This is a genomic window from Frigoribacterium sp. PhB118 (genome assembly GCF_003751725.1).
Taxonomy (GTDB): domain Bacteria; phylum Actinomycetota; class Actinomycetes; order Actinomycetales; family Microbacteriaceae; genus Frigoribacterium.
Map to the genome: position 1 here is coordinate 1 of NZ_RKID01000006.1, position 56,701 is coordinate 56,701.

Genomic DNA, 56,701 nt, shown 5'->3' on the forward strand with positions numbered 1-56,701 from the left:
CGAGTGAAAGCGTTCATGGTGAAGCTCCTTGTCAGTTGGTCCCGGTGGGGATGTACTGGGTTCGCCACCGGGCCCGAAAAGGATTGGAACGCATCTACTTCGTTACCCGGCCGTGACCTCCAGCCCCGCGTCGGCACCGGCGACCGGACCCGGGGAACGTCGCGCGCGGGCCACCGCGAGCCCGCGTTGCGAGCTCCAGAAGTCGCGGACCGTCTCGCGGAGTTCGGACGCGCCGACGTCCGCTCCGAAGGCCAGCGACCCCGGCTCGAGGGCGATGCCGTCGGCCAGGGTGGGCAGGGCGACGGGGTCGAAGCCGATGGCGTCCACGAGGTCCGCGACGACGTCGAGTGCCTCTCGGTCGTCCGATGCCAGGGCGATCGCGCTCCGCTCGGGATGACCGGCGGGCAGTGCTCCCTCGTCGAGGTCGTGGTACCCCATGTGGTTGAAGCCCTTCACGACGCGTGACGCGGGCAGGTGCTGCTGGACGAGCTCGCTCGTCGAGGTCCGGACGTCCGAGAGGTCGTCGCGCAGGCCGTCGGTCTCCCACCAGTAGTTCATGGCGTCGACGACGACCTTGCCCGCCAGGGCGTCCACCGGCACCGAGTCGAGCTTGCCGAGCGGCAGGGCCAGGACGACGATGTCGGCCTCCCGTGCCGCGTCGGCCGACCAGACCGCGCGGGCCCCGGGGGCGATCACGTCGACGATGAGGCGGATGCGGGCAGGGTCCCCCGAGCCGGAGAGGAGGACGGGGTGGCCGGCGGCGTGGACGAGGCGGGCGAGGACGGTGCCGACCTTGCCCGCGCCGAGGATGCCGATGGTGGGTGCGGACGTCATGTGTCGTGCAACGCACGAGGGCGTCCGGCGATTCCGGACGCGGCGATGCACCGCAGGCCCCTGAACCAGGTCTGCGGTGCACCGTCGGTGTGGAGTCGCTCAGGAGCGAGCGACGGAGGTGACCGTCAGGCGCGGGCCGTCCGGCGGCGGGCCGCCACGAGCAGGCCGAGCCCGGCGAGCAGCGCCAGCAGTCCGCCCAGGAGCGGGGCCGTCGCGTCACCGCCGGTGAAGGCCAGCGACGAGTCGGCGGCGAGGGCCGAGGAGGCGCTGGTCCCTGAGGCGAGGACGCTGCGGTCGGCCGCCGCGGCGGTCACGAGCACGGTGCCGGTCGTGCCGTCGACGCCGTTGGTGTCGTCCGTGCCGGGCGTGGTGGTGCCGCCGTCACCCGGGGTGGCGGGCGTCGTCGGGTCGGTCGGGTCGGTCGGCTCGAACGGCTCGGCCGGGTCGACGGGGATCGTCGGGTCGGTCGGCGTGGTCGGCGTGGTGGGCGTGGTCGGCGTGGTCGGCGTGGTCGGCGTGGTCGGCGTGGTCGGCGTGGTGCCGGTCGTCCCCTCCGTGGTGTCGCTGTCGCCGATCACCGAGACGGCATTGCCGCCCACGGTCACGGGCAGCCCCACCGACGGCACGATCTGCGTGCCCCCGAGGATGCCGTCGTCACCACTCGTGGTGCCGCCGGTCGAACCCGTACCGGCGCCGGTGGTGCCGGTGCCCGTCGTGGTGCCGCTGCTGCTGCTGCTGTCGCCGATCACCGAGACGGCGTTGCCGCCCACGGTCACGGGCAGCCCCACCGACGGCAGGACCTGCGTGCCCCCGAGGATGCCCTCGTCACCACTCGTGGTGCCACCGGTGGCGCCCGTACCGGTGCCGGTGGTGCCGGTGCCCGTCGTGGTGCCCGTGCTGCTGCTGTCGCCGATGACCGAGACGGCGTTGCCGCCCACGGTCACGGGCAGCCCCACCGACGGCACGACCTGCGTGCCCCCGAGGATGCCGTCGTCACCGCTCGTGGTGCCACCGGTCGAACCCGAACCGGTGCCCGTGGTGCCGGTGCCCGTCGTGGTGCCCGTGCTGCTGCTGCCGCCGACCACCGAGACGGCGTTGCCGCCCGCGGTCACGGGCAGCCCCACCGACGGCACGACCTGCGTGCCCCCGAGGATGCCGTCGTCACCGCTGGTGGTGCCACCGGTCGAACCCGAACCGGTACCGGTGGTGCCGGTGCCCGTCGTGGTGCCCGTGCTGCTGCTGTCGCCGATCACCGAGATCGCGTTGCCACCGATCGCGACCGGGGTGGTCACCGTCGGGATCACCTGCGTGCCCCCGGCGACGGAGTCGTCACCGCTGGTGGCGGCGCCACCCGTGGTCGGACCCGTGCCGGTTCCGGTGGTGCCGGTGCCGGAACCGGCGGCCGGAGCCGTCGTCGAGTCGGTGCTGCTGCTGTCGCCGATGACCGAGACGGCGTTGCCGCCCACGGTCACGGGCAGCCCCACCGACGGCACGATCTGCGTGCCCCCGAGGATGCCGTCGTCGCCACTGGTGGTGCCGGTGGCCGAGCCGGTGGGAACGGCGCCGGTCGCGCCTCCTGCGGGGGTGCCGGTCGTGGTGCCGGTGCTCGACGAGTCGCCCAGCACCGAGATCGCGTTGCCACCGACCGTGACCGGCAGGGTCACGTCGACGAGGGCCTGGGTGCCCGAGCCGATCGCGTCGTCGCCCGACGTGGCGGCAGGGGCCGCCGGTGCCGGTGCCGCGGGGGCCGCGGCCTGGACGGGAGCGGCCGTGCCGGCCGAGTCGCCCAGCACCGAGACCGCGTTGCCACCGACGCTGACCGGCACGTCGATCGAGACGATGCCCTGGCTGCCCGAGAGCACGCCCGAGTCGCCGCTCGTCGTCGTGACGGGCGCGGCGGGCGCGGCGGGTGCGGCGGGTGCCGCGGCCGGGGCGGCGGGTGCCGCAGCCGGAGCGGCAGGGGCGGCAGGCGCCGCAGGGGCCGGCGCGGTGCTGCTCGAGTCGCCGAGGACGCTGACCGCGTTGCCGAGCGCCGAGACCGGAGCCTCGACGACGGCGCCGACCTGGGTGCCCGAGAGCAGCCCGTCGTCGCCGGTGGTGGTCGCCGCGTTCGCGGCGGTGGTTCCGAGGGCCCAGATGCCCCCGATGAAGAGCGCTCCCATGAGCCCTCTCGAGACGTACGTGTTCATGGTCTTCTCCAAGAGATGAGGTGTGTGGTGCCGCGGAGTCGCGGCGGGGTCGCTGATGTCGTCGGCAGCCGGGAGGCTGCAGGGGCGACGCGACCGGCCTCAGTCGGGGGAAGAGTCGGTGTCGTACGCAGGCGTCGACGGGAGGTCGTCGTCGCCGTCCGCGGACCCGGCCGAGACGGCGAGTCCGGGAAGCAGGGAGGCGCGGGTCGCGTCGAGCGCGACGGCACCGCCGGCCGCTCCGCCGCCCGAGGCCTGACCGTTCGCGCTTCCGCCGGTGCCCGAGGGCAGGGCGGGCGTGCCGTGGTCGTCCCCGGCAGGAAGCGGTGCGGGGCCGGGGGTGGGCGCCAGGGGTGCGCTGGTCGTGTCGGCGGACGAGGACGGACCCGAGGCGATCTGCGCCCGCAGGATGCCGACCGCGTCGGTCGATGCGGTCGTGCCGGACACGTCGGACGCGTCGGCCACCGCGGCGACGGCGAGCTCGTCGACGGCGACGACTCCGAGGCCGTCGGTTCCGTCGACGTCCGCGTCCGCCCCGGCGGGCGCGTCACCCGCGGGGACCGTGACGCCCGGTCGGGGCGTGACGCCCCCGGGCACGACCGGCGGGACCACGGGGGCGGCGGGGGCCGCGGCCGAGTCGCCGACGGCGGTCAGACCCTCGTCGACGACGCCGGTCAGCGGATCGGTCACGGTCGAGACGGGTGCCGGGCCGGTGACGGCAGGCACCACGGGGACGGCCGCGACGACCTGGTCCACGGTCTGCGCGACGGGCGCGACGACCGACGAGACCGGTGCGGCGGCCGCGACCTGCTGCACGACCTGGGGCACCACGGGGGCCGCGGCCTGCACGACCTGCTGCACCGGGGGTGCGACGGCCGTGGCCTGGACGGCGACGCCCGTGACCTGCGACACTGCGCCTCCTGCGGTCTGACCGACGGCGGCCACGGGGGCGTCGAGCGATCCGGCGACCTGGCCGACGGCCGAGGTGACGCCGCCGAGGAGGGACGACGAGGCCTCGTCGGCCGAGGCCGACGGGGACGAGAAGACGAGTCCGAGACCGACCATGCCGATTGCGGCGAGACCCGAGAAGCCGAGGAGGCGCACGAGACGGAGCGGGGCGGGTCGCCTCGTCGTCGTCTCGGCCGTCTGATCCACGGCGTACCTTCTTCGGTCGCGTCTCACCGGGGTGGTGGGTCCCGGCGTCGGGGTCGTGCCCCTCATCGCGCTGGTGAGACGCGATGTGCCGTCTTTTCTACGCCGACGACGCCGGATTGTCCATGAGCCTGTCTCAGATGTACCCCGATCGCCTCGACGACCCGTCGGCGAGGGACGGCTCAGACCAGCTCGAGGTCCCAGGAGGGCGGCACGTAGACGGAGCCCCACCCGGCGCGCAGGCGCGTGATCGCCCGGTCGAACGACTCCACGACGTCCATGTCACGTCGGACCATGGACTGCAGCTGCAGTCCCTCGTAGAGGGCGATCAACTGCTCTGCACCCCTGGCCGGCTGCATCGTGTCGGGCTCGCGCCCGAGCTCGACGTCCTGCGCGAGCGAGCTGTGGATCAACCGGTAGAACTGCTGCCACTGGTCGTGCAACAGCGGCGCCAGCGGGTGGCCGGGGGTCGCCGCGACGTTGACGGTGGCACTCAGCAAGCGCATCAACGCGGGTTCGGCGGCGTTCGCGGCGACGATCGCGCGCAGCAGGGCGATCGTGCCGTGCGTCCGGGCGAGGGGGAGCAGCGGCCGGGTGCGGCGGCCGACCCAGAGGTCGACGGTCGCCAGGACCAGGCCGTTCCAGTGGGTGAACTCGTCGCTCACGGTCTTGACGGGCAGATCGGCGGCTCGGGCGACCAACTCGAACGACGCCTCGTGGAAGGCGTGCTCGGTGAAGACGCGCATGGCCGCCTCGACGATGGCGATGCGTCGCTCGACGGCGGCGGACGGGGCTCCGAACGGGGTGGCGGGGGTGGTCGTCGTGGCCGTCGGGGCGTCCGACGACTCGGGGTGGGTCTCGTGGATCACGCATCGACGTTACGGACCGCGCGGCGCACGAGTCGACGCCCAGTCCGGGGTACACGGTGCCGCTGCGTCGGTCGCGTCGCCGGATGACGCGTCAAGGATTGAGTTCTCAGGGAGACCCGCGTATACCTCAGGTAACGGGGAACGCCCGCACGAACCGATCACGTGTGTCCAGGTGCCTCCTCTTCCCAGTCAGGTGGCGCCATGCCCCGTTCGACGTCCCCTTCCCTCCTCGCCCGCTCGGGGCTCGTCCTCGGCGTCGCCGCCGCCCTCACGGTGGCCTCGGCCCTCCCCGCGAGCGCCGCGAACGTCATCGACGGCCCCGTCGACCTCGGGTCGGCCCGCAGCTACGCCGTGCTCGCCTCCTCGACGGTCACCAACACCGGCCCCAGCGTGGTGAACGGCGACGTCGGCCTCAGCCCCGGCTCCTCGGTCACCGGGTTCGACGCCGGTGGCCCCGGCGTGATCGTCGGGGGCGTGCAGCACGTGGCCGACGAACCCGCGCGGCTCGCGCAGCAGGACCTCACCTCGGCCTACGACGTGGCCGCAGCCCTCACCCCGCAGGAGAGCAACGTCGTCGACCTGGCCGGTCGGTCGCTGTCGCCCGGCGTCTACTCGGGGGACGCGGTGCAGCTCACCGAGAACGGCAGCCTCGCGTTCGCCGGCTCCGATCGGTCGGTCTGGGTCATCCAGGCCGCCAGCACCCTGACCATCGGCGCGAACACGACCATGACCTTCTCCCAGGGCGCCAGCGCGTGCAACGTCTTCTGGCAGGTCGGCAGCTCGGCCACCCTCCTCGCCGACGCGGACTTCCGCGGGACCATCCTCGCGCAGGAGTCCATCACCGCGACGACGGGTGCGACCGTCGTCGGACGGCTCCTCGCCCGCACCGGCGCCGTGACGCTCGACACCAACACCCTCACCGTGCCCGCGGCCTGCCCCACGGTCGGCACGCCGTCCGAGACCGTCGCACCGACCATCACGTCGGGCAGTCCGACGGCCGCGACCGAGGGCACCCCGTACTCGTTCACCGTCACGGCGACCGGTGCCCCGGCCCCGACCTTCACCGTCACCACCGGCACCCTGCCGGCCGGCCTCACGCTGAACGGCACCACCGGCGAGATCTCGGGCACCCCGACCACCCCCGGCGACACCACCGTCACCATCACGGCCGACAACGGCACGACGCCGCCCGACACCGCGGACTACACGATCACGGTCACCCCGGCCGACGTCGTCACGCCGCCCCCGGGCGACGGCGGCACCCCTCCCGGCACCGTGACTCCCCCCGGCGCGACCACGCCTCCCGGGACGACCACGCCTCCCGGGACGACCACGCCGTCGACCCCGGCCGTCCCCGTCTCCGACCGGAACGGCACCGGCCCCCGCGGCGACCTCGCCTACACGGGTGCGGACACCACGCTGCCGGTGATCGGCGCCGGCCTGGTCCTGCTCCTCGGTGCCGCCCTCGTCACCGTCACCGCCATCCGACGCCGCCGCCTCGCCCGGTCCTGACCGGCGGGTCCACCGGAGGCGCCTCGCTCGACCGACCCGCGCCTCCTGACCGAGGCCCCGGTCCCGGATCCCCGGGCCCGGATCCCCGGGCCCGGGTCCCCGGACGCCGGACGCCGGTCGACGGCCGCCGGTCGACGTTCACCGGCCGGCCGCGTACCGCGCTCTCACCTCGGCCGCCGTCGAGGCGACGTCGAGGACCGTCGTGTCGTCGAGGTCGCCCCGGAAGTGCTTGCTGGTCGGCGGCGAGGGCCAGGGCGCGTTCACCGCGTCGTAGCCGATGCGCCAGTAGCCTCGGGCGTTCTCGGCCGCCGCCTGGGACGACGACCCGACCGGTGCGCCGTCCACGTAGAGCGTCATGCCCGAGAAGTCCAGGGTCGCCGTCGCGAGGTGCCACGCACCGTCGGTGTACGTCGACGGGCTCTGCAGGGTGAAGTACCCGCCGCTGTAGACGCCGAAGATCAGCGTGCCCCGGTCGGTCAGGTAGAGGTGACGGTCGTACTGTCCCGACGCGCCCGCCTGGCTGTTCCCGAAGCCGATCAGCTTGCCGCCCGTCGTCGTGGTCGTGCGGAACCAGGTCTCGACGGTGAAGACCTGGGGGCCGTCGATGTTCAGCCCCGTCGTGACCTGACCGTCCACGCCGTCGAGCCTCAGGAACGGGCCGTCACCGGGGGCGCACGTGCCGCCCGTGATCGTGGCCCCGGGGGTGAGGGTGCCCGGTCGTCCGTTGCCGCTGCTGTCGCGCGCGGTCGTGCCGACCCCGTCGTTGAACTGGTAGGCGAATCGCGCCTGCGCCGCGACCGGGCGGTCGAGGCAGGCGAACCGCGAGGTGGCGAGCACGGTCGAGGTCGAGGTCGTGGCCGAGAACGCCGCGTGGCTCGAGCCGACGACGAGGAAGAGCACGGCCACCCCGGCCACCACGGTGAGGGCGACGCCCGAGACCCGGGCCGCGCGCGACCGCCCCGACGGCTGCGTGGGCGCGCGGTGACGGGACGGGGCGAGGGGGTCGACGACGTTCTCGCTGGTCGGCTCGAGCCGCGTCGCCGCGAGCAGGAGCAGCACGACGAGGGACACGATGAGCACGCCCACGACGCGGTCGCCGCCGTGCCAGAGCATCGGCGACCCGATGGACGGCACGAGCAGGACCCCGACGCCGTGCACGGCCTCGGCGGCGACGGGGCTCGAGTCGACCTCGGCGTTCGCGTCGCCCTTGAGTCGCAACGACCCGTCGTCGGTCGTGTCGACCAGACGGTGCAGCCGCAGCTCCCCGGCCCGGTCCGGATCGTCGACGAGCAGCACCTGCCCCGCGTCGAGGTCGGCGGTGTCGACGGGCATCGCCACGACCACGTCCCCGGCGGTGATCGCGGGCGACATCGACCCCGTGACCACGGTCGTGGGCGACCAGCCCCAGAGGGCCGGGACGGCCGCCCAGAGCAGGAGGCACACGGTCGTCGTCAGGACGACCCGCGCGATCGTCGCCAGGCACAGCGCACCCCAGAACGACAGGTCGGAGCGGACCTGCGGGGTGGTGGCGGCGGGGGCCGCGAGGGTCGTCATGTCGGCGTGTTCCGGCTCGGACGTCGTCTCCCGCGTCAGCGGGTCTGGGCCTCCCAGGTGAAGGCGATCGCCGCGCGCGAGTCCTGACCGGTGTTCGGCGTCGACTGGCTGAGCGCGTACGTGAACTTGAACGAGCGGGACTCGGCGGCCGTCCCGTCCGGTGACCAGGTCGGGGCGCCGGTCGCGTAGCCGGTCCGCTGGCTCGCGAAGTCCGCGAGGGTGCCCGAGAAGACCTGCGCACCCTGGCTCGCCGGGGTGAAGCCGTCACACGAGGCGCTGGAGGCGCCCGATCCCTGTTGGATCGTCAGGTCGAGGAAGGACGAGAGCGAGTTGGTCGTGGTCGCCGCCGTGCCGTAGAGCCGGACCGACGAGGGCAGGCTGCCCGTCGAGGTGACCGTGATGCACCTCGTGCCGGTGTCACCGGGCATCAGGCCCGAGGCCGAGAACAGGGCGACGTCGGAATCGTCGTCCGTGAGCTGCACGGTGCCGGTCGACCAGTTGCTCGTCGGGTTCGAGGTGGTGGCCGAGAAGGCCGAGTACGACGCCGTCGAGATGATGGCGCCGGAGGCGATGACGGCGACGGGCACGGCGGCCCAGCGGGCACGGCGGGTCCAGCGGGCGCGGCGGAGCGATCGGGACATGTCGGGGAGTCCTTCGGGTGGGGGGCGCCGAGGCCCCCGTGGTGCCTGTCGGGAGGGGGCTCTGACGTCTCGGCACGGTGCCGATGGGGCGACGGTACCGAGGGATCGTCGACTCGGTAAGGGGCGTCGTGTCCCCAGTCAGGGGGAACCCCCTGTACCCCGCCGGGGCGTACCGGCCGGACGTCAGCGTCCGCGGCCGGCCAGCAGCGCGTGCAGCAGGGGCACCGCCGAGGTGGCCATGAGCACCGTGCCGACCACGTCGTCCCCGCTGCGCAGGACGGCCCCGGCGATCAGCAGGGCGGCGAAGAGCACGGCCGAGACCACCCGCCGGGCGGTCCGCTCGATGCGGGTCAACTGGCGCTCGATCCGGGGGCTGCCCACCTCGAGCGTGCCGTCCTCGAGGCGCGTGACGAGGTGGTCGAGTCGGCCGGGCAGACGCACGGCCACCGTGGCGGCGTCGAGGGTGCGGCGCGTGACGTCCTGCACCGCGTTGCCGCGTTCGTCGCGGATCAGCTGGGCCGCGTAGGGCTCGACCGAGTCCCACAGGTTGAACGCCGGGTCGAGCGCGCTGGCGACCCCCGAGGTCAGCGTCATCGCCCGCAGCACGAGCAGGAAGTCCTCGGGCAGCTGGAACGGCAGCGACCGGATGAGGTCGCCGAACTGCCCGGCGAACTCGCGGTACTCCCGCGGGTCGACCTGCCGGAGTTCGGCGAACCCCATGCCGCCGAACCGGGCGAAGGTGGCGGTCACGGCCCGCTCGAGCCCGAGCGTGTCGGCGCTCGGCAGAAGGACGCCGAGGTCGCGCATGGCGTTCACCATGCCCGAACCGTCACGCGAGGCCGCCGCGATCAGCAGCTTGCGCAAGCCCGTCCGGGTGCCCGTCGGCACCTCGCCCATCATGCCGAAGTCGATGAAGGTGAGCTTCCACGGTCGCTGCCCGTCGACCGCGTCGGGCACGGGCGTGACGAAGATGTTGCCGGGATGCGGGTCGGCGTGGAAGAACCCGTGGGTGAAGAGCTGGTCGAACATCACCGCGGCGAAGACGGGGGCGACCTCGGCGGGGTCGATGCCGGCGGCGGCCAGCGCGTCGACGTCGGTGATCTTGATGGCCGAGACGTCGTCCAGCACGAGGACGCGACGCGTGGTGCGCTCCCACACGACGTCGGGCACGCTCACCCTCTCGTCGTCGGCGAAGTCGGCGGCGAAGCGGGCCGAGTTGGCGGCCTCGTTGAGGTAGTCGATCTCTTCGAGGCTGGTGCGCGCGAACTCCTCGACGAGGGCGGGGGCGTCGACCCGGTCCGACACCAGCCGGACGTGGCTGAGCCAGCCGCCGACGCGGCGGAGTGCGGCGAGGTCGACGTCGACCACGGCGTCGATGCCGGGCCGCTGCACCTTGAGCACGACGTCTGTGAGGCCCGTGTCAGCGGCGTCGACGGGCCCGAGCGTCGCCCGGTGCGCCTGGCCGAGCGAGGCGGCGGCGATGGGCGACTCGGCGACGGTGGCGAAGACCTGCCCGAGGGGTCGGCCCAGCTCGGCCTCGGCCAGGGCGCGGATGCCCGAGAAGGGCACGGGCGTGACCTCGTCCTGCAACCCCTCGAGCTCTTTGGTGATCTCGGGCGGCAGCACGTCGAGGCGGGACGACAGATACTGGCCGACCTTGATCATCAGACCGCCGAGGTCGAGGGCCAGAGCATGGAAGCCCCGGGCGAAGCGCCGCATGCGTCGGGCACGCGTGCGCTCCGCGAGCCGCCGCAGGCCGAAGCGGGGCAGGACGAGTTCGAACCACCAGGTGACGGCGAGGTGCCGCGACGCGAACCGCAGGATGCGACGGTAGCGCGCGCGACCGGCCCGGTCACGCACCGGAGGACTGGACGCGGAGGGGTCGGTCGACGCCACCCTCGTCAGTCTCGGGCGAGGATCGAGTAGATGCGACGACGGGCCTCGTCGAGCACCGCCACCGCCTCGTCGACCTGCTCGGGCGAGCCCGTCCGGCCGACCTGCGCCGTGGCGCGGGCCAGCTCGACGCCGGCCTTGGGCAGGGCGCGGAACCGGTCGCCGGTGGCGGAGCGCTCGGGCTCCCACGGAGCCGACGGGTCGACCCCGGCGGCGGCGCGACCGGCCTCGGTGAGCGAGTAGACCTTGCGGCCGTCGGTCTCCTCCGCGGCGACGAGCCCCTCGTCGGAGAGCAACTGCAGGGTCGGGTACACGGACCCGGCGCTGGGCTTCCAGTCGCCGCCGCTGCGCTCGTCGATCTCGCGGATGATCTGGTAGCCGTGCATGGGGCGTTCGGCCAGCAGCGCGAGGATCGCGGCCCGCACCTCGCCCCGCGGGGCACGGGTGCCCTCGCGGCGGTCGAAGGTCGAGCGGAGCTGCTCCATGGCCTGCCACATGCCGTCGAGGCCGGTGCCGAAGCCGAAGGTGCCGGGTGCTGACGTGCTGCTCATGGTGTTCTCCTTCTCGAGGGTGGAACGGGGTCGAACGATACCCGGACGATATACCCCCACCGGTGGCCCGTCAGGGCTGACGCTCAGGCAGGAGGCGCGGCCGCCGAGATCCCGAACGGTCCTGTTCTGGGGGTCCCCACGCACTCGTTCGGGGGGTTCGGGCGACCGGGCGAGGGTGGTTGAGTTCCATTCGTGGGTATGAACCCCCACCGACGGCGCGTTGCCGTCACCTCTCCGGCGTTCCCCGACGTCCGCCGGCGAGCCCTGCTGCCTCGGCGTTCCCCGACGTCCGCCGAGGCGGCAGGACCTCCGTCGTTCCCCGACGTCCGACGGAGCCGTACGTCCCTCGGTGACGGTCCGCGCCTCCGAGATCCCTGGAGTCCGCCATGCCCTCGTTCCCGACCCGCCGCTTCGCGGCGACCGCCGCCGCCGCGGCCCTGCTGTTCACCGTCCTGGTGACCGCCCCCGCCCAGGCCGCGACCCCCTCGCCCGCCCCGGTCGCCACCGTCCCCACCACGACGGCCGCCGCCTCGACGGCCACGTCGGGCGTCTCGGCCGACCTCTCCGGCGACATGATGACGGTGCCCGCGGCGCCCCTGCTGAGGGCCCAGACCGACGACGACGTGTCGCCGACGACCGGGGTGACGGACCACCCGGTGTACGTCAGCGTCGCGGCGGCGACGGCCGCGACCTCGGACGACTCCCCCACGCCTCCCGACGACGCCTCGATCCGCGCCGCCGTGACGCAGCTGCACGACTACTGGTGGGCGGAGTCGGGCCACACCGTGAACGTGACGCTCGCCGGCATCGAGACCCGGTCGCTCGACCAGGCGTCGTGCGTCCCCGCCACGGTGCTCAACACGGTCCACACCTCGGCCTTCGGCGGACGGTTCGCCCGGTACGCGTGGGCCGGCACGAACGAGCACCTGATCGTCCTGAGCCGCGAGACCTGTGGGACGACGGCGACCGCGTTCGGCACGGTCGGCGGCGACGGCGGCGAGGTCTTCAGCTCGTACGGAGCGGGCAACACGCTGGGCGTCCCCGTGCTGCTGCACGAGTTCGGCCACAACCTCGGCTTCGGCCACGCCGGTGCCGGCATGTGCCGCAGCACGACGTCGTTCGACGGGGCCGCGAGCGACTACCGGTACGCCACGTCGACCGACTCCCCCGCCTCCTGCCCCGTGCTGGAGTACGGGGACTTCCTCGACATCATGGGCTACTCGGTCTCGTCGTCCCGCCCCCACCTGTCGTCCGTCCAGCGGGTCCGCGCCGGTTACCTGACCGACGTCACCACGCTCAGCGGGGCGGGCACGACCCGCCAGGTCACCGTCGCCTCGCTCGACGGCGCCGCGAAGGGCCGCGCCGTCAAGGTGGTCGACCCGGTCAGCGGTCAGGACTACTACGTCGAGTACCGCACCGCGACCGGGACGGACGCCACCAGCCCGGAGTTCGGCGGACGTTCTCCGTCCTGCGCCCTCGTCGGATCGGGCTTCACGCGCTGCGCGCTCACCAGCGACAAGACGACCGGCAGCGTCCGGGTGCTCCGACCCCTCACCCTCGCGGGCAGCACGGTGTCGACCGCCGCCCTGGCGGTCGGCCTCGACGCCGGGCGCGACCCCAGCCGTCGCGACACGCACCTCGACGCGGGCGAGTCGTTCACCAGCGCGAACGGCGGGTTCACGGTGTCGGTCCGCTCGATGACCCCGTCGGGCGGAGCGGTCCTCGACGTGAGCCTCGCCGGGGGGTCCGCCAAGGTGCCCGCCTCCGCTCCGGCCCCGACCCTGTCGGCCCCGGCGCCCGCGACCGCACCCGCGACGACGACCAGTCGCCTGAGCGTCGACCGCACCCGCCAGACCCACGGCTCGAGCACCCCGATCACGACGACCACCCAGGTCGTCGCGTCGGACGGCTCGGCCCCGAGCGGGACGGTGACGCTCCGGGACGGCACGGCCGTCGTCGGCAGCACGAAGGTCGGGTCCGACGGGCGCGCCACGGTGACCCTGCCGGGGACGACCGCGGCGGGCACCCACCAGCTGCGCGCCTCCTTCGTCCCTGCCACGACGACGCAGTCCGGCTCGGACTCGGCGGTCGTCGGAGTGACCGTCGACAAGGCCTCCTCGTCCAGCGCGCTGACCCGCGGGACGACGGCGATCACCAAGAACAAGGCGGCGACGGTCACGGTCACGGTGTCGGCCCCCGGCGTCCCCCGCCCCACCGGCACCGTGACCGTGACCTCGGGCGGCAGGACCGTCGGCACCGCCACCGTCTCGGCCGACGGAGCAGGACGCGTCACCGTGCCGGTGGGGACCTTCACCCGCGGGGGCACGTACGTCTTGTCCGCGTCGTACGCCGGGTCGGGCAACGTGTCGGCCAGCGTCTCGAAGCGGATGATCGTCGTCCTGCGCTGACGAGCGCGGCGCCGAGTCCGCTGACGCACGCCGCGCCTCCTGCCCTGGCGCTCCGCGTCGGCCCGGTGGCCTCCCTGCCGGCCCGCGGCGCGACGACGAACCCGGTTCCGAACGATGCACCCAGAAGCAACGGGGTGCATGGTTCGGAACCGGGTGCGAGGCGGCAGGAGGCGCGGGTCGGCGACCGGCGGAGGCGCGGGCCGGGACTCGGGACGCCCCCGCGCGTGCCTCAGTACTTCGCGGACTGCCCGCCGTCGATGGGCACGACGGCCGCGTTGACGTAGGTGGCGTCGTCCGACAGCAGGAAGGCGACGACCGAGGCGATCTCGTCGGCCTTGCCGTAGCGCTTGGTCGGGTTGATCTGGATGAACTGCTCGGCGGCCTTCTCGGGGTTCTCGGCGTCGATCTGGCGCATCGAGGCCTCGACCATGGGCGTCCAGATGGCGCCGGGGGCGATCGCGTTGACGCGGATGCCGAACTCGCCGTACTCGACGGCCGAGTTGCGGGTCAGGCCGACGACGCCGTGCTTGGCCGCGGCGTAGCCCGACTGGTTGCCGACGCCGCGGATGCCGCCGACGCTCGCGGTGTTGACCACGGCACCGCCGTCGCCCTGCGAACGCATGACGCCGAGCACCTTCTCGAGGCCGAGGAACACCCCGCGCAGGTTGATCGAGACGACCTTGTCGAACTCGTCGGCGCCGAACCGCTCGGTGAGGTTCTGCTTGCCCTCGATGCCGGCGTTGTTGAAGAACGCGTCGATGCGCCCGAAGCGCTCGACCGTCGCCGACACGTAGCGCGCGACGTCGTCCTCGCTCGACACGTCGGCGACGACGGTCAGCACCTCGGCCCCGGGGACGGCCTCGAGCACGGCGGCCTGCGAGTCGGCGAGGCCCTTCTCCGAGACGTCGACGAGGGCGAGCTTCGCGCCCTCGCTCGCGACGCGGACGGCGGTGGCCCGGCCGAGGCCCGACCCTCCGCCGGTGATGAGGACGACCTTGTCGGTGAAACGCTCCATGGGACGGGCTCCGGTTCTCTCGTTCGGTGAGGCCCGACGCGGCGCCGGGCCAGTGGTCGCGCGACCGTGCGCGACTCGCCGTAAGGCTACACATGTCGCCTTACTGCGCCCTGACCGTGGTGGCCGCGCCGCGCCTCCTGCCGTCCCGCGCCGCGCCTCCTGCGACGCGACGAACCCCGTTCACGAAGACGAACCACGAGAAAACGGGGTTCATCTTCGTGAACGGGGTTCGGGGCGCAGGAGGCGCGGGTCGGCGACCCGAGGAGGCGCGGGTCAGCGCCCGGCGCGCGTCCCGATCTCGACGCCCACGATCCGCTCGTCGGCGATCGTCACGGGGTACACGTCGCCCGTCAGCCGCACCGTCGCCTCGGCCTCGCGCTCGGCGCACGAGCCGCCGACCCAGAGCTCGACGTCCCCGGGCTCGACGACCCGTCGGTGCTGCCGGTCGGTCAGCGCCAGACGGGCGGTGGGGACGCGGAAGACGACCCGCGCCTCCTCACCGGGTCCGAGCGCGACGCGCGCGTAGCCGAGCAGCTGCGCGACGGGCCGGGTGACCGAGCCGACGACGTCGTGCGCGTAGAGCTGCACGAGGTCGGTGCCGGGGCGGTCGCCCGTGTTGGCGACCGTCACCGAGGCGACGAACGAGCCACCCGCCGGCACCTCGGCCGAGTCGACGACCAGGTCGGAGCGTCGCCACGAGGTGTACGACAGCCCGTGCCCGAACGGCAGCACGGGCGTGCTGTCGGCGCTCGTCACCTCGGACGGCCCGCCGAGCACCGGGTGCAGGTACGAGAACGGCTGCGCGCCGGCCGACCGCGGCAACGACACGGGCAGGTGCCCGGACGGCTCGACGCTGCCGGTCAGGACGCCGGCGACGGCGGCCCCGCCCTCCTCCCCCGGGAAGAACGCCTGGACGACGGCGGCGGGCGCCCCCGCACCCGACACCGCCCACCCGATGGCGTACGGCCGGCCCGAGAGCACGACCATGACGGTCGGCGTGCCGGTGGCGACGACGGCCTCGACGAGCTCGCGCTGCACCCCGGGCAGCTCGAGGCTCTCGACGTCGTTGCCCTCGCCGACGGTGCCCCGGCCGAACAGGCCGGCCCGGTCGCCGACCACGACGACCGCGACCGCAGCGCCCCGGGCGGCCTCGACCGCCGCGGCGATGCGTGACCGGTCGTCGCCCTCGACGTCGCAGCCGGCCTCGACGACGACGTCGGCGGAGGGCAGCTCGATGCGGAGGGAGGCGGCGACGGTCGGCAGGTCGATGCCGAGCGGCACGCCGGGGTGGTGCGCCAGCACGTGGTTGACGAACGAGTAGCAGCCCATGAGGGCCTCGGCGCTGTCGCCGTTCGGGCCGACCACCGCGACCGACGCCGGGCCGGTCCCCGCGACGTCGGCACCACCGGTGGCACCCGCCGACCCCCGCACGAGCGGGAGCACGCCGTCGTTCGTCAGCACGACGACCGACTCGTCGGCCAGCCGCCGCGCGACGGCCCGGTGCTCGGCCGAGTCGAGGTCGATCGCGGTCGGCGGCGGCGTCTCGAACGTCTCGTCGAGCAGCCCGAGCTCCTCCTTCTCGGCGAGCACGCGGATCACCGCCCGGTCGACCAGCGCCTCGTCCACGTCTCCGGCGCGCACCCGCTCGGCGAGGGGCGCGAGGTAGGCGTCACCGGTGGGCAACTCGACGTCGATGCCGGCCTCGAGGGCCAGCGCGGCGGCCTCGCCCCGGTCGGCCGCGACGGCGTGCATCACCTGCAGGAACGCCACCGAGAAGTAGTCCGACACGACCACGCCGTCGAACCCCCACCTGCGGCGCAGCACCTCGGTCAGGTACGACGGCGTCCCGGCGACCGGCACCCCGTCGATCTCTGCGTACGAGTTCATCACCGACCGCACCCCGCCGTCGAGCACGGCCATCTCGAAGGGCGGCAACAGCACGTCCTCGACGAACCGCGGTCCGACCTGCGCCGGTGCGTGGTTGCGCCCCGCCGCCGAGGTCGAGTAGCCGACGAAGTGCTTGAGCGTCGCGTGCACGCCGGCCGCCTGCAGCCCCTTCACGTAGGCGGTGCCGATCGTGCCGACGACGTAGGGGTCCTCGGCGATGCACTCGTCGACCCGACCCCAGCGGGTGTCACGGATGACGTCGAGTACCGGCGCGAGACCCTGGTGCACGCCGAGGTCGCGCATGGACCCGCCGATCAGCCGGGCCATCTCCTCGACCAGCTCGGGGTCGAACGACGCGCCCCAGGCGAGCGGCGTCGGGAACGTCGCGGCCTGCCAGGCGGCGAGGCCGGTCAGGCACTCCTCGTGCACCAGCGCGGGGATGCCCAGTCGGGTCTCGTCCCGCAGGCGGCGCTGTTCGCGCCACAACCAGGAGGCGCGCTCGACGGGGTCCACCGGCCGCGTCCCGTAGACCCGCGTCAGGTGCCCGAGCCCGTGTCGGGTCGCCTCGACGTAGTCGCCCGACGTCGCCATCTCGCCCTGCATCGGGGCGACGTTCTCGGCCCCCTGGTCGACCCACCAGCCGACCAGCTGGGCGAGCTTCTCGTCGAGGGTCATCTCGGCCAGCAGCGACGCCACCCGGTCGGAAACGCGGGGTTCGCCGACCGTGAGGGCCTGCGGTCGGTGAGCGGTGTCGGTCATGTCGGCTCGCGCCTCCTGGTCTGTGACGGTGTCGGTGGCGGTCATCCCTTGACCGCCCCGGTGAGCCCGCCGACGATGCGGCGTTCGAAGAGGCTGAAGAAGATCAACGCGGGCAGCATCGAGAGCGCCGTGAAGGCGAGCACCCGTGCCGTGTCGACCGAGTACTGCGACGAGAACGCCTGCACGCCGAGCGGCAGGGTGAACGTCGACGGGTCGTTGAGGATGAACAGCGGCAGCAGGTACGAGTTCCAGGCGCCGATGAAGGCGAGGATGCCGACCGTGATCACGCCGGGCAACGACAGCCGGACGACCATCCGGAAGAAGAAGCCGAGGCGGCTGCAGCCGTCGATGAACGCGGCCTCCTCGATCTCGTCGGGGATCGCGCGGAGGAACGGCACGAGGATGATGATCGTCGTCGGCAGGGCGAAGGCGATCTGCGGCAGGATGACGCCGGCCAGCGAGTTCGTCAGGCCCAGGTCGCGGATCACGAGGTACAGCGGCGTGATCGCGACGGTCATCGGGAACATCAGGCCCGCCGCGAAGAGCGCGTAGAGCACCCCGCGACCGGCGAACCGGTACCGCGCCAGGACGTAGCTGGCGGCCAGGCCGAGCGCCACCGTGCCGATCGTGGTCGCCCCGGCCGAGATCAGCGAGTTGCCGACCTGTCGCCAGAACGTGCCGCCGGTCAGGACGTCGAGGTAGTTGCCGACCTGCCACGGGCTCGGGAACCCGGACGGGTCCGTCGTGATCTGCGCGTTGGTGCGGAACCCGCCGATCACGATGAACGCGACGGGCGCGAGCATCGCCACGATGACGACCACCGCGACCACGTACGCGACGCCGCGGCCGGGGTCGGCGATGCCGCGCCTCCTGCGGGTCGACGGCCGGGGCGCCGCGGGCGCGGGGGTGCCGCCGCGGGGGCGGGCGGGCAGGGTGCTGGCGGTCATCGTTCTTCTCCTGCGGTGGTGGCGGAGGTCGTGACGGCCCCGGCCGTGTCGCGTCGCAGCACGAAGCGCTGGTAGACGAGGGCGACGACGAGCGAGATGAGGAACAGCACGACCGCGACGGCGTTGCCGTAGCCGTAACTGCCCGAGGTGCGGCCGTTGGCCACCATGTAGGTCGCCATGGTCGACGTGCCGGCGGTGGCCGCGATGTACTGACCCCAGATGATGTAGACGAGGTCGAACAACTGCAGCGAGCCGATGATCGACAGGAACGCCCAGATGCGCAGGGTCGGTCCGAGCAGCGGCAGCGTGATGCGGCGCTGGATCTGCCACCAGCTCGCGCCGTCGATCGCCGCGGCCTCGCTGAGCTCCTCGGGCACGCCCTGCAGCCCGGCCAGGAAGAGGATGACGGCGAAGCCGACGTACTTCCAGGTGATGATGACGAGCAGGGTCCAGATCGCGATGCTCGGGTCGGCGAGCCAGTCGGTCGCGAACGAGCCGAGGCCGACCTTGGTGAGCAGGTCGTTGACGGCGCCGCTGCCCTGGAGCATGAGGCTCCAGCCCGTGCCGACGACGACCTCGCTGATGACGTAGGGCACGAAGATCAGCACGCGGATGAGCGACTGACCGCGCAGCTTGCGGTTGAGCAACAGCGCGAGCCCGATGGCCACCGGGCCCTGCAGCACGAGCGAGAGCACGACGATCGTGGCGTTGTGCCGCAACGCGTCGAGGAAGGTCGGGTCCTGGAAGATCGTGACGTAGTTGCGGAACCCGACGAAGTCGGTCGGCGGGCCGAAGCCCGACCAGCTGAAGAAGCCGTAGTAGGCGGCCATCACGATCGGGAAGACCACGAACGCCAGGAACACGACGAGGGCGGGACCTACCAGCAGGGCGATCTCGAGGCCGCGGGCGCCACGCCCCTTCCGGGACACGGCCCGGGAGGCCGCCGGGGGCGAGGCGAGTGCCTCGCCCCCGGCGGTGGCGTGAGGCCGCGAGGGTGCGGCGGGCCGCACGGAGGGTTCGCGGAGACTCACGATCCGACCTCTACGCCTTCTTGGCGGCGGCGTCGACGGCGTCGACGAACTGCTGCGGCGTGCCGTCACCCGAGAGCAGGTCGACCACGGCGACGTTCATCGCGTTGCCGACGTTCAGGCCGTAGACGGTGTCGAGCCACTGCGAGACGAAGGGGGCGTCGTTGTAGGCGCTGAGCACGTCCTGCAGGTAGGGCTCGGTGACGGCCTCCTGGGCGACCGTGTTGACGGGAGGCGCGTTGAAGGCCTTGTAGTAGGCCGTCTGCACGTCGGGGGTCGCCAGGTAGTTCAGGAAGTCGACGCACGAGTCGGGCGCACCGGCCGAGCACGAGTACCCGTCGACCCCACCCATGATGGCGCCGGTCTCGCCGTCACCGCCGTCGACGGCGGGGAAGGGGAACCAGCCCAGGTCGGACAGCGGCTGCTGGTCGGGCGTGAGCGAGGCGATGACGCCCGGGTTCCAGGCACCCATGAGCTCCATGCCCGCCTGGTGGTTGGCGATCAGGCCGGCCGAGCTGCCGGCGCCCTGCTGGGCCGCCGTGGTGAGGAACCCGTCGTTGAACGGCTCGGTGTCGCGGAAGTCGGCGAGGTTCTCGGCCGCCTCGACCCAGCAGTCGTCGCTGAAGTCACGGTCGGTCGCGGCCTTCTCGAGCACGTCCGAGCTGCACGAACGCAGCGCGAAGAAGAAGTACCAGTGGGCGGCGGGCCAGGCGTCCTTGCCGCCGAGCGCGACGGGCGAGACGCCCGAGCCCTTCAGGGCGGTGACGGCCTGGTCGAGCTCGTCCATCGTCGCCGGGGCCTCGGTGATGCCGGCGGCGTCGAAGAGGTCCTGGCTGTACCAGAAGCCACCGGGGAGCACGGCGACGGGCATCGAGTACACCTTGCCGTCGACCGAGCCCGACCCGAAGGTCCCCTCGCTGATGTCCTGCTTCGCGTCGTCCGAGATGACGTCGGTGAGGTCCTTGACCTGTCCGGCCGAGACCATGGCCTGGAGCTTGCCGCCGCCGCGCTGCAGGAACACGTCGGGGGCGTCGCCCGAGTTGAGGGCGGTCTGCAGCTTGCTGTCGAAGTCCTCGTTCTGCACGGTCTGGACGTCGATCTTCACGTCCGGGTTGGCCTTCTCGAAGTCGGCCGCGGTGGCCGTCCAGAAGTCCTGGCCGGGGCCGGTCGTCGAGTTCTGCCACAGGGTGAGCGTGCCGTCGTCCGACCCGCTTCCGCCTCCGGTGCTGCAGCCGGTCAGCAGTCCCGCTCCGATCAGCAGGGCCGCAGACCCGGCCAGGAGCCGTCGAGATGTGGTCATGGTTCCACCTTTTCCTCTTCGTTGAGCGGCCGTGGTCGGCCGAGCGTGCCGTGCTCCGATGCGCGGCATGGCCTCAGTGTCGAAAACGGCGGGGACGGTGTCAAACGTTTTCGAAAACCATTTCCGTCGGGCTAGGCTGCCGACGTGATGACGGCACGGGTGACGATCCACGACGTGGCACGGGCTGCCGGGGTGTCGGTCGCGACGGTGTCCAAGGCGGTCAACGGCCGCTACGGCGTCTCGGCCCAGGCGATCGAGCGCGTGATGGCGGCGGTCGACGAACTCGGCTACGAGTCGAGCCTGGTGGCCAGCAGCATGCGGGCCCGCCGCACCGGGGTTATCGGCGTGCTCGTGGCCGACTTCGAGCCGTTCAGCTCGGAGGTGCTCAAGGGGGTCGGGGCGGCCGTCCGGTCGCGGGGCGCCGAGTACGACCTGCTGGCCTACAGCGGGGCGCACCGCGGCGAGAACACCGGGTGGGAGCGTCGCTCGCTCAGCCGGTTGAGCGGCACGCTGATCGACGGCGCGATCCTCGTCACGCCCTCGGTGCTGACCACCGCCGCGAGCATCCCCGTGGTGGCCGTCGACCCGCACACCGGGCGCACCGACCTGCCGTCGGTCGAGGGCGACAGCCGGGGCGGGGCGCTGCTCGCCGTCGAGCACCTGCTCGGCCTGGGGCACCGTCGCATCGGCTTCCTGGCCGGGCGTCCCGACCTGCGCTCGGCGTCGTTGCGCGAGGCGGGCTACGTGCAGGCGCTCCGGGCGGCCGGCATCACCCGCGACCCGGCGCTGACCCGCAACGGCGACTTCGAGTTGACGGCCTCGCGCCAGGCGGCCCGCTCGCTGCTGACGAGCCCCGACCGGCCGACGGCCGTCTTCGCCGCCAACGACCTCTCGGCCATCGCCCTGCTGCGCACCGCGCTCGACCTCGGCCTGCGGGTGCCCGACGACCTCAGCATCGTCGGGTTCGACGACATCCCCGAGGCCTCCCGCGAGTCGCCTCCGCTGACCACCGTGCAGCAGCCGATGCAGCGGCTCGGCAGCGCGGCGGCGGGCATGCTCTTCACGATGCTCGAGGGCGGCGAACCGGCCGCGCCCGAGGTGCAGCTGCCGACGCGGCTCGTGGTGCGCGGGACGACGGGGCCGCCGCGCGGGTGAGCCCGGCGGAACCGGTTGCCTGTTTACACTTCCCTACGCCCCGGCGTACCCTTGTGTGCATGCCTGAGCAGAGCGTGGCCGACTACGCCGCCAAGAACGGCCTGTCGGTTCGACGTGTCCAGGCCCAGGCTGCGAGCGGCGCACTGCCCGCACGACGGGTCGCGGGGCGTTGGCTGATCGATGAGTCGCTCGAACACCGTGCCGTCGCACGGCGCCCTCTCGGTGCGCGCATGCAGAAGGCCCTGTCCGCACGACTCGAGGATCTCGACGACGGGTTGACGCCTACGGAGAAGGTGCGCCTCGTGAGGCACCTCGACGACTTGCGGTCAGCCGACGACCCCGCCGACCTGATCTGGGCGTGGTTCCGACCTCGGCAGCCCCTGCGACTCGACGGACTCGCGAGCGACGTCGCCGACCTCCCCGGCGACGCCCGAATCGTCCCGTCCGGGTTCAGCGACCCGCGCGCCGGGATCGCGGCCGCCGGAATGCTCGAGGCCCACGTCGGCACCGACGACCTCGACGCCGTACTCGACGACTTCATCCTCGAACCCTCCGACCGGCCGACCGTCCTGTTGCACGTCGACGACGCCCGCCCCGTCCATCCGGTGCCACTAGCGGTCCTTCTCGTGGATCTCGCACAGAGTCCCGGGCCGCGCGAGCGTGCCCAGGTGGGCCGTCTCGTGGCCGAGCGCCTGTCATGACGATCGTCGCCCCCGTCATGACCCCGGCTCAGGCAGCCGCATGGCATTCCCTCTTCGCCGTCCACCGACGACTGCCGACCGGCTGGTGCCTCGTCGGAGGCCAGATGGTCCATTCGTTGTGCTGGGAGCACGGAATCACCGCAGCCCGCCCCACCGAGGACGCCGACGCCGCACTCGACGTCCGGGCACACCCCCGGATGCTCTACGACTTCACCCGCAGCCTGGCGGACCTCGGTTACGGGCCGGACGGTGAATCGTGGAACGGGCACCACCACCGGTGGGTCAACGGGTCGGCACAGATCGACGTCCTGATCCCTCGCTTCCTCGGCGAGCGTGCCGATTCCCGACGTGGCGCATCAGGTGGGACGACGATCGCTTCCGCGGGCGCACAAGGGGCGCTGAACCGAGCAGGGCCCGTGCGGATCGAGGTCGCCGGTGTCGTCGGGACGGTTCTCCGGCCGACGTTGCAAGGAGCCTTGTTCGCGAAGGCGGCTGCTCTCGTCAACGACGATCCGAATCCCGACCGCCATCTTCTCGACATCGCCTTGCTCGGCACGGCGGTGGGCAGGACCGTGCGTCTCGCCGAAGGCGCGACCACCGTCGAGAAGCGTCGCCTGCTCTCCGCCCTGGAACGGCTCGATCGCCGCCCGGCTCTGACGGCCGGGATCGACCGCGGCCCCGGGGTGACCCGCCGACTCCGACTCGCCCTGGACCGGACCTGACGACCCCGCAGACCCCGGTGTCGCCCTTGACACCAGAGTCCGTGCCGAGAGTTCGGGCTCCCGACCGTGCCGACGGTTCGGGCCGCCGACGGCGTGCCGCGACAGGGTCGGTCGGACACGGGGCACCCCAGGAGGCACCCGGGCATGTCTTCGGAGCGGCACGCCTCCCCCGTTTGGGCGACGTCGCGCGAAAACGGGAACGCAGGAGGCGCGGGTCACGCGACCCGCGCCTCCTGCGTCCTCGGGGCCGTCAGGCCCGGCCGATCAGGCCCGACCGCTCAGGCCCAGAGGAACGGCACCACGAACACCAGCAACGTGACGACCGGTCCGATGACCACCATCGAGAGGCCCCATCGGGTCAGGTGGCGGTAGAGGCGCGGACGATCCTCTTCCACGCCCGAGGCGACGATGGTCGCGCCGGTCGTGCCGAACGGGGCGCAGTCGACGAGCGACGCGGAGATCGCCAGGGCGTAGATGAAGCCGGTCATCTCGAGTCCGCCGCCCGGCACGAGCAGGGGGACGGCGAGCGGGATGAGCGCACCCAGGATGCCGATGGTCGACGCGAAGGCCGACACGAGTCCGGCGATCACGCAGATGACGAACGCGGCGAGCAGCGGCGACGAGACCGACCGGGCGACCTCGCCGAGCTGGTCGATGGCACCGAGCCGCGTCAGCACGCCGACGTAGGTGATGATCCCGCCGAGCAGCAGGATGGTGTTCCAGTCGACGCGCGCCAGCGACGCCCGGCCCACGTCGGGCTTCACGAAGGCGAGGAAGACGGCGAGCGTCAGCGCCACGGCACCGAGGTTCAGGTCGACGTCGAGCAGCGTGATCGTGAAGAAGCCGACGATCAGCACGGGGATGCTCACGAGCACGACGACCTGGTAGGCGCCCAGCCGGGTGGCCGTGGCCGGCTCCGTCAGCACGGCCGTGCCGCCCGCACCGCGCCCCGTACCTGCACCTGCACCTGCACCGCGCCCGGCACCGCGCGTGCCGCCGGTCCCGCCGCCTGCCGTCGTGGCCCGGGCCGCGCCCGCCGCCCGGGTCCGGGCGATCAGCTCGCGACCGCCGAACAGGAAGAACGCGACCAGCACGACGAGCGTGTTGACGCCCACCGAGAGGCCGAACATGAGACCCGGGTTGTAGGGGATGCCCGAGGCCCGCGCCACCGTCATGACCGTGATGCCGTTGATGCTGGTCGGGGCGAGGGCACCGCCGACGATGGCCGAGCTCATGACGATGCCCATCATCGTCGAGTGGATCTTGTGCTTGTGCGCCAGGCTCATCGCGATCGGCACGATCGTGAACGCCGCGTGCGACGTGCCGAGGCAGGCGACCAGCGTGCCGATGACGAACATCGCCCACGGGATCAGCGCCACGCGGTCGCCGATCAGCCCGACCGAGCGGTCGACCAGCCAGTCGACCACCCCGGTCTCGCGGGCTATGCCGAACAGGTAGGTGATGCCGAGCAGGATCAACAGGGCGTCGACCGGGAATCCGCCGAGGACGTCGTCCAGGCTCTCGCCAACGACGAGCACGCCGACGAGGAGGGCCGCGACGAGCGCCAGGGCTCCCATGTGCACGTTGCGGATCGCCGAGAGGGCGAAGACGGCCACGAGGACGATCAGCGCGACGAGCTCGACGCTCACGAGGTCGCCGCCGGGGTGGGTTCGGTCGGGTCGGGGGTGTAGGGCATCGTCGTCGATCTCCTGGTTCGGGGTGTCGCGGGTCGGGAGGGGGAAGGGGGAAAGGTCGAGGAGGCGCGGGTCAGCGACCCAGCGCGAGCCCGGCCCGGTAGGCCGCCAGCGCCGCCTCGGGCACGTCGGCGAGGTCGTCCAGTCGCACCAGGTCGCCGGGGGCCACGTCGGCCACGAGCCGCGCGCCGCCGAGCAGGTAGTAGGGCGCGATGCCTTCGTCGTCGGGGTCGACGATGACGGGGGCGACACCGGCGATCTCGTGGTGGTGGCCCTCGACGCGGAAGGCGGTGCCGGCCGACAGGGCCTCGCGGGCACGGGCCGCGAGGACCGTGTGCTGCCGGGGCTCGGGCAGGCGCGACGTCCCGTCGACGGCGGCGACGATGCTCAGCGGGGTCTCGACGCCCATGAAGTGGTACGGCCAGTAGATGCAGGCGTGACGGCCGTCGCGGCTGACGACGTGCCCCTTGCCGCGCAGCGTCTCCCAGGTGACGGGGTCGCCGGTGCGCACGATCACGAACACGCCGCCGGCGAAGCTGGCCTCACCCGGCAGGCGGAGCATCGAGAAGACGTCGACGACGCCGGTACGGCCGAGCAGACCGCCGTCCTCGCGTGCCGTGTAGAGGTCGGCGAGCTCGTCCGGGCGGGCGACGGGGTAGTGCAGGGCCTCCACGTCGGCGCGGGCGCCGGTGTAGAGCGAGACGACGTTCATCTCGCAGGAGTCGGCGGCCGCCGCCCGCTTGAGGCCGGCGACCGCCGCGGCACGCGCCTCGACCGTCGCCAGGGGGTCGTCGCCCAGGTCGAGCAGCGATGCCAGGGAGGGGGCGTGCACGGTCGTGCCGGCCTGGTCGACGACACCCGTGGCCGGGTCGAACGCGAGATCGTACTCGCCCGACTTGCCGAGGGCCACGACGTCGAAGCCGCACTCGAGCACCCACGCCACGAGACGCAACAGGTTCGCGGGCTGGTCGCCGTCGCCGGGCAGGTACCGCAGACCGGCCGCACGGGCCTTGGCGCTCAGCGCCACGCCGGCGACGGACTCGACCTCCTTGCTGACCATGACGACGTGCACCCCGCGGTCGAGCGCGGTGTCCGCGTAGCCGTGCCCGGCCTCGATGCGACCGGTGGCCTCGACGAGGACGTCGACACCGTCCCAGTCGACGGCCGAGGCGTCGGCGATCACGGCGATCGAGCCGGCCGAGACCGCCTCGGCGGTCGCCGCCGCCGTCGACGGCGTCGCGACGGACGAGGCGGGTACCCCGAGCTCGTGGAGCATGGCCGTCACCCCGTCGACGTCGGGGTCGACGAGCTGCGTGGCCGTCAGGTCGGGCAGGCGGCGCAGCTGGTCGAGCAGCGTGCGGCCGTAGCCACCGTTCGCGCCGGTGAGGAGGACGCGGACCGGAGTCGCGCGAGACGTCGTCGAGTGGAGGATCACCGTTGTTCCCGTTCGTTCAAGAGGCCAGGAGCGGCCCGGGCGAGCATGGCAACTGTAGCGAGACTTATCAAATTGTCAAACATCGCACCAAATAGTCACATAGACTGTCCTCGCCCACCCGCCGAGACCGAGGCGTCGTGAGCCCGCCCGCCACCGAGAGGTCCCGCATGTTGATAGGTGCCGTCGCCGACGACTTCACCGGAGCCACCGATCTCGCCTCGGGCTTCCGCCGCCGCGGCCTCGAGACGGTCGTCATCGTCGACCCCGCCGCCGTCGAGCCGGCGACGTACGCCGGCGTCGACGCGGTCGTGGTGGCCCTGAAGTCCCGCACGGCCCCGGTCGACGAGGCCGTCGCGCGGTCCACCGCCGCCCTGTCCTGGCTGGTCGAGGCGGGTGCCGAGCGGTTCGCCCTGAAGTACTGCTCGACCTTCGACTCGACCGACGAGGGCAACATCGGGCCCGTCCTCGACGCCTTCCGCGACCGGCTCGGGGTCGAGCGCGTGATCGTCGTCCCCGCGTTCCCCGCCAACGGCCGGACCGTCCGAGAGGGTCGCCTGTTCGTCGGCGACGACCTGCTCGAGGACTCGCCGATGCGTCACCACCCGTTGACGCCCATGACGCGCTCGAGGCTGCGCGACCTGCTCGCGCCGCAGACCCGGGCCACCGTCACCGAGGTCCCCCTGCAGGACGTCCGCGCCGGGGCCGACGCCCTCCGTTCGACCCTCGACGACGCGCCGGCCGGCTATCTCGTCGTCGACGCGGTGGACGACGACGACCTCGTGACCATCGGCCGCGCGACGGCACACCACCGCCTCCTCAGCGGCGGTGCGGGCCTCGCCCTCGGCGTCGGTGCCGACGACGCCCCCGCCCCCGCCCTGCCCGCCGAGTTCTCGCACGTGACGGGGCGCCGCCTCGTGGTCTGCGGTTCGGCGTCCGCCGCCACCCGTGGCCAGATCGCCCACGCGGCGGCCACGCACCCCACGCGCAAGGTCGACCTCGAGGCCGCCACGACCGACCCCGCGGCCGAGATCGCCGAGTTGACCGCGTGGGTGCGCGGCCTCGACGCCGACGCGGTCCCCGTCGTCTACTCGGTCGGCGACCCGTCCGACGTCGTGGCGGCCACCGACCGCGCCACGTCCGACGCCACCCCCGACGCGGCGGCCCTGGTCGAGACGGTCCTGTCGACCCTGGTGCACGACCTCGTCGCCGACGGCACCGTGGGGCGGGTCGTCGTCGCCGGTGGCGAGACCAGCGGCGCCGTCGTCACGGCGCTCGGGGCACCCGCCCTGGTCATCGGACCACCGCTCGGCCCCGGCGTCTGCTGGAGCGCCGCGACGACGAGCGGCGGCCGACCGGTCGCCCTCGTCCTGAAGAGCGGCAACTTCGGTGCCGCCGACCTGTTCTCGACCGCCTGGGAGGCCCTCTCGTGACCGCCACGACCACGAAGTCCGCGAAGACCGCGGCCGAACGACTCGTCGACGCCGGCCGCGCCCTCGTCGCCGCCGGTCTGAGCCCCGGCAGCTCGGGCAACGTCAGCGTCCGCGACGGTGAGCAGCTGCTGATGACCGGCACGGGCACCATGCTCGGGTCGCTCAAGGTCGACGACCTCTCGGTACTCGCCCTCGACGGCACGGTGCTCGCCGGTCCCAAGCCGTCGAAGGAGGTCGCCCTGCACCTGGCGCTCTACCTCAAGAACCCCGGGCACCGGGCCGTCGTGCACGTCCACTCCCCGTCCGCGGTCGCCCTGTCCTGCCTCGAGCCCTGGTCCGAGCACTGCGCCGTGCCCCCGCTGACGCCCTACTCGCTCATGCGGGTCGGCCAGGTCCCGCTGCTGCCCTTCGTCGCCCCCGGCGACCCGGCCATGGGGTCATTGGTCACCGACAGTCCGCTGCCGTTCCGCGCCGCACTGCTGTCGAACCACGGCAGCGTCGTGAGCGGCGAGGACGTCGACCGGGCCGTCCTCGGTGCCGTCGAGGTCGAGGAGGCCTGCCGGATCGCCCTGCTGACCCAGGGCGCCGACCGCCGCCTCATCCCCGCCGACCAGGTGGCTGCCATCACCGCGGCGTCGGGCATGCCGTGGACGGGTCCCACCGCACTAGGCTGACCGACGCGAGAAAGGCCGACGTGTCCCCCACAGCCCCCCTCATCCCCGAGCAGCGGCGCGAGAGCATCGTCGAGCACCTGCAGCGCGAGCGCGTCCTGAGCTACCGGCAGCTGACCGACCTCCTCGGCGTCAGCCAGATGACGGTCCGACGCGACGTCGCGACCCTCGAGGACGAGGGTCGCGTCACGGCCACGCCCGGCGGGGCCAAGCTCACCCCGCGACTGCTGGTCGAGGCGAGCCGGGACGTCAAGCAGGACGTCGACGTCGCCCAGAAACGGTCCATCGCCCGCGAGGCCGCGGCGCTCGTGCGCGACCACATGACCGTCTACCTCGACGCCGGCACGACCGTGCAGGCGATGCGCGAGCACCTCGACGACCTCACCGGCCTGACGGTCGTCACGAACGACCTCGCGACCGTCCGATCGTTCTTCGACCACCCCGACGTCGACCTCATCGTCGTCGGGGGCCGGGTCGACAGTGCGAACCAGTCGACGCTGGGGCGGCTGACCCGGTTGACGCTCACCGAGCTGTCGCTCGACCTCGCCTTCATCTCGTCGAGTTCGTGGGACCTCACGCACGGCGTCACCACGCCGGTCGAGGCCAAGGTCGAGGTCAAGCGGGCCGCGCTCGAGGTCGCCGAACGCTCGGTGCTCGTCGCGGACAGTTCGAAGTACGGGCGCTTCGGCAAGTACCGGGCCCTCCGCCTCGCCGAACTCGACACGATCGTGACCGACGACCGCCTGGGCGACGAGGCGACGGCGGCCCTGGTCGACGCCGGTCTCGACCTCGTGGTCGCCGCCCCGGGCGAGCCCGCCTGACGCGAGTTCCCAGGGACGCAGGAGGCGCGGGTCACGCGACCCGCGCCTCCTGCGTCCCCGGCGGCCCGCCGCTCAGCGGGGGATGACCGAGAACAGGAACTTCTTCTTCACCATCACCCAGAGCAGCAGCACCGAGACCACGTGGACGATCGTGCCGACGACCACGTCCGAGCGGTCCAGCCCGGGGATCGACGCGACGGCGAGCACGAAGAAGACCTGCCAGATGAACACGTAGAGGCTGGCCTGCCCGAGGGGGACGTAGAACCAGCCGAGGGCCGCCGAGATCGGCTTCCAGAACACCGTGAGGATCGCGTAGACGCAGACGACCACGAGGGCCACGTCGACCAGCCGGCCCCACTGCATGTCGACCCGCTGGTAGCCGGTCGCGTACAGGGTGTCGTAGAGGCCCGTCGGGATCGGCCCCGGGGCGAACCCGTAGGCGTGCCCGGCCCAGATCAGCGCGAGGAACCCGGCGTAGCCGACGACCCCCACGCCGACCAGCACCTTGCCGAGGCGGGTGGTCAGCGCCGTCACGATCCGACGCCGGTACCAGCCGATGACGAGACCGTGGGTGAAGAGCACCTGCCAGGCGAAGAGCGGGAACACCGGCTCGAACTGCGACGGCAGGAGGTGGACGTCGGGGAAGACCACGCCGACGGCGTAGACCGCCCAGCTGACCAGCAACACGGCCCACCAGGCACGCCGCTTGATCGCCCACATCAGGGCGGGGATCGTCAGGCTCAGCACGACGAACAGGCCCATGATGTTGAACGGCCACGGCCCCATCTCGAGCAGCAACAGCTGACGCACGGCGTACCACGGCGGCGGGTAGTCGAGCAGGCGGTCGACGTTCGGGTACAGGTCGTAGACCCGCCCCTCCGCCGAGGTGCCGGTCATGCCCGTGCCGCGGTCGGTGAAGGTCGTGACCGCGTCCGTGTTCAGCAGCGGCACGAAGCTCAGCGCGAAGACCACCAGGATGACCGCGAGGGTCACGACGTACTGCTTGCGCGCCCGCACGAAGGCGCCGATCGCGGCGGCCTTCTCGCCGTACTTCTTGATGCCGAGCGGGTAGACCATGCCGAGGACGATGCCGCTGAGGAACACGAACATCTCGGCGCCCGTGATCGCCCCGACGGCCTTCAGCGTGACGAACGAGAACGGCCCCGCGACCTCGATGTGCGTGATGACGACGGCCAGGATGATGAACCCGCGGAAGAGGTCGATGCGCAGGTCGCGACCGGGTGATCCGTCGTCGGGGTAGCGCCAGCGGGGCAGCACGCGCCCGACGACGCCGCTCACCAGGAAGACGAGGGCGAGCACCACGGCACAGGCCACGATCCAGCCCATCTCGTCGCCGCCGCCGTCGCGGACCTGCACGGTCGCGGCGTCGCCGTCGGTCGAGGTCACGCGGTCGGTGACCGGCCCGAGGTCGATCCGGTCGGACGCCTCGAGGTCGGTGCGCAGCGCCCCGGCGATGCCCGACTCGGCCGTGGCTCGCCAGTCGACGGGCCGGTCGCCCGCCTCGGCCTCGTCGCGCTCGACCTCGAGCCACGTGACGCCGGAGATCCGGTCGTGGGTCGGCAGGGCGTCCAGCACCTGACGCCACCAGCCCTGCTTGACGTCGAGCTCGGGGGCACCGTCGAACTCGGCGGCGTAGAGGGCGCCCGTGTCGAGCAGCATGGGTCGGTCGCGCCCCTCGGCGAAGCGCTCGTAGAACGTCGACGGCTGGGCCTCGGTGTAGCCCCAGGTCTCGTCGAAGCGTGCCTCGACCTCGCCCGCCGCCGGGGCCTGGTTCTCGACCAACGGCACCGACGTGCCGGCGGCCGTCGAGGCGCTGCCCTTGGCGAAGAAGAACATCGACTGGCCGACCCAGTCGACCGCGTCGTCGCCCGGGTAGTACGGCCCGTACGGGTCGTCTGCCTCGGTGACCCGCCCGTCGTCGTTCGTGTCGAGCAGGTCGACGTCGCCCGAGGGGGTCTCGGTGAGGCGGCCGACGGCGTCCGAGAACGGATAGCCCGCACCGTAGGACGGAGCCCACACCATGCGGGCCTGCGAGTCCCCGGCGTGCACGACGTCGGCGAGGGCCCGGAACGCCCCGACGAACGCCGTGGGCTGCTGCCCCCAGCGCTGCCAGTTGCCGTTCATCTCGGGCGCGAAGCGCACCAGCTGGAGCGTGCCGTACTGCCGGTCGATCTCGGTCAGCAGGTCGTCGGCCCGGCGCGCGTCCGCGGCGTCCAGGTCGGCGAGCCGCCCGGTGGGCTCCAGGCTGACCACGAGCACGGCGCCCTGGGCGGCCGCGGCACGGGCCGACCGGCGCCACTCCTCGACCGCGCCCTGGTCGAGCGGGTAGTCGATGTTGACGCCGTACAGCGACGGCGTCGCGCCGAGTCGGCCGGCGTAGCCGTCGGGTCCGTCCGAGCCCCAGTCGAGGTCCGGGCCGAACCACGTGTCCGAGGGTTCAGGAGGCGCGGCTGCGGCCGACGCGGACGTCGCGTCCCCGAGCACCGCCGGCCCCAGCACCAGCGGCACGAACGCCGCGACGGCGAGCAGGGCCGCGCCGATCCGGTGGGCCGCCCGCCGACGTGGCACCGTCGCCGACGGGTGCCTCAGCGTCGGCACACGAGCGTCCACACGTTGCGGCCGTCCTCGTGGCGGTAGTCGAGGCTCTCGAGGCTGAGGAGCGCCAGGGCCAGGCCGCGACCGTCCTCGTCCTCGAGGTCGGCCATCGAGACGGCGCTGAGGTCGATCTCGCTGGGCATGCCGTTGTCGTGGAAGACGGCCGTCAGCCGGTCGTCGGTGGCGGAGAGCTCGAGGGTGAAGCGGCGACCGCGGTCGGCCTCGGACCGGCGCGAGTGCTCGACGACGTTCGCCGCGATCTCGACGATCGCGGTCTCGAACGAGAAGCGCGTCTCGAGCGAGTCGTCGCCGAGCGAGGTCCACCACGCCTCGAAGGCGTTCTGCACCAGGTCGATGCTCTCGGGTTCGACGGCCACGTCGATGACGACGGGGCCGGGACGCTCAGTCATCGAGGGCGGCCGAGACCGAGGCGCGGGGCTTGAGGATGCGGTCGAGGTTCGTGAGGCGCAGCACCATCGAGACCTGCTCGGTGGGGGCCACCAGCCGTAGGTCTCCCCCGGCCTGGCGTGCCGACTTGAGGCACGACACGAGGGCCCCGAGGCCCGACGAGTCCACGAAGGTCGTGCCCGAGAGGTCGACGATGATGAGGCGGTCGCCGGCCGCGAGACGTGCGGCCACCTCGTCGCGGAGTTGTGGTGTCGAGACCACGGTGAGGCGCCCCTGTGGGGAGAGCACGCAGCCGCCTTCGACGGCCTCGACGGTGACGGTCATCATGATTGTTCCTTGTCGTGGGGTGCCGAGGGCCCCGGGTAGAGAACGGCCCGGACGATGATGCTGAAGATCACCAGGTCGAAGAGCACCCAGGCGATGTTGACGAGCGGCGCGAGGCCCTCGGCCTGCCCGGTGGCGTAGCGGACGCCGACCAGGACGAGTGCGGCGACGAGGCAGGCGACGGCCCAGATCTGCGGTCGGACGAGGTCCCACCGGGGGCCGGTGGCCGCCTGCTTCGTCTTGGGCGTCACCGAGAAGCCGAGCGCACGGCCGCGGTAGACGTTCTGGAACGCCGTGGTGACTGAGGCGATCCAGACCGGGAACAGCGCCAGCGAGTACTGCTGCCCCCGCCAGGTCGGCCTGCCCGCCGCGACCACCCAGAAGAGCAGCTGGTTGAACACCAGGAAGGGGATCAGGCGGGCGAAGAAGTCGACGCTGTAGGCCTGCACCGGCACGACGCCGAACGACAGGCAGAGCACGGGCGCCGCGATGTAGACCACGGCGGCGAAACCCGAGAGGTAGCTCCACATGGTGGAGAAGTACATGAGGCGCTGACCCCACGAAAGGCCCTTCTGCACGAGCGGGTTCTCGCGGAAGAAGACCTGCATGGTGCCCTGGGCCCAGCGCAGTCGCTGCGTCATCATGGTCGCGAGGTCCTCGGGCGCGAGCCCGATCGCGAGGGTCTCGTCGTGGTAGACCGACCTCCAGCCCAGCCCGTGGAGGCGCATCGCCGTGGCCATGTCCTCGGTGACCGAGATCGTGGCCAGGGGCATGATCGCCTGCGCCTCGGAGCCGCGGTCGACGTCGAGCGCCCCGACGAGCAGCGAGATCGACTCGATGGCGGCGAGCGGGGAGGACGACCGCTGCGCGAGCAGGTCGAGGGCCGCCTCGTCGAGGGCGTCGAACGTGTCGGGGCCGAGCGACATGGCGGCGAGCTCGGCGAGGTCGCCCTTCATGGCCGCGAGGTCGGCGTCGGCGAAACGGAAGGCGATCGTGTCGATGCTGCGCTGGAACCGGTAGGTGACGTCGCCGATGGACTCCCCCGCGGCGAACTCGGCCCGGGCCCGCTCGACCACGGTCTCGGCGTCGTCCAACGCCTCGAGCACGCGGGGCTGGCCGACGGCCTCCTCGCGTGCCCGCACCAGCAGCTTGCGCGAGGTGCGGACGGCTCGACGCACGGCCGCCTCGACCTCGGTGACGTACCGCGCGACGCCCAACTGCATCAGCGCCTCCCGACGGAGGACCGCGTTCGACCCGCAGAAGAAGGCGCTGTTCCAGCCGTCCTTCGACTGCTGGATGGGCCCGTAGAACAGCGGCGCCTGACTGCCAAGGGGGTCGGACTCCGGCACGTTCTCGAACCACTGCGGCGTCTGCACGAGAGCGATCCGCTCGTCCTTGAAGTAGCCGAGGGTGCGGTCGAGGATCTCGGGCTTCGGCACCTGGTCGGCGTCGAGGATCAGCAGGAACTCGCCCTCGGTCGACAGGAGGGCGTTGTTGAGGTTGCCGGCCTTCGCGTGGCGCGGCCGGTCGGCCCAGTCGTCGGACCGGGTGATGACGCCGATGCCCGCGGCCTCGGCGGCGGCACGGATCTCGGGTCGACCCCCGTCGTCGAGGATCCACGTCGTGTGCGGGTAGTCGATGCGCTGCGCCGCGAGGGCGGTGCGCATGACGAGCTCGACCTCCTCGTTGTACGTGGTGACGAAGACGTCGACCGTGACCCGCGTCTCGAGGCCCTCGGGGTCGGGAGCGGTCGGTGGCTCGCCACGTTCACGCAGCCGCCAGGCCCCGAGGCCGAACAGCAGCGAGTCGATCACGCTGTACGTCTCGGCGAGGATCAGCGGCACCGCGATCCACCACGACGACCAGTTCACCGAGGCGGCCCAGCGCCAGACGATGTAGTTCAGGCCGGCGAGCGACGCCAGCAGGACCGCCACCCGGATCGCGACGATGCGGCGACCCGGGGTGGTCCGGTCGAGCAGCCGCTGGTCGCGGCGACTCAGGGTGTCGGTCACGCGCGACGGTCCATGACGACGACGGTGACGTCGTCGCGCGAGAGGCGTCGCTCGGTCAGGGCCGCCATCGACCCGAGCAGGCCGAGGCCGTCGGCACCGCCGGTGGCGGGCCGCGTCGCGAGCCGCCCGACCTCGAGGGCCCAGTCGAACTCGTCGTCGAGGACGTCGAGGACGCCGTCGCTCATGACGATCAGCTGGTCGCCGACGCCGAGGCGGGTCGTCTCGGTGACGTGCTGTTGCTGCTCGTCGAGCCCGAGCGGCAGCCCCGTGCCCGCGAGGTGCTGCACGCTGCCGTCGGCCCGGACGATGATCGACAGCCCCGCCCCGGCGTCGACGAACGAGAGTTCGTCCGTGTCGAGGTCGAGGACGGCGTGGAAGTACGTGACGAACGTCCCGGTGCGCTGCAGGTCGGTCCGCACGGCTCGTTCGATGCGGTCGACCGCGAGGCCGAGTTCGCGTCCCGCGGCGACCTGCGGTGAGGCCGCACGACAGGCCGCCCGGACGGAGGACCCGATGATGGCCGCCCCGACGCCCTTGCCCATCACGTCGCCGACGGCCACGTGCACGAACCGGCCGATGAGTCCGTAGTCGTAGTAGTCGCCCCCGACGCTCAGCGAGGGCAGGCAGATGCCCTCGACCCGGACGCCCTCGACCTCGAGGGGCTGGGCCGGCAACAGCGCCTGCTGCGTGGACCGGGCGGCCGAGGCGTCGGCGTCGGCGAGGAGCTCGACCTGGGCCCAGGCGGCCAGGTCGCGGAACTCGGCCATCTCGTCGTCCGAGAGCTGCCGGGGCTCGGCGTCCATGAGGCAGAACGACCCCACGACGTTGCCCGATCCGTCGCGCAGCGGGTGACCGGCGTAGAACCGCAGCCCGTTGTCGTTGAAGGCGCCCAGGTGGGCGAACCGCGGGTCGACGCGGGCGTCGTCGGTGGTGACGATCTCGCCCGTGTCGGTCACGAGGCTGCACGGGGTGTCGGTGCGCCCGGACTCGGGGTCGTCGAAGCCCGCCCGGCCGACGAAGAGCGCGCGCTCGTGGTCCATGACGGTGACCGACGACAGCGGCACCCCGAACACGGCCCGGGCGACGCGGGTCACGCGGTCGAGGCGGGCCTCGTGGCCCGACTCGACGATGCCGAGCGTCTCGACCGCTCGCTGCCGACGTTCTTCGCGGACTTCGTCCCTGATCACACGGCTCCCTCTCGCTGGGCGCGCCTGGTGGGAGCGTGCCGTCTCCGAACCCTGCAACGATGCCACAGAGCCCTCGCCACGTCATGCCCACCATTAGGGGGACACCGAGGAGGCGCGGTGCCGGTCGACCGACACCGCGCCTCCTCGAGGCCTCGCGTCAGTCGAGGAAGTCGAAGACGAGATCGAGCGATCGGGCGGGATCGATCGGAGCGGTCGACCCTGCCGGGGCCGCGACGATGACGCTCAGGAGCCCGTGGGGCGTCAGCAGGATCGACCCGCCCCCGACGACCGGCGACCCGTCCTGGGCGGTCGCGACGAAGGCGCGCCCGCCGAAGGCGTCGGCCCGTTCGTCTTCGACCTGCTCGAGCGACAGCCCGTCGACGCCGCCCCCTGCGGGGACCTCGGCGTCCATGCCCGCCTGGTCGAGTTCCTGGACCGTGGCGATGAAGCCGACCCGGGACCCGTCGGCCTCGCTGGTCCACGTGCAGTTCGCCTCGTCGGACCCGATGGTCGAGGTCTCCGCCACGAGGGTCCGCCCCGTGACGAGATCGCCGAGGACGGCCCCCGCCGCCTCGCAGTCGGCGGGCAGGGTGAACTCGCCGGTCGGCTGGTCGGCGGCGTCCGCCGTGGCGGTCGCCTGCCCCGGGGACGACGACCGACCGGCGTCACCGGAGTCGGCGCCGCCTCCGGTGCAGCCCGCGAGCAGGAGGGTCACGGCGACGGCTCCGACGACGGTGGAGAGTGCGGGCGTGGTGGTGGTGCGCATGGTGGTCCCCCGGTGGTGCGCCGGACCCCTTCCGACGACCGCCTCAGCCTAGACGGGTCGGTCCACCTCGGGGTGGGTCAGCTGCCGGGCCAGAAGCGGGTGATCAGGTCCTGGATGAACGGGATCAGGTCCTGTACCTGGTCGACGCCGGCGATCGCGACGGCCACGAGGGGCCACAGCGACACCACGAGCGTCGAGATCACGGCCGCCACCCCGAGCACCCAGGCCAGGGGACCGTTGCGCACCTTCACGATGAGCAGCAGCAAGACCAGGGCCAGGACGTAACCGATGGCGATCGCCGCGACGATCGAGCCGACGGGCACGTCGAGGGCGCCGGCCGTGCCGCCGTCCGCCGCACCGATCAGGGTGAGCACGGGCAGCAGCACGCCGACGACGATCAGCACGCAGAGGACCGCCGAGGTCACCAGGGCTGCCCAGACGGCCCGCGGCCGGGGGCGTCGGGTCGTCGTCGTGGTGCGCCGCCCGAACATCACTTCTCCGTCGTGGCGACGTCGTCGCCGTCGACGACGACCTGCGCGTCGCTGTCGGAGTCGACCTCGACCGTGACCGTTCCGCCGTCGACCGTCACGGTGACGTCGGCACCGTCGGCGTCGCGGGCGTCGTGGGCGTCGCCCGAGGAGGCGCGGGTGGCGTCGCCGTCCGAGGCCCGGTTCTCCTCCACCGCGTCGGCCACGCCGTCCACGGCGTCGGCGGCCTTCTCGCGGGCGTCGGCAACGACCTCGGACGTCGTGTCCAGTGCGGCGTCGGTGGCGTCGGCGGTCGTCGAGCGGGCGTCCTCGCGACGGTCCGCCACGGAGTCGAGGGCGTCGGCAGCAGCGTCCCGCGCCTGGTCGGCCACGTCGCGGGCACCGTCGGCGACGTCGTCCGCCTTGGCGGCCGCCTCCTCGCCGACCTCGCCCGCGGTGGCCTTCGCCTGCTCGGCGACCTCGCCGGCCTTGTCGCCCAGCTCGCGGGCCTTGTCGGACAGGTCGCCCGCGGCCGTCCGAGCCTTGTCGGACAGGTCGCCCGCGGCGGTCGCGGCGCGGTCGCGTGCCTCGCCGGCGGCGGCCTTGGTCTTCTCGCCGGCCTCCTTCGCCCGGTCGCCGGCGTCGGACACGGTCTGCTTCGCCCTTTCCGCGGCGGCGTTCACCTTGTCGGCGGCGTCCTCGTCCGAGTCGAACGGGCCGTGCACGTCCGTGACGGTCACGTTGACCGTGACCTCCTCGCCGTCGAGCTGCCCGACGGCGTGCTTGACCTGCGTCCGGACGGTGTCGGCGAGCGTGGTGACGTTCGTCGGGTACTCGGCGACGACGGCGATGTCGACCACGAGTCCCTCGTCGGTGGTGCCGGCGCGGACGCCGGGGACGGAGCCCGTGCCGATCGCCGTGCGCAAGGCGCCGGCGAGCCGCTGGGACGCGGTGCCGAGGGCGTGGACGCCCGAGACGCCGAGGACGGTGACGCCGATCGTGTGCTCGAGGACCTCTTCGGGTGAGGTGGCCCGGGTGGACGCCGCGGCGTCGATGTCGATGGGGGTGACGTGGTGGGTGGACTCGCTCATGAGACCGGCCTTTCATCGTGGAACGTGGGTGGGGCGACGGACGGCCCCCGTCCTCGGGTCGAGGGCGAGGGCCGTCCGTGCGGTGGGGCGAGGGAGGTCAGTCGAGCCGCGTCGCGGACGACATCTGGCTGCGCAGACCGCCGTTGATCTGGATCACGACGGGCGTCTCGGTCCCGAGGACGCCGTCCCAGTGGGCGACGGCCTGGTCGATGCTCCGGCGGATGTCGGTCGGCGAGACGCCGCGACGCGCGTTGGCGGTGACGCGCAGGACCGACTCGCGCTTGACGCGGAAGGCGGTCACGTCCACCGAGACGATGCCCGGGGTGTCGGCCAGCGCCTCCTCGAGGACCTGTTCGGCGACCTTCGCGTCGACGACCAGGCGACCGCCGGTGGTCTGGTCGCGACGCGACCCCTCGTCGACGGTGAGCAGCGTGCCGGTCTGGCCGTGTCCCTGTCGCAGGGCGAACCAGGCGAGCAGGACGATCAGCACGAGGCTGGCCGCCGCGACGACCCAGAGGATCCACGGCTGGTCGCCGAGGGCGTCGGTCGCGGGGCCCCTCGCATCGGAGGCGCCCTGCGAGACGGTCTCCTGGACGTCGGGCACGAGGGCCCCGACGGCGACGGCTCCGCCGGCGAGCAGGAGCACGAGGCCGATGACGAAGACGACGATGCGGTTCAGAGCGCGATTGGTGCTGTTCATGACCCGACCGTTCCTTTCTCGGACAGCTTGACCTTGTGACGCAGTGCCGGGCTGAAGTCGTAGGCGCCCAGTTCGTCACGGACGGCCTCGTCGATGCTGCGGACGTCGGTCTGACGGCCGGAGGTGCGGGTGACCTCGATCAGGGCGCTGCGCTTGCCCACGCTGACGCTGACCTGCGAGGGGTCGACGTCGCCGGCGTAGCTCGCGGTGCGGGCCAGCGAGCGGGCGATGACCCGGTCGTCGACCACGGCCACGGTGCGCTCGGCCTTCGCGCCACGACGGCCACGACGGCCCGGCGCGAGCGACACGACGATCAGGACGAGCCCGATCAGCGCGACGACGACCGCGACGGCGGTCAGCACGCCGACCGGAGCACTCGCGGCGTCCAGGGTCGAACCGACGAGGTCGGTCGGAGCCAGGAGCAGCGGAGCCGTCCCGACGGCGGCGAGGACCGCCTCGGTGCCGATCCACGCCAGGGCGACGATCAGCAGGACGGCGAGGGTGATGGCGATGCCGGCCCGCGACGAGTGCGTCTCACGGCGCACGATGCGCTTGTAGAGCGATGCGGTGCTCATGCGACGCGCTTCCTCTCTCGGATGTCGGCACCGGTGATCTGCAGGTCGACCTTGTCGATGCTCGACCCGGTCAGCTGCAGCACGCGGTCACGGATGGTGGACTGGGCCGCCGTGAGGCGGTCCAGCAGGGTGCCCGAACGACGCTCGGAGACGCCCAGGGGCGAGACCCGGATGGGGGTCTTGGCGATCACGCTGAGAGCGCCGTCGTGGTCGGCCAGCTCGACCGACACCTTCGACGCGGAGACCTCGAGGGCCTCCGCGGTGACGGCCGAGACGACCCGACGCACGGCACGTGACGTGATCTTGTTCCGGCCGTGGAGGGCCCGGTCGGCCGTCACCGCCGCGGTCACGACGACCGCCGCCCGCGGAGTGCGTCGGCGAGGCCGCGGACGTCGAGCTTGCCCTCGACGACACGGCCGACGCCGAACCCGATCGCCATGGCGATCGCGACGAACACGAAGGCCCAGAAGCCGAAGGCCAGGGCGGTCAGCGCCAGGACGGCGCCGACCAGCATGCCGGTGGTCGTGGCGGTCACTTGACGCGGCTGTCGTCGGCGTCGTCGTCGTTGTCCTCGGAGGGGATGTACACGTCGGAGACGGTGACGTTCACCTCGGTGACCTCCATGCCGACGACCTGCGAGATGGCGTCGGTGACGGACTTGCGCACGTCGTCGGCGACCTTCTGCAGTTCGACGGGGTACTCGGCGACGATGACGATGTCGGCGGCGACCTGCTTCTCGCCGACCTCGACCGAGACGCCCTGGCCGCGGTCCTGCTGGTTGATGACGTTGCGGATCGCGCCGATGGCACGGGCGGCACCGTTGCCCAGGTCGTGGACGCCGCGCACCTCGCGGGCCGCGATGCCGGCGACCTTCGAGACGACGCCCTCGGCGATGGTGTTCTTGCCGGCGGCGTGGGACTGCGTGGTCTTGGCAGCGGCGGTGCTGGTGGAGGGGGTCACGTTGCTCATGGTTGCTCCTTGCTCTGGACCGGTGGGACCGGTCGGTGTCGGGGTGCCCGTGAAGCGGGTCACATCATTCAGACGCATGGGGCACGGCAGGTGTCATGGTGGGTCAGCCAGCTTTCAGGGAACGATCCACCATCACTCACATTTCGGCCATCACGTCCCCCGATCCGGGCACGGGGTGGTAGTCAAGAGGCATGGCGCGGGCCGTCCGGTCCTCGTCGCCGGGGTCCCGCCGCGTACCGTCCCGTCCCGTCCGATCGCAGGAGGTCGTCATCACCACCGACGACCCCCTCCTCGACGCCGCGGACGCGACGCTGGCCGTCCGGGCCCGCGACGGCGACGTCCACGCCTACGAGGTCATCGCGCGCCGACACGGACCGCTGATGCGCGTGTACGCCGCGCGCCTCCTGGGCTCCGACCTCGAGTCGGACGACGTCGTGCAGGACGCCTTCATGACGGCCTGGCGACGCCTGGCCGACCTCGACGACCCGTCGCGGGTGCGCAACTGGCTGATGCGCATCGTCAGCAACAAGGCGGTCGACCGTCTGCGCGTGCGACGCGACCACGACGACGTCGACCGGCTCGAGGTGTCGGCCCCGCGCCACGAGACGCCCGAACGCGTGGTCGAGGCCCGGTTGCAGCTCGACGCCATGTGGTCGGCCCTCGACAAGCTCCCCCTCGACCAGCGACGGTGTTGGCTGTTGCGTGAGACCGCCGACTACTCGTACGCGGACATCGCCGAGGCCCTCGACCTGCCCGTCTCGACGGTCCGGGGCAAGATCGCGCGGGCCCGGGTGTTCCTCATGACCGAGATGGAGGCGTGGCGATGACGACCGACGACCACTCCCCCCTCGACGTGCCCGAGGACGACGACACGGTGGACGGCATCCCCGCCGACCGCCTCGCGGACTACCTCGACGCCGGACGCACGCCCCGCGACCCGGCCATCGAGGGCTCGGCGGCCTGCCGCCTGTACCTGCAGTCGCTGGCCCGGGTGCACGACCTGTCCCGCGCCTCCCTCGAGCACGAGGCCCGCCGCGAACCCGACCGGGACGGCGCCTGGATCGACGGCCTCCTCGACTCGATCCGTCGGGAGGTCGTCGGCGGCCGGGTGATCCCGATCGGCCACCCCGACCCCGCGGTCCGGTTGAGCGTCACCGAGGCCGCGGCGCGCGGGCTCGTGCGACGGGCGGGCGACGAGCAGTCCGGCGTCGTGCTCGGGTCGACGACCTTCGACGGCGACCTGACGACGGCGGGGGCCGACGTGGTCGTGCGGGTGACCGCCGCGGCCCGGTACGGACTCGACCTCGGCGCCGTCGCGGACGAGCTGCGCACCCGCATCACCGAGACGCTGACGCGGCACACCGGGCTGACCGTCGTCCGGGTCGACGTGCTCGTCGACGACGTCTTCGTGGCGAGAGAGGACGACCGATGAGCGACGACCTGCTCTCCCGTGACCTGACCGAGGTGCTGCGCGGCGTCGAGGGTGTGGTCGACGTGTTCGACGCGCACCCCGTCGTCGAGGGGGCGGTGCGGGCCGTCGCGGCCGGCCTCGACCTCGCGGGCTCGACCGGCCTCGTCGAGATCTCGCGGGCGGCCGGTTCGGTGTCCGTCACCGCCCACGTGGCGACCGGACTCGACGTCCCGACGCCCGAGACGCTGGCCCGGGCGGCCGACGCGCTGCGGGGACGCCTGGCCGCCTCCGGCGTGACGGGCGACGACGTCGTGGTGTCGGTCTCGGCCCGTCTGGTCGACGCATCCCGCTGACCGCGGGACGACGAGGAGGCGCGGTGCCGGTCCGACCGACACCGCGCCTCCTGCGCGTCAGCGCTCTCTCGCGAGCCGCTGCGGGTGGTGCTGGTGCTGCTACTTGATGGCGGCGCGGATCTCGGCGGCGGCACCGGCGACGTCGTCGGCCGAGTAGATCGCGGCACCGGCGACGGCGACGTCGGCTCCGGCGTCCTGGACCGAGCCGACCGTGGCGGCCTTGACGCCACCGGCGACCGAGAACGGCACGCCCGAGGCCTTGCCGGCCTCGAGCAGCTTCTCGAACGTGAAGCCTTCTTCGGCCTGCTCGTCGAGCCCGGCGTGCATCTCGACGAACTCGGCGCCGAGTGCGACGACCTCCTTGGCACGGGCGGCCTTGTCGCCGACGCCGATGAGGTCGACGACGATGCCCTTGCCGTGGGCCTTGGCGGCCTTGACGGCACCGGCGATGGTGCTGTCACCGGCGACGCCGAGCACGGTCACCAGGTCGGCGCCGGCCTTGAACGCCTCGCCCGCCTCGAGCTCGCCCGCGTCCATCGTCTTGAGGTCGGCGAAGACGATCTTGTCGGGGTGCGCCTCCTTGATCGCGGTGATGGCGCGGAAGCCCTCGGCCTTGATCAGCGGAGTGCCGAGCTCGATGATGTCGACGCTCGGCGCGGCGGCGGCGGCCAGCTCGAGGGCGGCGTCGGTGGTCAGGGTGTCCATGGCGAACTGCAGCTTCATGTGGTGCTCCTCGTGGGGGCGACGGGGCCCGATCGGGCCTCTGGTACGTCGTCGATCCCGTTGCCTTCGATCCTGGTCCGACGATGCTGTGAGAGCAGCCCCTCGACGGGGGCGTCCCACCCATCCGTTCGGGTAGGGAGGGTGGCGTCGGGTAGGCGGACGCCTAGGGTGGGCGCATGAGCCACACCGTGCACGACGTCCCCGGTCGGGCCGGTTCCGACACCCTGGCCCGCACCCTGGCGTCCGAGCACGCGCGGGCGACCGCCGACCTGGTCGACCGGCATGCGATGACGCTCGAGTCCGTGCTGGCCGCCCTGCGCTCACGACGCCTCGACGACCGGGCGGCCCGGGCCGAGGCCATCGACGTCGCGGCGGGGGCCCTGGTCGCCCTCCGGACGGGGTCCGACCGTGACCGCGGGACCACCCTCGAACCGGTCGTCGGGGCCTTCGCGCGCCTCCGGTCCGACCTGCGTCCGCTCGTGCGCTTCGGCGACCTGGACGTCCAGTTCGTCGAGCCTCCGGCGACGGGTCGGGCCCTGCCGGGCGACGTCGCGCACGTGGCCCGGGCCGTCGTCCGGAACGCCGTGCTCACCTTCGTCGACGCGGGTGACGCACGTCGGGTGCGCATCCAGTGGGACTGCGACGGCCTGAACCTGCTGATCGCGATCCGGGACGACGGCGCGGGTGAGCTGACGGCGCACGACGACGCCCTGCGGCCGATCACCGAGCAGGTCTCCGGGGTCGGGGGCGAGCTGACGGTGGCGTCGACCGTGGGGTGGGGCTCGGAGTTGACGGTGCGCCTGCCGCTCGACCCGCCGCCGTCGAACGAGCCGCGGGAGCTGGTCGCGGCCCTGAGCGAGCGGGAACGCGAGGTGCTGCACCGGGTCGCGGCCGGCGACCGGAACCGCGACATCGCGGCGGTGCTCGGCATCAGCGACAACACGGTGAAGTTCCACGTGTCGAACCTGTTGCGCAAGCTCGGGGCCCGCAGCCGCACCGAGCTCGCCGCCCTCGCCTCGTCCCCCTGACCCGGGGGGCGCACTCTGCCCTCTCGCCCCCTGCGCCGGTCGAGTGGGCAGAAAACGTCCTCCATCTCGATCAGAAGGACATCTTCTGCCCACTCGGCGCCCGGGGTGCGGAGCCGACCCCCGTGGTGCCCGTGGCGAGCGACGCGGCTGGTGGCGTCAGAGGATCACCTCTCGCCAGCGATCGTGCGGTTACTGTGGCTCTGGCCGTGGCACGCGTCACGTCGTCGCTAGGTCCGCCGCCTCGCCATCACGGCGCGCTGCAGGAGCACGAAGACCAGGAGGATGCCGCCGGTGATGATGGTGGTGGCCTCGGGCGGGATGCCTCCGTCTCGCGTGATGAGCACGTTCATGAGGCCGAGCACGAGCGCTCCCACGACGGACCCGAGCACGAAGCCGACGCCGCCGGTGAGGAGGGTGCCACCGATCACCGTGGCGGCGATCGAATCCAGCTCCCACCCGATGCCGGTGATGTTCTGGGCACTCCCGAGCCGGGCCGTGTAGATGACCGAGGCGAGCCCTGCCAGCGATCCGCTGATCACGTAGACGGCGAGCTTCGTGCGGCGAACCGGGAGGCCCATGAGGGCGGCCGACTGCTCCGACCCGCCGATCGCGTACACGGTGCGCCCCAGACGCGTGCGGTGCAGCACGAAGAACGCGACGGCGACCACCACGAGCGCCATGAGCACGCCCGGAGTCGTCACGACGTCGTTCACCTTGGGACCGTCCACGACCTTCATGTTCGTCGCGAGCGAGCGGATGGGCGACTCGTCGGCGAGTCGTTCGGGCACCGTGCTGAGGATGGAGGCGAGGCCCCGTCCGAGGAACATCATCGCGAGCGTCGCGATGAACGGCTGCACGTCGAAGAACTGGATCAGCACGCCCGAGACGACGCCGGATGCCGTGCCGATGAGGATCATCAGCACCATCACGACCCAGGGGTTCCAGCCGGCGTTCGCGAGCAGCACGCCCGCGACGCTGCTGACCGCGACGATCGCACCGACGGAGAGGTCGATGCCCCCCGTGAGGATCACGAACGTGAGCCCCACGGCCAGGACGATCACATGGGCGTTGTTGATGAGCAGGTTCGACAGGGTCGCGGCCTGCACGATGCGGCCGTAGGCGATCTCTCCGTAGGCAAGCATGGCGATCAGGATCACCAGGGCGGCGACCGTCGGCAGGGAATCGAGTCGGAGCCGCATGCGGCGACGCGGTTCGAGGGGACCGTTGCCGGGGCCCGGACCGGGGGTCGGCGTGGGGGTGAGGGGCGGGCGGATCGTCGTGGCGCTCATGCGGACACGGTCTCCTTCTCGGTCGGCACGGAGGTCGGCGCCGGGCGGCGGCGCCTCGTGAACAGGGCGCGGACGCGCCGGGACTGCAGCAGCACGATCGCCACGATCACGATCGCCTTGAAGGCGGGCGTCGCCGAGGAGGAGACGCCGAGGAACACGACGGTCTTGTCGAGCGTCGCGATGAGGAGCGCCCCGACCGCGGCTCCGAGCAGGTGGAACTTGCCGCCTGCCAGCGACGTCCCGCCGATGACGACCGCGAGGATGGCGTCGAGCTCGAGTTGGTAACCGGTGCGCGAGACGTCGACCGTCATGACGCTGGACGTGGCGAAGATCCCGGCCACGCCGGCGAGCAGGCCGCTCCCGATGTAGGCGGTGAACAGGAGGGCTCGGCGGTCCAGCCCCGCGAGGCGCGCGGCCTTCGGGTCCATTCCGATCGCTTCGATCATGAGTCCCAGGGCGCTGCGACGCACGAGGGCGGCGACGCCGAGCGTGATCAGCACGGCCAGCAGGAACACGACGGGTAGTCCGACGAGGTAGCCGTTGGCGACCCAGCGGAAGGGCTCGTTGGCCGCGGCCGTGTTCTGGCCTCCCGTGATGACCTTGGCCAGGCCACGGCCGGCGAGCATGATCACGAGCGTGCTGATGAACGGCTGCAGCCCGACGACCGAGACGAGCATGCCGTTGACCGCGCCGAGGACCCCGGCGATGAGGAGCGCCAGGCCCATCGCGGCGAGCGCGACGCCGAGGGAGTCGGAGCCGGCCGCCTTCAGGAACTCCATCGAGACGGCACCGGCGACGACCATGATCGAGCCGACGCTCAGGTCGATGCCACCGGTGGCGACCACGAGGCACATGCCCACCGCGATCATGAGCACGGGGGCAGCGGCCCGGAGGATGTCGACGAGGTTGCCCACGAGGTTGCCCGTGTCCGGGTTGACGGACAGTGCGAGGTAACCGGGGTCCTTCGCGACGTTGATCGCCAGCAGCAGCACGATCGCGACCGTGCCCCAGACCCAGGGCCGGTGCAACAGGTCACCGAGCCCGTGGGCGCCCAGGCGTCTGGTCACGGTGGTCGTCGAGTCACTCATCGGGTTGCCTCCTCGGGCGTGGTGCGGGGGATGGTCTCGAGGGGGATCTCGGAGACGCCCTCCTCGGCGATGGCGGCGACGATGGACTCGGCGGTGACGTCCGGACCCGCCGCGAGCTCGGCGATCTTGCGGTGGTCCTTCAGGACGACGATCCGATCGCTGAGCCGGACGACCTCCTCGAGCTCCGAGGAGATGAACACCACGGCGACTCCCGTGTCGGCGAGGGCGGCGACCTGTTCCTGGATCTCGGCCTTGGCACCGACGTCGATGCCGCGTGTGGGCTCGTCGAGGATCAGCAGCTCCGGCTCGGTCGCCAGCCACCGGCCGAGCAGGACCTTCTGCTGGTTGCCGCCGGAGAGGTTGCTGATGGGTCGATCGGGATCTGCGGGTCGCACGTTGAGCTCGGTGAGGTATTTCGTCACCATGCGGTCCTTCTCCTTGGCCGAGAGCGGGCGGGCCCAGCCCCGTTTCGCCTGCACGGCGAGCACGAGGTTCTCGCGCACGCTCAGGTCGCGGATGATCCCCTCGTCGCGACGGTTCTCGCTCGAGAAGGCGATGCGGTGCTTCAGGGCCTTCGCAGGGGACGAGATCGCCACGGGGACGCCGTCCATGGTCACGGATCCCGAGTCGGGGCGATCGACTCCGTAGAGGAGACGGGCGAGTTCCGTGCGGCCGGAGCCGAGGAGGCCGGCGAGGCCCACGACCTCGCCGCGACGCAGGTCGACGTCCGTCGCGTCGAGCGAGCCCTTGCGGCCGATTCCGGTGGCCCGGTAGACGGGCTCGCCCTCGGCCACCTGGCGGCTCGCCCGGTCCCGGTCGAGGGAGCGGAGGCTCTGGAGGTCCTTGCCGATCATCTCCGAGATGAGGCCGGCACGATCGATGTCTCGCGTGAGGTGCTCACCCACGAACGTGCCGTTGCGCAGCACGGTGAGTCGGTCGCTGATCGCGAAGACCTGGTCGAGGAAGTGAGACACGAAGAGGATGGCGACGCCTTCGTCACGAAGGCGTCGCATGACCCGGAAGAGGCCTTCGACCTCGTCCGCGTCGAGGCTGGAGGTCGGCTCGTCGAGGATCAGCACCTTCGCCTCGACGACCGTGGCGCGGCTGATCGCGACGAGCTGCTGGAGGGCGAGGCTGAGCGACGAGAGGGGGGTGCGCGCGTCCAGGTGGCCGAGTCCCACACGCGCCAGGACCTCGGCGGCGGCGGCGTGCGTTCCCTTCCAGTCGATGCCGAACCGGCCGCGCTTCTCGTGGCCGAGCATGACGTTCTCACCGATGGTGAGATTGCTGCACAGGTTGACCTCTTGGTAGACCGTCGAGATCCCCGCAGCCTGCGCGTCCGCGGTGCCCGAGAGGCGACGTTCGACGCCGTCGACGACGACGCGTCCGGAGTCGATGGCGTAGACGCCCGTGAGCGCCTTGATGAGCGTCGACTTACCGGCGCCGTTCTCGCCCATGAGCGTGTGGACCTCGCCGGGGTAGAGACGGAGGTCGACCCCGTCGAGGGCTTTGACCCCGGGAAAAGCGATGGTGATGGCTTGCATCTCGACGATGGGGCCGGGTGCCTGCATGCGTGTAACTCCTTGTCTGCCGATGCCCACCCGCCCGCTGCCGTGGCAGCGGGTGGGTGGCGGGGGCGGCGAGGCGGACTCGTCCGCCTCGCCGCCGGGTGTGGCCGTGCGGGCTGGTCAGAACTTCCGGTCGGGCAGTGCCGTGGCGGCTGCCTCGGGCGAGTCGAACGTGGCCGACTCGACGACGATCGACGACTCGACGGTGTCGCCGTCGAGCAGCTTCTGCACTGCCTCGAGGGCCGTGTCGCCGAACAGCGGGTTGTACTCGGCGACGAAGCTGAGCTTGGACTCGGACAACGCCTCGAGGGCGCTCTTCGTGCCGTCGATGGTGGCGATCTTCACGTCCTTGCCGGGCGTGAGGCCCGCCTCCTCGACCGCCTGCACGGCGCCGAGTCCCATCTCGTCGTTCTGGGCGAAGACCATCTGGACGTCGTTGCCGTTCGACTTCAGCACCGTCTCGAAGACGCTCTTGGCCTCTTCGGTCGACCAGTTGGCCGTCTGCGCGCCGATCTTCGTGAATGCGCTGTCTGCGCCGATCACCTCGTCCCAACCTTCGTTGCGTTCGTTCACGACCGAGACGCCCGCCGGGCCCTCGAGGGTGAAGTACTTGCCACCCTCGGGAAGCGCGCCCTTGGCCCACTCGGCGACGGACTCGCTGACGGCGATGTTGTCGGGCGCGATCCGGGTCGCGTAGAGCGAGGTGTCGTCCGGCTCGATGCCACGGTCGATGAGGACGACGGGGATCTCGGCTTCCTTCGCCCGCTCGAGCGAGTCCTCCCAGCCGGAGCCCTCGGTGGCCGAGAGCAGGATCACGTCGACACCCTCGTCCACGAACGACGTGAACGCGTCGATCTGCGACTTCTGGTCGTTGTTGGTCGCCGGGGCGTACTTGAGATCGAACCCGGCTTCCTTCGTGAAGGTGTCCTGGATGTTCGTCTCGTTGGCCTGACGCCAGGCGCCCTCGGGGCCGACCGCGACGAAGCCGACCGTTGCCAGGTCGTCACCGCCGTCCGACGAACCTGTGCCGGAACTGCAGGCCGCGAGACCGAGGGCAATGGCCCCTGCGGCGGCGATGGTGGCGATGCGCCTCTTCGTGGACATGGATCTCCTCCTTGAGATGACCGGACGTCTTCGTCCGGTCGTGGCCATGGGGCCGGTCGTGCTGCGTGGGCTCGGGTGCTTCCGCGTGCTGGGAATGTTACCGGTAACAGTTTCGCGAGTGCAAGAGTGATCGAGAACATCCGCCCGTCGGGAAGGGATCGACTGCGAGCCTCAGCGGCGTGACGGCGCTGCAGGCGGCAGGAGGGGCCCGCCCTGCCACACCGGCGGGAAGTCGTCGCCCTCGTCGCTCTCGTCGTCCGGTGCGGCGATGAGCTCGACGAGGGTGTCGACCGTGACGCCCGGCCCGTTGCTGAGCTCGCCGATCTTCTCCCGGTCCTTGAGGACGACGATCCGGTCGCTCACCCGCACGAGCTCGTCGAACGCGCTCGAGATGAACACGACGGCGACACCCTCGAGCGCGAGCTGCGCGACGTGCGCCTGGATGTCGACCTTGGCGCCGATGTCGACGCCGCGCGTCGGCTCGTCGAGGATCAGCACGCGGGGCCGGATCGCCAGCCAGCGAGCGAGGAGCACCTTCTGCTGGTTGCCGCCCGAGAGCTCGCCGGCGGGTGTCGCCGGATCGACCGGCGTGATGTCGAAGTGCTCGATGTGCCGCTCGACGAGGTCCTCGCGCTCGGCCTTGGAGAGCGGGTGCGCCCACCCACGCAGAGCCTGCAACGCGAGGACGATGTTCTCCCGCACGCTGAGGTCGTTGATGAGGCCCTCCGCCCCTCGATCCTCGGCAGACAACGCCACCCGGTTCCGCAGTGCGTCCGCAGGGCGGTCGATCACGACGGTCCGACCACCGAGCGTGACCACGCCGCCGTCAGCTCGGTCGGCGCCGGCCAGCAGGCGCGCGAGCTCGGTTCGCCCGGAGCCGCGAAGCCCCGCGATGCCGACCACCTCTCCCGCGTGCAGCTCGAAGTCGACCGGCCGCAACATCCCGCGGCGTCCTACACCGGTGGCGCGGTACAGCGGCGGGCCGACCGGATCCACACGATGGGCGCGGCGCTCTGACCCGATGCGTTGCAGGTGCGCGATGTCCTTGCCGATCATCCGCGCGACCAGTTCGGCGCGGCCGATCTCGTGCGGCAGGTAGTCGCCCTTCTTCACACCGCCTCGAAGGATCGTCATCCGGTCGCTGAGTGCCAGCACCTGCTCGAGGAAGTGCGAGACGAAGAGGATGGCCACACCCTGGTCGCGGAGGCGGCGGATCACCTCGAAGAGCTGCGCGACGTCGACGGCATCGAGGCTCGACGTGGGCTCGTCCAGCACGAGCACCCGTGGTCGGTCGACCATGGCGCGGGCGATGGAGACGAGCTGGCGGCTGGCGGGAGTGAGGTCCGCCAGCAGGGCTCGCGGGTCCAGCTCGGCCAGTCCGAGCTCGGCCAGCATCGTGGCGGCGCGTTCATGCGTCGCACGCCAGGAGATGCCGACGCGACCGTGCACCTCGTGGCCCAGCATCACGTTCTCACCGACGCTCAGGTTCTCGACCAGGTGCGATTCCTGGAACGCGGCCTGGATGCCGAGGGCCCGCGCGTCAGCCGGACCGCCGAGACGGACGGGCTCGCCGTCCACGAGGACCTCCCCTGCTTCGATCGGGTACACGCCGAGCAGCGCCTTGATGAGCGTGGACTTCCCCGCTCCGTTCTCGCCGAGGAGAGCGTGCACCTCGCCCGAGTGGAGGTCGAGGTCGACCCTGTCGAGCGCGACGCCGTTCGAGAACGCGACGGTGATCCCCCGCATCTGCACCGTGGGGTGGGCAGGTCCGTCCCGCCGCTCGTCGTGACCGGACCAGGTCGGGCCAGCGGCCTGAGGGCCGATCGGGCGCATCGTCGTCGATGCCCGTACGTGACGCACGTGGTGCTCCTCGGGTCGGAGGCCTTGACGGCCTCGCGCCGGGCGGTGCCCGACGTGCACGACTGTAGCTGTCGTGATGCACGCGGGCGAACGACGACGAGCTGGATTACCTCAGATGGCCATCTCGGTCGAGAGGGCGCGCAGCCGCGCTGGAGTCACGCACCACGAGCTCGGCGGGAATCCGGCTGTTCTGCGGGATCTCGCGGCCCTCGATCGCGGCGATCAGGACGTCCACCACGAGCGACCCGAGCGCCGGGAAGTCCTGCCGCACGGTCGTGAGCGGCGGGAGGAAGTGGCGCGAGACGGGCAGGTCGTCGAAGCCGACGACGCTCAGGTCCTCCGGCACGCGGATGCCGCGGTCGTGGAGGCCGTGGATCACCCCGAGCGCCATCTCGTCATTGGCGACGAACACGGCGGTGTACTCCGGAACTCCGGTCAGTCCGCGTGCGTAGTCGTAGCCGAAGTCGCTCGACCAGTCACCGATGACGATGGGCCGCTCGTGCATGCCCCATGCCCGGGTGCGCGCATGGAAGGCACGCTCGCGAGCGCGGGCGTCGAACCAGTCGAGGGGCCCTGAGAGATGGAGGACGTCGCGGTGACCCAGCGACGCGAGGTGATCCACGGCCAGCTTCGTGCCGGCAGCCTGGTCGACGGAGACCGTGAGGAAGGCCGGGTCCTTCTCGGCCTTGACGACCAGGGTCGGCAGCCCCGTCGTGATGGTCCGGAGCACGGCCACGGACGACGAGCGCGGAGCGACCACGCAGAGTGCGTCGATGCCCTGGCCTGTGAGGTGGCGCACGGCCTCCTCGGGAGTCGCCGAGTCGTCGCGGAGCGCGAACGACGCCACGGAGTACCCGCCGTCGCGCGCCGATCGCTCGATGGCCCGCAAGATGCTCGACGGACCGAACTCGACGGCGCTCTCGATCAGCACGCCGATCCGGAGGGCCCGCTGGGTGACGAGCTCGCGCGCAGCACTGTTGGGCCGGAAGTCGAGCTCGGCGACGACCTCGAGCACGCGTTGGCGCGTGGACTCCTTGACCTGCGGGTGACCATTGAGCACGCGTGACACGGTCATGTGCGACACACCAGCACGCTCGGCAACCTCGCGAAGACCGAGACGTTCACCGCCGCCTCTGACGCTCACCCGGGCTCCATCCTGCACGCTCCGCAACGCAGCTTGGCGTCATCTGCGCCGGCGTGGACGTGGCTCCATGGCGCTGGCTCATTGTACGGGGGCCTTGCTCACGTGGCGGTCGGCTTCCGTGACGAACACGACGGGTACCGCCGTCACGGGGCGTAGCGGACGGACATGATGGGACACGAGACACCGACCGAGGGGTGAACGGTGTCAAGGTCTCCGCATGGCGCTCATCTGCTTGGTCCTCTCCGGGGCCGCCCTCCTGGTCAACGGCCTCACCCTGCTCGGGCGCGTGCCCGGCCGGGACAGCGGCGTGTTCAACGTCCTGGTCGGCGGTCTGCAGCTCGTCCTCTGCGTGGCCGTGGCCGTGTCAGCCGACGGTTCCCTGCCCATCCTCTTCGGGATCTCGGGCACCTTCTTGTTCGGCATCACGTACCTCTACGTCGGCGTGGACTCCCTCCTCGGCCTCGGCGCCGTGGGCCTGGGCTGGTTCTGCGGCCTGGTCGCCGCTCTCGCCGTCGCCTTCGCGATCGTCCACGTCGCGGACGACCCTTTCCTCGCCGTGCTCTGGACGGGATGGGCGGCGCTCTGGGCGCTGTTCTTCGTCCTGCTCGCCCTCGGCCGATCGGCCATCAGCACCTACACCGGGTGGGCCCTCGTCCTCGCGAGCCAGGTGACCACCACGGTCCCCGCGCTCCTCGGCCTCACCGGGAACTGGCCGACCGGCTCGGTCGCCACGACGGCTGCACTCCTGGCGCTCGTCGGGGTGTTCGGCGGCGCCGTCCTTCTCACCCGCCGAGCCGCCACACGTCCCCAGCCGGAACACACGCCTGCCCCTGCCGCTGCCTGACCCACCAGAACGGAACCGAGACCCATGACCACGACGACCACCACCTCCACCACGTCCGTCACCACGGCGTCACCCACCGACGACGCCCTGTTCGCGCGTTTCCGCCCGCTCTTCGACCGCATCGCCGCCGGTGCCGCGGAACGCGACCGTGAGCACCGCCTCCCCGTGGCCGAGATCCGCGAGCTCGCCGACGCGGGCTTCGGAGCCCTCCGCGTCCCCGTCGAGTTCGGGGGCTCCGGCGCCACCCTCCCGCAGCTGTTCGAGTTGCTCACCGAGCTCGCGGCGGCGGACAGCAACATCCCCCAGGCCTTGCGCGGCCACTTCGCCCTCGTCGAGGACCGCCTCGTCGCCCGGTCCGGACCGCGCGACGTCTGGCTCGAACGGTTCGGCCGCGGCGAGATCGCCGGGAACTCCTGGACCGAAGTGGGCACGGTGCAGGTCGGCGACGTCGCGACGAAGGTCAGCCCGGACCCGGACGGCGGATTCCGCATCACCGGGCAGAAGTACTACTCCACCGGCAGCATCTTCGCCGACTGGATCGACACGTACGCCGAACGCACGGACACCGGCGACCGGGTCATCGCGATCGTCGACGCCCGCCAGGAAGGCGTCACCCACACCGACGACTGGGACGGGTTCGGGCAGCGGACGACGGGGTCGGGCACGAGCACCTTCCGAGATGCTCGTGTCGGTGCCGACGACGTCGTGCTCTTCGACGAGCGATTCAAGTACCAGACGGCCTTCTACCAGGCCGTGCTGCTGAGCGTCCTCGCCGGCTCCGTCGTGGCAGCCGAGCGGGACATCGCGTTCGAGGTCAGGAACCGCACCCGGGTGTTCTCCCACGGCAACGCCGACACGTTCGCCGCCGACCCGCAGATCCTGCAGGTCGTCGGTGAGGTCTCGGCCGCCGGCTTCGCCGCACGGGCGGTCGTCGACCGCGCCGCCCAGGCCCTCCAGGGCGCCTACGAGGGTGCCTTCCTGGACGAGACCGAGGACGAACAGCGGAACGACCGCGCCGAACTCGCCACCGCGCAGGCCCAGGTCGCACTGACATCGCTCGCGACCCAGGCGACCTCGCACCTGTTCGACGCGCTGGCGGCATCCGGCGTGAGCACCACGAAGAACCTGGACCGGCACTGGCGAAACGCCCGGACCGCCGGCAGCCACAACCCGTGGGTGTTCAAAGCACGCATCGTCGGCGACCACGCCGTCAACGACGTCCAGCCGCCACGGGTCTGGGCCATCGGCGCGACCCGCCGCTGATCTCAGAAGACGAGCACCGAGGACGAGAAAAGCCCTGCCGCGTAGGGCAGGGCTCTTCGGGTCCGCACCGAAGGCGCACGCCGCAGGAGGCGGCCAGACAAGCACCGAAGACGAGGAAAGCCCCTGCCATGTTGGGCAGGGGCTTTCGAGTCTGTGCGCCTGGAGGGACTCGAACCCCCAACCTTCTGATCCGTAGTCAGATGCTCTATCCGTTGAGCTACAGGCGCGTTTCGCTGGCCGATTGGCCAGAGGAAACATTACACGAGGGAGGCGCGGGGCGCGAATCGAGCCGACCCGCGCCTCCTCGGGTCGTGTCAGTAGGTGTGCTTGCCTTCGCCGTCGCCCTTGTAGTCGCCGATCAACTCGTCGACCTGGCTGGCGTCGGCCTGGCCGGGCTGGCGGGTGGGGACGGCGTCGTCGGCCGGTCCGTCGTCGAGCGTGCGCGAGCCGGTGCCGCCGTCGGGGTGGTTCTCGCTGGTGATCTCGACGGGGCGGTCGTCCCGCTCGCCGACGGTGTGGTCGCCGTGACCCTCGCCGCTGCTGTTGCCGCTGCGTTCGAGGTCGGTCTCGTCGGTGCCGTGCGGGTCGTCCGGGGTCTTCGTCATCGGGTTCCTCCTGCGAGCCGGGCTGTCCGGCGGTCGTCTTCCGAGCATGCGCCGCGGGCTCGGCCTCCGCCCGAGACACCCACCACACTCACGGCTCGACCGGTCGGCCTACCGTCCACGAAGTCACCGAAGAGCACAACGCCTCTTGCGCAACATCTCTTGTGCACCTACGGTCGACTCCATGACCCCGCGCGAGACCTCCCGCAGCACCCTCACCGACGCCGCCTCGATGCGCGTGCTCGCCCACCCGACGCGGTTGCGCCTCCTCGGTCTGCTGCGCGAACGCGGCCCGCAGACGGCCGCCCAGCTCGGCGACGCCGTCGACGAGGCCCCGGGGACGATCAGCTACCACCTGTCGAAGCTCGCCTCGATCGACCTCATCGGCCCGGCCGAGCCGCAGACCACCGACCGTCGTGAACGCTGGTGGCAGGCCACCGCCCAGCTCACCAGTTGGGAGCCCGCCGAGCTGCTCGACGACCCCGACCGCCTCGTCGCCTCGTCCGCCCTGCAGAAGTCGATCGGCCAGGCCTACGCCGCGCGCTTCGGCGAGTACGTCGACGCGATGCCCACCCTGCCTCGCGAGTGGGTCGCGGCCGGGGCGAGCGGCGACCGCAGCCTGCGCCTCACCACGACCGAGCTCGCGGGACTCCGCCACGACCTCGAGGCCGTCGTCGACCGCTGGCTCGACGTCAGCGCCGCCCACGACCCGGCGGCCGACGACGGCGCCGCGCCGGTCGTGCTCGTCTACCAGGCCTACCGCCGTCCCTGAGGCCCGTCGTGAGCGAGAGCACGCCGGCCGAGGAGGCGCGGGGCACCGACAGCGCCACTCGCGACGGTCGTCCGGCCCGGCCCCGCGGCGGGCGCACGGGTCACACCGTCCGCACCGGGCGCACCGGGCGCACCGACCGGGCAGCCCTGTCGTCCCTCGTCGCGGCCCACGCGATCTCACAGACCGGCAACGTCGTCACGGCCTTCGCCGTGCCCTTCTACGTCCTGGGTCTCGGCGGGTCGGGGGCCGAGGTCGGGCTCGCGGCGGCGTTCGCTACGGCCCCGGTGATCATCGGCGGCCCGCTCGGGGGCGTCGTCGTCGACCGGGTCGGGCACCGGCGGGCCGCGATCGTCGCCGACCTCGTGAGTGGCGCCTCCGTCCTCGCGATGCCCGTGCTCGCGCTCACCGTCGGGCTGCCGTTCTGGGCCCTGCTCGCGCTCGTCTTCGTCGGCGGCCTGCTCGACAGCCCCGGACAGACGGCGCGCCGGGTGATGCTGCCCGCGCTGACCGAGCGGGCCGGAGTCCGCATCGAACGCAGCGTGGGGCTCCTCGACGGGTCCGAGCGCTTCGCCAAGCTGATCGGGGCGTCGATCGCCGGGCTCCTCGTCGCCGCCGTCGGACCGGTCGCGTCCCTGTTCGTCAACGCCGCCACCTTCGCCGTCTCGGCGGCCCTGACCGGGGCACTCGTCCCGGTGTCGGGTCCGGCACGGACCGGATCACCGAATCCGAGAGACGACCACCCGACCGACGCCACCGACGCGACCGAGCCGACCCGCGCCTCCTACCGGTCCGACCTCGTCGAGGGCGCCCGCTTCGTCGTCCGCGACCCGCTGATGCGGCTGATCGTCGCGCTCGTGCTGGTCACGAACCTGCTCGACGCCGCACGCGGGTCGACCCTGCTGCCCCTCTACGCGAACGACCGACTCGGAGGCGCGGCCGCCCTGGGACTACTCGTCGCCACCATGGGCGGGTGCGCCCTCGCCGGCAACGTCGCCTTCGGTTTCGTCGCCCACCGGGTGCCGCGCCGCCTCACCTTCGTCGCCTGCTTCACCCTCGCCGGCGGGCCGTCGAGCCTGGCGTTCGCCCTCGGCGCCCCGCTGCCGGTGCTGGTCGCCGCGACCGCGCTCTCGGGTCTCGCCGCCGGCGCCCTCAACCCGATCCTCGGCACGGTGCAGCTCGAGCGCACCCCCGAGCACCTCCGCGGGCGGGTCTTCGGACTGGTCACCGCGGGAGCCTGGGCCGGCATCCCGACCGGCGCCCTGCTCGGCGGGGTCGCGGCCGACACGATCGGGCTGACGGTCGCGTTCGGCATCGTCGCCGTGGTCTACACGACCGTCACGCTCGCCCCGCTCACCGGCGGTCACTGGCGGCT

Annotated in this window: 52 protein-coding genes and 1 tRNA gene (1 of these 53 cut by a window edge); 16 read left to right on the forward strand and 37 right to left on the reverse strand. The window is 72.2% G+C overall.

The window, feature by feature from the left end; all coding sequences use genetic code 11:
* Positions 1-102: 102 nt before the first annotated feature.
* From EDF21_RS14960 to EDF21_RS14975, 4 genes are all read right to left on the reverse strand, one after another.
* Positions 103-885 carry an NADPH-dependent F420 reductase gene (locus EDF21_RS14960; protein ID WP_123571905.1) on the reverse strand — a complete coding sequence of 261 codons (783 nt, stop codon included), beginning with the start codon at positions 883-885 and terminating at the stop codon, positions 103-105.
* 74 nt (positions 886-959) lie between these two features.
* A complete protein-coding gene (locus EDF21_RS14965; protein WP_123571999.1) occupies positions 960-3,023 on the reverse strand; it encodes a chaplin family protein in 2,064 nt (687 codons plus the stop codon).
* A gap of 99 nt (positions 3,024-3,122) precedes the next feature.
* The gene (locus EDF21_RS16785; protein ID WP_158612936.1) at positions 3,123-4,175 is read right to left on the reverse strand and encodes a hypothetical protein; all 1,053 of its coding nucleotides are present in this window, start codon (positions 4,173-4,175) and stop codon (positions 3,123-3,125) included.
* A gap of 179 nt (positions 4,176-4,354) precedes the next feature.
* Positions 4,355-5,041 (reverse strand): TetR/AcrR family transcriptional regulator, encoded by a 687-nt coding sequence (locus tag EDF21_RS14975; RefSeq protein ID WP_056047111.1) that lies wholly within the window; start codon positions 5,039-5,041, stop codon positions 4,355-4,357.
* Positions 5,042-5,242: 201 nt separating this feature from the next.
* Between EDF21_RS14975 and EDF21_RS14980 the strand changes: the two genes are divergently transcribed.
* Entirely contained in the window at positions 5,243-6,553 is a 1,311-nt protein-coding gene (locus tag EDF21_RS14980; RefSeq protein WP_123571906.1) for an ice-binding family protein, read from the forward strand.
* A gap of 138 nt (positions 6,554-6,691) precedes the next feature.
* Here EDF21_RS14980 and EDF21_RS14985 read toward each other — a convergent pair whose 3' ends face one another.
* The 4 genes from EDF21_RS14985 to EDF21_RS15000 form a co-directional block, all read right to left on the reverse strand.
* Entirely contained in the window at positions 6,692-8,107 is a 1,416-nt protein-coding gene (locus EDF21_RS14985; protein WP_123571907.1) for a LamG-like jellyroll fold domain-containing protein, read from the reverse strand.
* A gap of 35 nt (positions 8,108-8,142) precedes the next feature.
* Positions 8,143-8,748: a hypothetical protein gene (locus tag EDF21_RS14990; protein ID WP_056047117.1), complete on the reverse strand. Its 606-nt coding sequence runs from the start codon at positions 8,746-8,748 to the stop codon at positions 8,143-8,145.
* A 183-nt stretch (positions 8,749-8,931) separates the two neighbouring features.
* Positions 8,932-10,608: an AarF/ABC1/UbiB kinase family protein gene (locus EDF21_RS14995; RefSeq protein ID WP_233568534.1), complete on the reverse strand. Its 1,677-nt coding sequence runs from the start codon at positions 10,606-10,608 to the stop codon at positions 8,932-8,934.
* Between the two features lie 41 nt (positions 10,609-10,649).
* On the reverse strand, positions 10,650-11,192 hold the full coding sequence (locus tag EDF21_RS15000; RefSeq protein ID WP_056047119.1) for a PadR family transcriptional regulator: 543 nt from the start codon (positions 11,190-11,192) through the stop codon (positions 10,650-10,652).
* 386 nt (positions 11,193-11,578) lie between these two features.
* On the opposite strand from EDF21_RS15000, the gene EDF21_RS15005 reads away from it, so the two are divergent.
* On the forward strand, positions 11,579-13,600 hold the full coding sequence (locus tag EDF21_RS15005) for an Ig-like domain repeat protein (RefSeq protein ID WP_123571909.1): 2,022 nt from the start codon (positions 11,579-11,581) through the stop codon (positions 13,598-13,600).
* Positions 13,601-13,829: 229 nt separating this feature from the next.
* Here the strand turns inward: EDF21_RS15005 and EDF21_RS15010 are convergent, their stop codons facing one another.
* The 5 genes from EDF21_RS15010 to EDF21_RS15030 form a co-directional block, all read right to left on the reverse strand.
* Positions 13,830-14,615, reverse strand: coding sequence for an SDR family oxidoreductase (locus tag EDF21_RS15010; protein ID WP_123571910.1), 786 nt, complete (start codon positions 14,613-14,615; stop codon positions 13,830-13,832).
* 273 nt (positions 14,616-14,888) lie between these two features.
* Positions 14,889-17,261 carry a beta-glucosidase gene (locus tag EDF21_RS15015; RefSeq protein WP_123572001.1) on the reverse strand — a complete coding sequence of 791 codons (2,373 nt, stop codon included), beginning with the start codon at positions 17,259-17,261 and terminating at the stop codon, positions 14,889-14,891.
* A 41-nt stretch (positions 17,262-17,302) separates the two neighbouring features.
* Positions 17,303-18,208 carry a carbohydrate ABC transporter permease gene (locus EDF21_RS15020; protein ID WP_056047129.1) on the reverse strand — a complete coding sequence of 302 codons (906 nt, stop codon included), beginning with the start codon at positions 18,206-18,208 and terminating at the stop codon, positions 17,303-17,305.
* A complete protein-coding gene (locus tag EDF21_RS15025; protein WP_056047131.1) occupies positions 18,205-19,239 on the reverse strand; it encodes a carbohydrate ABC transporter permease in 1,035 nt (344 codons plus the stop codon). Before EDF21_RS15025 ends, EDF21_RS15020 begins: the two co-directional genes overlap by 4 nt.
* Positions 19,240-19,249: 10 nt before the next feature.
* On the reverse strand, positions 19,250-20,536 hold the full coding sequence (locus EDF21_RS15030) for an ABC transporter substrate-binding protein (RefSeq protein ID WP_123571911.1): 1,287 nt from the start codon (positions 20,534-20,536) through the stop codon (positions 19,250-19,252).
* 147 nt (positions 20,537-20,683) lie between these two features.
* Here EDF21_RS15030 and EDF21_RS15035 point away from each other — a divergent pair, with 147 nt between their 5' ends.
* The 3 genes from EDF21_RS15035 (at position 20,684) to EDF21_RS15045 (ending at position 23,114) form a co-directional block, all read left to right on the forward strand.
* Complete coding sequence (locus EDF21_RS15035) at positions 20,684-21,691, forward strand: LacI family DNA-binding transcriptional regulator (protein WP_123571912.1); 1,008 nt, start codon at positions 20,684-20,686, stop codon at positions 21,689-21,691.
* Between the two features lie 59 nt (positions 21,692-21,750).
* A complete protein-coding gene (locus EDF21_RS15040; RefSeq protein ID WP_123571913.1) occupies positions 21,751-22,392 on the forward strand; it encodes a hypothetical protein in 642 nt (213 codons plus the stop codon).
* Positions 22,393-22,589: 197 nt separating this feature from the next.
* A complete protein-coding gene (locus tag EDF21_RS15045) occupies positions 22,590-23,114 on the forward strand; it encodes a hypothetical protein (RefSeq protein ID WP_148053717.1) in 525 nt (174 codons plus the stop codon).
* A gap of 278 nt (positions 23,115-23,392) precedes the next feature.
* Here EDF21_RS15045 and EDF21_RS15050 read toward each other — a convergent pair whose 3' ends face one another.
* A complete protein-coding gene (locus EDF21_RS15050; RefSeq protein WP_123571915.1) occupies positions 23,393-24,763 on the reverse strand; it encodes an SLC13 family permease in 1,371 nt (456 codons plus the stop codon).
* Between the two features lie 118 nt (positions 24,764-24,881).
* A complete protein-coding gene (locus EDF21_RS15055) occupies positions 24,882-26,243 on the reverse strand; it encodes a homoserine dehydrogenase (protein ID WP_199736407.1) in 1,362 nt (453 codons plus the stop codon).
* Between the two features lie 167 nt (positions 26,244-26,410).
* Here EDF21_RS15055 and otnK point away from each other — a divergent pair, with 167 nt between their 5' ends.
* The 3 genes from otnK to EDF21_RS15070 are packed head-to-tail and all read left to right on the forward strand — an operon-like array spanning position 26,411 to position 29,165.
* Positions 26,411-27,673, forward strand: a complete 1,263-nt coding sequence (gene otnK / locus EDF21_RS15060) for a 3-oxo-tetronate kinase (protein WP_123571916.1) — start codon at positions 26,411-26,413, stop codon at positions 27,671-27,673.
* A complete protein-coding gene (locus EDF21_RS15065; protein ID WP_123571917.1) occupies positions 27,670-28,347 on the forward strand; it encodes a class II aldolase/adducin family protein in 678 nt (225 codons plus the stop codon). Before otnK ends, EDF21_RS15065 begins: the two co-directional genes overlap by 4 nt.
* Positions 28,348-28,367: 20 nt before the next feature.
* Positions 28,368-29,165, forward strand: a complete 798-nt coding sequence (locus EDF21_RS15070) for a DeoR/GlpR family DNA-binding transcription regulator (protein WP_056047159.1) — start codon at positions 28,368-28,370, stop codon at positions 29,163-29,165.
* Between the two features lie 72 nt (positions 29,166-29,237).
* Here the strand turns inward: EDF21_RS15070 and opgC are convergent, their stop codons facing one another.
* The 13 genes from opgC to EDF21_RS15135 form a co-directional block, all read right to left on the reverse strand.
* Positions 29,238-31,784: an OpgC domain-containing protein gene (gene opgC, locus EDF21_RS15075; protein WP_148053718.1), complete on the reverse strand. Its 2,547-nt coding sequence runs from the start codon at positions 31,782-31,784 to the stop codon at positions 29,238-29,240.
* A complete protein-coding gene (locus tag EDF21_RS15080; RefSeq protein ID WP_082460371.1) occupies positions 31,772-32,191 on the reverse strand; it encodes an ATP-binding protein in 420 nt (139 codons plus the stop codon). The genes opgC and EDF21_RS15080 overlap by 13 nt, the downstream gene beginning before the upstream one ends.
* Positions 32,184-32,516 carry an STAS domain-containing protein gene (locus tag EDF21_RS15085; RefSeq protein WP_056047165.1) on the reverse strand — a complete coding sequence of 111 codons (333 nt, stop codon included), beginning with the start codon at positions 32,514-32,516 and terminating at the stop codon, positions 32,184-32,186. Before EDF21_RS15085 ends, EDF21_RS15080 begins: the two co-directional genes overlap by 8 nt.
* Positions 32,513-34,462 (reverse strand): glycosyltransferase, encoded by a 1,950-nt coding sequence (locus tag EDF21_RS15090; protein WP_233568548.1) that lies wholly within the window; start codon positions 34,460-34,462, stop codon positions 32,513-32,515. The genes EDF21_RS15085 and EDF21_RS15090 overlap by 4 nt, the downstream gene beginning before the upstream one ends.
* Positions 34,463-34,521: 59 nt before the next feature.
* Positions 34,522-35,712 carry a GAF domain-containing SpoIIE family protein phosphatase gene (locus tag EDF21_RS15095; protein WP_158612937.1) on the reverse strand — a complete coding sequence of 397 codons (1,191 nt, stop codon included), beginning with the start codon at positions 35,710-35,712 and terminating at the stop codon, positions 34,522-34,524.
* Positions 35,713-35,869: 157 nt separating this feature from the next.
* On the reverse strand, positions 35,870-36,478 hold the full coding sequence (locus tag EDF21_RS15100) for a hypothetical protein (protein WP_123571920.1): 609 nt from the start codon (positions 36,476-36,478) through the stop codon (positions 35,870-35,872).
* Positions 36,479-36,555: 77 nt separating this feature from the next.
* Positions 36,556-36,903: a hypothetical protein gene (locus EDF21_RS15105; protein ID WP_233568535.1), complete on the reverse strand. Its 348-nt coding sequence runs from the start codon at positions 36,901-36,903 to the stop codon at positions 36,556-36,558.
* Positions 36,904-36,968: 65 nt separating this feature from the next.
* On the reverse strand, positions 36,969-38,036 hold the full coding sequence (locus EDF21_RS15110; protein ID WP_123571922.1) for an Asp23/Gls24 family envelope stress response protein: 1,068 nt from the start codon (positions 38,034-38,036) through the stop codon (positions 36,969-36,971).
* A gap of 97 nt (positions 38,037-38,133) precedes the next feature.
* Positions 38,134-38,736 carry a hypothetical protein gene (locus EDF21_RS15115; RefSeq protein WP_123571923.1) on the reverse strand — a complete coding sequence of 201 codons (603 nt, stop codon included), beginning with the start codon at positions 38,734-38,736 and terminating at the stop codon, positions 38,134-38,136.
* On the reverse strand, positions 38,733-39,311 hold the full coding sequence (locus EDF21_RS15120; protein WP_056047190.1) for a DUF6286 domain-containing protein: 579 nt from the start codon (positions 39,309-39,311) through the stop codon (positions 38,733-38,735). The genes EDF21_RS15115 and EDF21_RS15120 overlap by 4 nt, the downstream gene beginning before the upstream one ends.
* The gene (locus EDF21_RS15125; RefSeq protein ID WP_043597627.1) at positions 39,308-39,661 is read right to left on the reverse strand and encodes a hypothetical protein; all 354 of its coding nucleotides are present in this window, start codon (positions 39,659-39,661) and stop codon (positions 39,308-39,310) included. Before EDF21_RS15125 ends, EDF21_RS15120 begins: the two co-directional genes overlap by 4 nt.
* Positions 39,658-39,846 (reverse strand): DUF2273 domain-containing protein, encoded by a 189-nt coding sequence (locus EDF21_RS15130; protein WP_043597628.1) that lies wholly within the window; start codon positions 39,844-39,846, stop codon positions 39,658-39,660. The genes EDF21_RS15125 and EDF21_RS15130 overlap by 4 nt, the downstream gene beginning before the upstream one ends.
* On the reverse strand, positions 39,843-40,280 hold the full coding sequence (locus EDF21_RS15135) for an Asp23/Gls24 family envelope stress response protein (protein WP_056047193.1): 438 nt from the start codon (positions 40,278-40,280) through the stop codon (positions 39,843-39,845). Before EDF21_RS15135 ends, EDF21_RS15130 begins: the two co-directional genes overlap by 4 nt.
* 191 nt (positions 40,281-40,471) lie before the next feature.
* Between EDF21_RS15135 and EDF21_RS15140 the strand changes: the two genes are divergently transcribed.
* Genes EDF21_RS15140 through EDF21_RS15150 form a run of 3 tightly spaced genes read left to right on the forward strand, consistent with a single transcriptional unit; the run spans position 40,472 to position 42,044 of the window.
* Positions 40,472-41,107, forward strand: coding sequence for an RNA polymerase sigma factor (locus tag EDF21_RS15140; protein WP_123571924.1), 636 nt, complete (start codon positions 40,472-40,474; stop codon positions 41,105-41,107).
* Entirely contained in the window at positions 41,104-41,712 is a 609-nt protein-coding gene (locus EDF21_RS15145; protein WP_148053719.1) for an Asp23/Gls24 family envelope stress response protein, read from the forward strand. Before EDF21_RS15140 ends, EDF21_RS15145 begins: the two co-directional genes overlap by 4 nt.
* On the forward strand, positions 41,709-42,044 hold the full coding sequence (locus EDF21_RS15150) for a hypothetical protein (RefSeq protein WP_123571926.1): 336 nt from the start codon (positions 41,709-41,711) through the stop codon (positions 42,042-42,044). The genes EDF21_RS15145 and EDF21_RS15150 overlap by 4 nt, the downstream gene beginning before the upstream one ends.
* A gap of 99 nt (positions 42,045-42,143) precedes the next feature.
* Here the strand turns inward: EDF21_RS15150 and hxlA are convergent, their stop codons facing one another.
* A complete protein-coding gene (gene hxlA, locus EDF21_RS15155) occupies positions 42,144-42,767 on the reverse strand; it encodes a 3-hexulose-6-phosphate synthase (protein WP_043597635.1) in 624 nt (207 codons plus the stop codon).
* A gap of 176 nt (positions 42,768-42,943) precedes the next feature.
* Between hxlA and EDF21_RS15160 the strand changes: the two genes are divergently transcribed.
* Entirely contained in the window at positions 42,944-43,795 is an 852-nt protein-coding gene (locus EDF21_RS15160; protein WP_233568536.1) for a LuxR C-terminal-related transcriptional regulator, read from the forward strand.
* Positions 43,796-44,022: 227 nt separating this feature from the next.
* Here the strand turns inward: EDF21_RS15160 and EDF21_RS15165 are convergent, their stop codons facing one another.
* The 6 genes from EDF21_RS15165 to EDF21_RS15190 form a co-directional block, all read right to left on the reverse strand.
* Complete coding sequence (locus EDF21_RS15165) at positions 44,023-45,084, reverse strand: ABC transporter permease (RefSeq protein WP_158612938.1); 1,062 nt, start codon at positions 45,082-45,084, stop codon at positions 44,023-44,025.
* Complete coding sequence (locus EDF21_RS15170) at positions 45,081-46,172, reverse strand: ABC transporter permease (RefSeq protein WP_123571927.1); 1,092 nt, start codon at positions 46,170-46,172, stop codon at positions 45,081-45,083. The genes EDF21_RS15165 and EDF21_RS15170 overlap by 4 nt, the downstream gene beginning before the upstream one ends.
* Entirely contained in the window at positions 46,169-47,743 is a 1,575-nt protein-coding gene (locus EDF21_RS15175) for a sugar ABC transporter ATP-binding protein (protein WP_123571928.1), read from the reverse strand. The genes EDF21_RS15170 and EDF21_RS15175 overlap by 4 nt, the downstream gene beginning before the upstream one ends.
* Before the next feature lie 117 nt (positions 47,744-47,860).
* Positions 47,861-48,844, reverse strand: coding sequence for an ABC transporter substrate-binding protein (locus EDF21_RS15180; protein ID WP_123571929.1), 984 nt, complete (start codon positions 48,842-48,844; stop codon positions 47,861-47,863).
* Positions 48,845-49,015: 171 nt separating this feature from the next.
* Positions 49,016-50,590 (reverse strand): sugar ABC transporter ATP-binding protein, encoded by a 1,575-nt coding sequence (locus EDF21_RS15185; RefSeq protein WP_233568537.1) that lies wholly within the window; start codon positions 50,588-50,590, stop codon positions 49,016-49,018.
* 220 nt (positions 50,591-50,810) lie between these two features.
* On the reverse strand, positions 50,811-51,866 hold the full coding sequence (locus tag EDF21_RS15190) for a LacI family DNA-binding transcriptional regulator (protein WP_307785022.1): 1,056 nt from the start codon (positions 51,864-51,866) through the stop codon (positions 50,811-50,813).
* A gap of 199 nt (positions 51,867-52,065) precedes the next feature.
* Between EDF21_RS15190 and EDF21_RS15195 the strand changes: the two genes are divergently transcribed.
* Together EDF21_RS15195 and EDF21_RS15200 are read left to right on the forward strand one after the other, a co-directional pair.
* Positions 52,066-52,692 carry an AmiS/UreI family transporter gene (locus EDF21_RS15195; RefSeq protein WP_123571930.1) on the forward strand — a complete coding sequence of 209 codons (627 nt, stop codon included), beginning with the start codon at positions 52,066-52,068 and terminating at the stop codon, positions 52,690-52,692.
* Between the two features lie 24 nt (positions 52,693-52,716).
* The gene (locus EDF21_RS15200; protein WP_123571931.1) at positions 52,717-53,955 is read left to right on the forward strand and encodes an acyl-CoA dehydrogenase family protein; all 1,239 of its coding nucleotides are present in this window, start codon (positions 52,717-52,719) and stop codon (positions 53,953-53,955) included.
* Between the two features lie 154 nt (positions 53,956-54,109).
* Here EDF21_RS15200 and EDF21_RS15205 read toward each other — a convergent pair.
* Together EDF21_RS15205 and EDF21_RS15210 are read right to left on the reverse strand one after the other, a co-directional pair.
* Positions 54,110-54,182 (reverse strand) — tRNA-Arg (locus EDF21_RS15205).
* Between the two features lie 87 nt (positions 54,183-54,269).
* Positions 54,270-54,560 (reverse strand): hypothetical protein, encoded by a 291-nt coding sequence (locus EDF21_RS15210; protein WP_123571932.1) that lies wholly within the window; start codon positions 54,558-54,560, stop codon positions 54,270-54,272.
* Between the two features lie 181 nt (positions 54,561-54,741).
* On the opposite strand from EDF21_RS15210, the gene EDF21_RS15215 reads away from it, so the two are divergent.
* Both EDF21_RS15215 and EDF21_RS15220 read left to right on the forward strand, forming a co-directional pair.
* The gene (locus EDF21_RS15215; protein WP_158612939.1) at positions 54,742-55,329 is read left to right on the forward strand and encodes a helix-turn-helix domain-containing protein; all 588 of its coding nucleotides are present in this window, start codon (positions 54,742-54,744) and stop codon (positions 55,327-55,329) included.
* Between the two features lie 8 nt (positions 55,330-55,337).
* Positions 55,338-56,701 carry the 5' portion of an MFS transporter gene (locus EDF21_RS15220; RefSeq protein ID WP_123571934.1) on the forward strand. Its footprint extends 52 nt past the window's final position, so only the first 1,364 of its 1,416 coding nucleotides appear in the window; it begins with the start codon at positions 55,338-55,340; its stop codon lies off the right edge, out of view.

Excerpts from the sequence above, each read along its gene's own strand:
- EDF21_RS14965 (WP_123571999.1), bottom strand. The coding sequence starts at position 3,023 with ATGAACACGTACGTCTCGAGAGGGCTCATGGGAGCGCTCTTCATCGGG.
- EDF21_RS14980 (WP_123571906.1), top strand. The coding sequence starts at position 5,243 with ATGCCCCGTTCGACGTCCCCTTCCCTCCTCGCCCGCTCGGGGCTCGTC.
- EDF21_RS14985 (WP_123571907.1), bottom strand. The coding sequence starts at position 8,107 with ATGACGACCCTCGCGGCCCCCGCCGCCACCACCCCGCAGGTCCGCTCC.
- EDF21_RS14990 (WP_056047117.1), bottom strand. The coding sequence starts at position 8,748 with ATGTCCCGATCGCTCCGCCGCGCCCGCTGGACCCGCCGTGCCCGCTGG.
- EDF21_RS15000 (WP_056047119.1), bottom strand. The coding sequence starts at position 11,192 with ATGAGCAGCACGTCAGCACCCGGCACCTTCGGCTTCGGCACCGGCCTC.
- EDF21_RS15005 (WP_123571909.1), top strand. The coding sequence starts at position 11,579 with ATGCCCTCGTTCCCGACCCGCCGCTTCGCGGCGACCGCCGCCGCCGCG.
- EDF21_RS15010 (WP_123571910.1), bottom strand. The coding sequence starts at position 14,615 with ATGGAGCGTTTCACCGACAAGGTCGTCCTCATCACCGGCGGAGGGTCG.
- EDF21_RS15015 (WP_123572001.1), bottom strand. The coding sequence starts at position 17,261 with ATGACCGACACCGCTCACCGACCGCAGGCCCTCACGGTCGGCGAACCC.
- EDF21_RS15020 (WP_056047129.1), bottom strand. The coding sequence starts at position 18,208 with ATGACCGCCAGCACCCTGCCCGCCCGCCCCCGCGGCGGCACCCCCGCG.
- EDF21_RS15030 (WP_123571911.1), bottom strand. The coding sequence starts at position 20,536 with ATGACCACATCTCGACGGCTCCTGGCCGGGTCTGCGGCCCTGCTGATC.
- EDF21_RS15035 (WP_123571912.1), top strand. The coding sequence starts at position 20,684 with ATGACGGCACGGGTGACGATCCACGACGTGGCACGGGCTGCCGGGGTG.
- EDF21_RS15040 (WP_123571913.1), top strand. The coding sequence starts at position 21,751 with ATGCCTGAGCAGAGCGTGGCCGACTACGCCGCCAAGAACGGCCTGTCG.
- EDF21_RS15045 (WP_148053717.1), top strand. The coding sequence starts at position 22,590 with ATGCTCTACGACTTCACCCGCAGCCTGGCGGACCTCGGTTACGGGCCG.
- otnK (WP_123571916.1), top strand. The coding sequence starts at position 26,411 with ATGTTGATAGGTGCCGTCGCCGACGACTTCACCGGAGCCACCGATCTC.
- EDF21_RS15080 (WP_082460371.1), bottom strand. The coding sequence starts at position 32,191 with ATGACTGAGCGTCCCGGCCCCGTCGTCATCGACGTGGCCGTCGAACCC.
- EDF21_RS15085 (WP_056047165.1), bottom strand. The coding sequence starts at position 32,516 with ATGATGACCGTCACCGTCGAGGCCGTCGAAGGCGGCTGCGTGCTCTCC.
- EDF21_RS15100 (WP_123571920.1), bottom strand. The coding sequence starts at position 36,478 with ATGCGCACCACCACCACGCCCGCACTCTCCACCGTCGTCGGAGCCGTC.
- EDF21_RS15110 (WP_123571922.1), bottom strand. The coding sequence starts at position 38,036 with ATGAGCGAGTCCACCCACCACGTCACCCCCATCGACATCGACGCCGCG.
- EDF21_RS15115 (WP_123571923.1), bottom strand. The coding sequence starts at position 38,736 with ATGAACAGCACCAATCGCGCTCTGAACCGCATCGTCGTCTTCGTCATC.
- EDF21_RS15120 (WP_056047190.1), bottom strand. The coding sequence starts at position 39,311 with ATGAGCACCGCATCGCTCTACAAGCGCATCGTGCGCCGTGAGACGCAC.
- EDF21_RS15135 (WP_056047193.1), bottom strand. The coding sequence starts at position 40,280 with ATGAGCAACGTGACCCCCTCCACCAGCACCGCCGCTGCCAAGACCACG.
- EDF21_RS15140 (WP_123571924.1), top strand. The coding sequence starts at position 40,472 with ATGGCGCGGGCCGTCCGGTCCTCGTCGCCGGGGTCCCGCCGCGTACCG.
- EDF21_RS15145 (WP_148053719.1), top strand. The coding sequence starts at position 41,104 with ATGACGACCGACGACCACTCCCCCCTCGACGTGCCCGAGGACGACGAC.
- EDF21_RS15150 (WP_123571926.1), top strand. The coding sequence starts at position 41,709 with ATGAGCGACGACCTGCTCTCCCGTGACCTGACCGAGGTGCTGCGCGGC.
- hxlA (WP_043597635.1), bottom strand. The coding sequence starts at position 42,767 with ATGAAGCTGCAGTTCGCCATGGACACCCTGACCACCGACGCCGCCCTC.
- EDF21_RS15160 (WP_233568536.1), top strand. The coding sequence starts at position 42,944 with ATGAGCCACACCGTGCACGACGTCCCCGGTCGGGCCGGTTCCGACACC.
- EDF21_RS15165 (WP_158612938.1), bottom strand. The coding sequence starts at position 45,084 with ATGAGCGCCACGACGATCCGCCCGCCCCTCACCCCCACGCCGACCCCC.
- EDF21_RS15170 (WP_123571927.1), bottom strand. The coding sequence starts at position 46,172 with ATGAGTGACTCGACGACCACCGTGACCAGACGCCTGGGCGCCCACGGG.
- EDF21_RS15175 (WP_123571928.1), bottom strand. The coding sequence starts at position 47,743 with ATGCAGGCACCCGGCCCCATCGTCGAGATGCAAGCCATCACCATCGCT.
- EDF21_RS15180 (WP_123571929.1), bottom strand. The coding sequence starts at position 48,844 with ATGTCCACGAAGAGGCGCATCGCCACCATCGCCGCCGCAGGGGCCATT.
- EDF21_RS15185 (WP_233568537.1), bottom strand. The coding sequence starts at position 50,590 with ATGCGGGGGATCACCGTCGCGTTCTCGAACGGCGTCGCGCTCGACAGG.
- EDF21_RS15195 (WP_123571930.1), top strand. The coding sequence starts at position 52,066 with ATGGCGCTCATCTGCTTGGTCCTCTCCGGGGCCGCCCTCCTGGTCAAC.
- EDF21_RS15200 (WP_123571931.1), top strand. The coding sequence starts at position 52,717 with ATGACCACGACGACCACCACCTCCACCACGTCCGTCACCACGGCGTCA.
- EDF21_RS15210 (WP_123571932.1), bottom strand. The coding sequence starts at position 54,560 with ATGACGAAGACCCCGGACGACCCGCACGGCACCGACGAGACCGACCTC.
- EDF21_RS15215 (WP_158612939.1), top strand. The coding sequence starts at position 54,742 with ATGACCCCGCGCGAGACCTCCCGCAGCACCCTCACCGACGCCGCCTCG.